46 protein-coding genes (2 of these 46 running past the window's edge) are annotated in these 57,671 nt (G+C 68.5%); 29 read left to right on the plus strand and 17 right to left on the minus strand.

The genetic code is table 11. The features are described from left to right. A protein-coding gene (locus test1122_RS16980) for a trypsin-like serine peptidase (protein ID WP_232270016.1) crosses the window boundary here: on the minus strand, window positions 1-940 show its 5' portion. It extends 74 nt beyond the left edge of the window; the window shows 940 of its 1,014 coding nt (coding positions 1-940); the start codon lies at window positions 938-940; its stop codon lies off the left edge, out of view. Window positions 941-1,441: 501 nt separating this feature from the next. Next, window positions 1,442-9,019 (minus strand): type I polyketide synthase, encoded by a 7,578-nt coding sequence (locus tag test1122_RS16990; RefSeq protein ID WP_232270017.1) that lies wholly within the window; start codon window positions 9,017-9,019, stop codon window positions 1,442-1,444. 225 nt (window positions 9,020-9,244) lie between these two features. Between test1122_RS16990 and test1122_RS16995 the strand changes: the two genes are divergently transcribed. Further along, on the plus strand, window positions 9,245-10,351 hold the full coding sequence (locus test1122_RS16995) for an SDR family oxidoreductase (protein WP_232270018.1): 1,107 nt from the start codon (window positions 9,245-9,247) through the stop codon (window positions 10,349-10,351). Between the two features lie 244 nt (window positions 10,352-10,595). Here test1122_RS16995 and test1122_RS17000 read toward each other — a convergent pair whose 3' ends face one another. The 5 genes from test1122_RS17000 to test1122_RS17020 all read right to left on the minus strand — a co-directional run bounded on the left by test1122_RS17000 (window position 10,596) and on the right by test1122_RS17020 (window position 14,699). Beyond that, window positions 10,596-11,372, minus strand: coding sequence for a succinate dehydrogenase iron-sulfur subunit (locus test1122_RS17000; RefSeq protein WP_232270019.1), 777 nt, complete (start codon window positions 11,370-11,372; stop codon window positions 10,596-10,598). Beyond that, window positions 11,372-13,126, minus strand: coding sequence for a succinate dehydrogenase flavoprotein subunit (gene sdhA / locus test1122_RS17005; protein WP_232270020.1), 1,755 nt, complete (start codon window positions 13,124-13,126; stop codon window positions 11,372-11,374). Before sdhA ends, test1122_RS17000 begins: the two co-directional genes overlap by 1 nt. 20 nt (window positions 13,127-13,146) lie before the next feature. Beyond that, window positions 13,147-13,605 carry a succinate dehydrogenase hydrophobic membrane anchor subunit gene (locus test1122_RS17010; RefSeq protein WP_232270021.1) on the minus strand — a complete coding sequence of 153 codons (459 nt, stop codon included), beginning with the start codon at window positions 13,603-13,605 and terminating at the stop codon, window positions 13,147-13,149. 5 nt (window positions 13,606-13,610) lie between these two features. Next, a complete protein-coding gene (gene sdhC, locus test1122_RS17015) occupies window positions 13,611-13,991 on the minus strand; it encodes a succinate dehydrogenase, cytochrome b556 subunit (protein ID WP_277879840.1) in 381 nt (126 codons plus the stop codon). Window positions 13,992-14,126: 135 nt separating this feature from the next. After that, complete coding sequence (locus tag test1122_RS17020) at window positions 14,127-14,699, minus strand: 2-oxo-4-hydroxy-4-carboxy-5-ureidoimidazoline decarboxylase (protein ID WP_422397080.1); 573 nt, start codon at window positions 14,697-14,699, stop codon at window positions 14,127-14,129. 182 nt (window positions 14,700-14,881) lie between these two features. Between test1122_RS17020 and test1122_RS17025 the strand changes: the two genes are divergently transcribed. The 3 genes from test1122_RS17025 to test1122_RS17035 all read left to right on the plus strand — a co-directional run bounded on the left by test1122_RS17025 (window position 14,882) and on the right by test1122_RS17035 (window position 18,514). After that, window positions 14,882-16,525 carry a beta-N-acetylhexosaminidase gene (locus test1122_RS17025; RefSeq protein WP_232270022.1) on the plus strand — a complete coding sequence of 548 codons (1,644 nt, stop codon included), beginning with the start codon at window positions 14,882-14,884 and terminating at the stop codon, window positions 16,523-16,525. Window positions 16,526-16,695: 170 nt separating this feature from the next. Beyond that, a complete protein-coding gene (locus test1122_RS17030) occupies window positions 16,696-16,995 on the plus strand; it encodes a hypothetical protein (RefSeq protein ID WP_232270023.1) in 300 nt (99 codons plus the stop codon). 286 nt (window positions 16,996-17,281) lie between these two features. Then, window positions 17,282-18,514, plus strand: a complete 1,233-nt coding sequence (locus test1122_RS17035; protein ID WP_232270024.1) for a hypothetical protein — start codon at window positions 17,282-17,284, stop codon at window positions 18,512-18,514. Between the two features lie 222 nt (window positions 18,515-18,736). Here test1122_RS17035 and test1122_RS17040 read toward each other — a convergent pair whose 3' ends face one another. Together test1122_RS17040 and test1122_RS17045 are read right to left on the minus strand one after the other, a co-directional pair. Further along, on the minus strand, window positions 18,737-20,188 hold the full coding sequence (locus test1122_RS17040) for an AAA family ATPase (protein WP_422397081.1): 1,452 nt from the start codon (window positions 20,186-20,188) through the stop codon (window positions 18,737-18,739). Between the two features lie 97 nt (window positions 20,189-20,285). Continuing rightward, window positions 20,286-20,459: a hypothetical protein gene (locus test1122_RS17045; RefSeq protein ID WP_232270025.1), complete on the minus strand. Its 174-nt coding sequence runs from the start codon at window positions 20,457-20,459 to the stop codon at window positions 20,286-20,288. Window positions 20,460-20,869: 410 nt separating this feature from the next. Between test1122_RS17045 and test1122_RS17050 the strand changes: the two genes are divergently transcribed. The 6 genes from test1122_RS17050 (at window position 20,870) to test1122_RS17075 (ending at window position 25,704) form a co-directional block, all read left to right on the plus strand. Next, entirely contained in the window at window positions 20,870-21,685 is an 816-nt protein-coding gene (locus tag test1122_RS17050) for a hypothetical protein (protein WP_232270026.1), read from the plus strand. Window positions 21,686-22,185: 500 nt separating this feature from the next. Beyond that, entirely contained in the window at window positions 22,186-22,383 is a 198-nt protein-coding gene (locus test1122_RS17055; protein WP_232270027.1) for a hypothetical protein, read from the plus strand. Between the two features lie 10 nt (window positions 22,384-22,393). Beyond that, window positions 22,394-22,798: a type II toxin-antitoxin system VapC family toxin gene (locus test1122_RS17060; protein ID WP_232270028.1), complete on the plus strand. Its 405-nt coding sequence runs from the start codon at window positions 22,394-22,396 to the stop codon at window positions 22,796-22,798. Between the two features lie 185 nt (window positions 22,799-22,983). After that, complete coding sequence (locus test1122_RS17065) at window positions 22,984-23,913, plus strand: DUF6612 family protein (protein WP_232270029.1); 930 nt, start codon at window positions 22,984-22,986, stop codon at window positions 23,911-23,913. A 568-nt stretch (window positions 23,914-24,481) separates the two neighbouring features. Beyond that, on the plus strand, window positions 24,482-25,339 hold the full coding sequence (locus test1122_RS17070; protein ID WP_232270030.1) for a hypothetical protein: 858 nt from the start codon (window positions 24,482-24,484) through the stop codon (window positions 25,337-25,339). Window positions 25,340-25,365: 26 nt separating this feature from the next. Further along, complete coding sequence (locus test1122_RS17075) at window positions 25,366-25,704, plus strand: L,D-transpeptidase family protein (RefSeq protein ID WP_232270031.1); 339 nt, start codon at window positions 25,366-25,368, stop codon at window positions 25,702-25,704. A gap of 87 nt (window positions 25,705-25,791) precedes the next feature. Here test1122_RS17075 and test1122_RS17080 read toward each other — a convergent pair whose 3' ends face one another. From test1122_RS17080 to test1122_RS17090, 3 genes are all read right to left on the minus strand, one after another. After that, complete coding sequence (locus test1122_RS17080) at window positions 25,792-26,343, minus strand: hypothetical protein (RefSeq protein WP_232270032.1); 552 nt, start codon at window positions 26,341-26,343, stop codon at window positions 25,792-25,794. Window positions 26,344-26,504: 161 nt separating this feature from the next. After that, window positions 26,505-27,098, minus strand: a complete 594-nt coding sequence (locus test1122_RS17085) for a DUF4291 domain-containing protein (protein ID WP_232270033.1) — start codon at window positions 27,096-27,098, stop codon at window positions 26,505-26,507. Between the two features lie 115 nt (window positions 27,099-27,213). Then, a complete protein-coding gene (locus tag test1122_RS17090; protein ID WP_232270034.1) occupies window positions 27,214-28,704 on the minus strand; it encodes an AAA family ATPase in 1,491 nt (496 codons plus the stop codon). A gap of 369 nt (window positions 28,705-29,073) precedes the next feature. Here test1122_RS17090 and test1122_RS17095 point away from each other — a divergent pair, with 369 nt between their 5' ends. The 3 genes from test1122_RS17095 to test1122_RS17105 all read left to right on the plus strand — a co-directional run bounded on the left by test1122_RS17095 (window position 29,074) and on the right by test1122_RS17105 (window position 31,868). Then, a complete protein-coding gene (locus tag test1122_RS17095; RefSeq protein ID WP_232271944.1) occupies window positions 29,074-29,484 on the plus strand; it encodes a PLD nuclease N-terminal domain-containing protein in 411 nt (136 codons plus the stop codon). A gap of 519 nt (window positions 29,485-30,003) precedes the next feature. Continuing rightward, window positions 30,004-30,651 (plus strand): RNA polymerase sigma factor, encoded by a 648-nt coding sequence (locus tag test1122_RS17100; protein ID WP_232271945.1) that lies wholly within the window; start codon window positions 30,004-30,006, stop codon window positions 30,649-30,651. After that, window positions 30,651-31,868, plus strand: a complete 1,218-nt coding sequence (locus tag test1122_RS17105; RefSeq protein ID WP_232270035.1) for a hypothetical protein — start codon at window positions 30,651-30,653, stop codon at window positions 31,866-31,868. The genes test1122_RS17100 and test1122_RS17105 overlap by 1 nt, the downstream gene beginning before the upstream one ends. 165 nt (window positions 31,869-32,033) lie before the next feature. Here the strand turns inward: test1122_RS17105 and test1122_RS17110 are convergent, their stop codons facing one another. Then, window positions 32,034-32,672: a L,D-transpeptidase family protein gene (locus tag test1122_RS17110; protein ID WP_422396996.1), complete on the minus strand. Its 639-nt coding sequence runs from the start codon at window positions 32,670-32,672 to the stop codon at window positions 32,034-32,036. A gap of 499 nt (window positions 32,673-33,171) precedes the next feature. Here test1122_RS17110 and test1122_RS17115 point away from each other — a divergent pair, with 499 nt between their 5' ends. Together test1122_RS17115 and test1122_RS17120 are read left to right on the plus strand one after the other, a co-directional pair. Then, the gene (locus test1122_RS17115; RefSeq protein ID WP_232270036.1) at window positions 33,172-34,752 is read left to right on the plus strand and encodes an acyl-CoA mutase large subunit family protein; all 1,581 of its coding nucleotides are present in this window, start codon (window positions 33,172-33,174) and stop codon (window positions 34,750-34,752) included. Beyond that, window positions 34,698-36,155 carry an amidase gene (locus tag test1122_RS17120; RefSeq protein ID WP_422396997.1) on the plus strand — a complete coding sequence of 486 codons (1,458 nt, stop codon included), beginning with the start codon at window positions 34,698-34,700 and terminating at the stop codon, window positions 36,153-36,155. The genes test1122_RS17115 and test1122_RS17120 overlap by 55 nt, the downstream gene beginning before the upstream one ends. 204 nt (window positions 36,156-36,359) lie before the next feature. Here test1122_RS17120 and test1122_RS17125 read toward each other — a convergent pair whose 3' ends face one another. Then, window positions 36,360-37,655 carry a hypothetical protein gene (locus tag test1122_RS17125; protein WP_232270038.1) on the minus strand — a complete coding sequence of 432 codons (1,296 nt, stop codon included), beginning with the start codon at window positions 37,653-37,655 and terminating at the stop codon, window positions 36,360-36,362. After that, window positions 37,655-38,656, minus strand: a complete 1,002-nt coding sequence (locus test1122_RS17130) for a glycosyltransferase family 2 protein (RefSeq protein ID WP_232270039.1) — start codon at window positions 38,654-38,656, stop codon at window positions 37,655-37,657. Before test1122_RS17130 ends, test1122_RS17125 begins: the two co-directional genes overlap by 1 nt. Window positions 38,657-38,843: 187 nt before the next feature. On the opposite strand from test1122_RS17130, the gene test1122_RS17135 reads away from it, so the two are divergent. The 12 genes from test1122_RS17135 to test1122_RS17190 all read left to right on the plus strand — a co-directional run bounded on the left by test1122_RS17135 (window position 38,844) and on the right by test1122_RS17190 (window position 54,591). Continuing rightward, complete coding sequence (locus test1122_RS17135; RefSeq protein ID WP_232270040.1) at window positions 38,844-40,157, plus strand: DUF6716 putative glycosyltransferase; 1,314 nt, start codon at window positions 38,844-38,846, stop codon at window positions 40,155-40,157. A gap of 32 nt (window positions 40,158-40,189) precedes the next feature. Further along, window positions 40,190-41,386 carry an acylneuraminate cytidylyltransferase gene (locus test1122_RS17140; RefSeq protein WP_232270041.1) on the plus strand — a complete coding sequence of 399 codons (1,197 nt, stop codon included), beginning with the start codon at window positions 40,190-40,192 and terminating at the stop codon, window positions 41,384-41,386. A 30-nt stretch (window positions 41,387-41,416) separates the two neighbouring features. Next, a complete protein-coding gene (locus test1122_RS17145; RefSeq protein WP_232270042.1) occupies window positions 41,417-42,391 on the plus strand; it encodes an N-acetylneuraminate synthase family protein in 975 nt (324 codons plus the stop codon). A 50-nt stretch (window positions 42,392-42,441) separates the two neighbouring features. Further along, window positions 42,442-43,560: a hypothetical protein gene (locus test1122_RS17150; protein ID WP_232270043.1), complete on the plus strand. Its 1,119-nt coding sequence runs from the start codon at window positions 42,442-42,444 to the stop codon at window positions 43,558-43,560. 125 nt (window positions 43,561-43,685) lie between these two features. Further along, window positions 43,686-44,930 (plus strand): amidohydrolase, encoded by a 1,245-nt coding sequence (locus tag test1122_RS17155; RefSeq protein ID WP_232270044.1) that lies wholly within the window; start codon window positions 43,686-43,688, stop codon window positions 44,928-44,930. 843 nt (window positions 44,931-45,773) lie between these two features. Next, entirely contained in the window at window positions 45,774-46,805 is a 1,032-nt protein-coding gene (locus test1122_RS17160; protein WP_232270045.1) for a BMP family lipoprotein, read from the plus strand. A 184-nt stretch (window positions 46,806-46,989) separates the two neighbouring features. Continuing rightward, window positions 46,990-48,582, plus strand: a complete 1,593-nt coding sequence (locus tag test1122_RS17165; protein WP_232271947.1) for an ABC transporter ATP-binding protein — start codon at window positions 46,990-46,992, stop codon at window positions 48,580-48,582. A 5-nt stretch (window positions 48,583-48,587) separates the two neighbouring features. After that, window positions 48,588-49,754, plus strand: a complete 1,167-nt coding sequence (locus test1122_RS17170; RefSeq protein ID WP_232271948.1) for an ABC transporter permease — start codon at window positions 48,588-48,590, stop codon at window positions 49,752-49,754. Next, on the plus strand, window positions 49,751-51,049 hold the full coding sequence (locus test1122_RS17175; protein WP_422396998.1) for an ABC transporter permease: 1,299 nt from the start codon (window positions 49,751-49,753) through the stop codon (window positions 51,047-51,049). Before test1122_RS17170 ends, test1122_RS17175 begins: the two co-directional genes overlap by 4 nt. Before the next feature lie 14 nt (window positions 51,050-51,063). Next, window positions 51,064-51,471 (plus strand): cytidine deaminase, encoded by a 408-nt coding sequence (locus test1122_RS17180; protein WP_232270046.1) that lies wholly within the window; start codon window positions 51,064-51,066, stop codon window positions 51,469-51,471. A 38-nt stretch (window positions 51,472-51,509) separates the two neighbouring features. Continuing rightward, on the plus strand, window positions 51,510-52,778 hold the full coding sequence (locus tag test1122_RS17185; protein ID WP_232270047.1) for a thymidine phosphorylase: 1,269 nt from the start codon (window positions 51,510-51,512) through the stop codon (window positions 52,776-52,778). Window positions 52,779-53,145: 367 nt separating this feature from the next. Beyond that, window positions 53,146-54,591 (plus strand): alpha/beta hydrolase family protein, encoded by a 1,446-nt coding sequence (locus test1122_RS17190; protein WP_232270048.1) that lies wholly within the window; start codon window positions 53,146-53,148, stop codon window positions 54,589-54,591. On the opposite strand, the gene test1122_RS17195 is transcribed toward test1122_RS17190, so the two are convergent. After that, window positions 54,566-55,138, minus strand: a complete 573-nt coding sequence (locus test1122_RS17195; protein WP_232270049.1) for an ABATE domain-containing protein — start codon at window positions 55,136-55,138, stop codon at window positions 54,566-54,568. The genes test1122_RS17190 and test1122_RS17195 overlap by 26 nt on opposite strands. 106 nt (window positions 55,139-55,244) lie before the next feature. Here test1122_RS17195 and test1122_RS17200 point away from each other — a divergent pair, with 106 nt between their 5' ends. Next, window positions 55,245-55,544 (plus strand): hypothetical protein, encoded by a 300-nt coding sequence (locus test1122_RS17200; protein WP_232270050.1) that lies wholly within the window; start codon window positions 55,245-55,247, stop codon window positions 55,542-55,544. A 34-nt stretch (window positions 55,545-55,578) separates the two neighbouring features. Here the strand turns inward: test1122_RS17200 and test1122_RS17205 are convergent, their stop codons facing one another. After that, window positions 55,579-56,823 (minus strand): MFS transporter, encoded by a 1,245-nt coding sequence (locus tag test1122_RS17205; RefSeq protein ID WP_232270051.1) that lies wholly within the window; start codon window positions 56,821-56,823, stop codon window positions 55,579-55,581. A 92-nt stretch (window positions 56,824-56,915) separates the two neighbouring features. On the opposite strand from test1122_RS17205, the gene test1122_RS17210 reads away from it, so the two are divergent. Continuing rightward, on the plus strand, window positions 56,916-57,671 hold the 5' portion of the coding sequence (locus test1122_RS17210; RefSeq protein ID WP_232270052.1) for a LysR family transcriptional regulator. It continues 207 nt past the right edge of the window; the window shows 756 of its 963 coding nt (coding positions 1-756); it begins with the start codon at window positions 56,916-56,918; the stop codon falls past the right edge of the window.

Raw genomic sequence — 57,671 nt, forward strand, 5'->3', positions numbered from 1 at the left:
GGAAGTTGTACTTGAAGCTGTTCACCGAGGACTGCAAGCCCTTGCCCGTGGCCTCATCGAACGCGGTGAACCACGGACCGCCACTGGAACCGCCCGTCATATCGCAGGTCATCCCATGACTGCGGGTGAGCAGGAAGTCGCGTGAAGTCCTGCCGCCGCAGTAGATGAACTTCTCCCCGTCGTACGGAGCGGCGGCGGGGAAGCCGAAGGCGTACATGTCCTTGTTGTAGCCGGTGTTGAAGGCGAGGCCCTGACCACCGACGACATCGGTCAGCCGCTTGCCGTCCAGCGGGTTGACGACGGCGGCGCCGACGTCGTAGTTGATGTCCTCACTCGCCACCCACTGGGATGTGGCCAGCGTCTTGGCCGCCGTCCACTTGCCGTGCGGGGCCTGACCGTCGTGGTAGCCGGGCACGAACACCCAGTCGGTGTGCCAGTTGCCGTTCAGCTTGACGCAGTGCCCGGCGGTGATCACCGTACTGGCGTTGTCGCTGGTGACGGCGTTACCCGAGCAGGAGGCGCTACGGCCGTTGTAGGTGAAGAACACCCGTCCGGCGGTGGCGACGACATCACCGCCGCTCGTCCATGGCCCCCCACTTTCGGGAAAGGCCTGGCTCCCCACGGATTTCTTCGGGCTGATGGGGTCGATGGTCGCTCTGGCGCCGCTTGGCACGGCGGCCGAGAGCGCCGGGACATCGGCGCGGCTGACCGAGAGCTGATCGAGCGGAGTGGCCTTCCGCATCCGCTCGGCGGTCCAGTGACCACTGACCCGCTCCTGGGCGGTGGCCGATATCGCGGCGGATCGGGCGGATATGGAATCGGCGGAGGGATCTGCGGGCGAGGCCGGCGCTGCGCCGGCCGGGCTGGCCAGTGCCCCCGCGGTCAGCAGGGCACCAACGACGATCAGGGAACCGAGGGCAGAACGGGGATTGCGTTTCACGCGTGCTCCTTCTGCGACGGCCGCGTGGTGTGTGCCACGCGGGCGGTGGGGGCCGGGACGCGGGTTGGGCGGCCCGGGCAGACGAGGTGCGGATGCGGTGTGCAGAAGGAGAGGGTCCCACCGGAAACGCACGTGCGTCAGGACCACGTCAAGAGAAATGGCCGAAATCTACGCCCTATACCGGCACCAGCGGACGGTACGGCCCATCCGGCAGCTCGACCCGAACACAATCGCCCGACCGGACTTCACCGCCCGTACGCACGACTCCCATAACCCCGGCCTTACGGACGAGCCCACCGCCCTCGTCCCGCCCCAACACCTGAGCCAGCAACCCACGTTGGTAGCGCGTCCCGCTCCACACCCAGCCCGGCCAGCAGCCGAATGCCCGCCCGTACCGGCTTGCCGAAGTTGTGCCCCTCATCCCGGCTGACCGCCACCACAGTGCCCGGCATCTGGTGGGACTCCCCTCATCGCACGACCGGCGGCCCGCTCGGCGTCCGGTCACTCTTGTCCTGTGGGTGAGCTCGGGAGGCTGCTCTGCGGGGCGGCGTCCGGGCTCTGGCTGATACCGAGGCGCAGCTGGATAATCTGCGCGATATCGGCAACGGTACCGTTGCTGCGCAGGAGTTCCAGCGGGGGGATCTCGATCCCGTAGCGTTGGTGAATGGTGACCAGGACCTGGGCGCCCATCAGGGAATCCAAGCCGTATTCGTCCAGGCGACGGTGGGGCTCGAGCTGCGATGGGTCCATATTGAGCGCGTCGGCGAGCAGTTGGGTCAGGGTGTCCATGAGGAACGCCAGGGCTTCCTCACTGGACATGCTGGCGAGAGTGCGCGACAGCTCCTCCAAGCTGGGGGCGCCGGTCTGGCCCCGCGCCGGGACCAGATCCCGTACCCGAGGAGTGTCGAGCAGAGGGAGCAGTACGCTCATCCGCGCCCAGTCGCCCCGGATGACGGCCGTGACATTGGCCTGGGCGGCCAGCAGACGCTCCGCCGTGCTGAACGCCTCGCCCGGGGTGAGAAGTTCAATACCGAGGCCTGCCAGGGATTCGGTCAGTTCGCTGCGTACGACATAGCCGGTCTCTCCGATGGCTCCCCAGGCGAGGGCCTGTCCGCAGTTCCCGGACTGCTGCCGTTGCCGGACCAGCGCCTCAAGGTAGAGATTTCCGGCGTTGTACGGGGCCTGCTTGAGGTTGCCGAAGGTCGCGCTGTAGGAGGAGTAGAGCAGGAACAGATCGCACTCACGGTCCCGAGTGAGGGAGTCCAGGACGGCCGCTCCGCCCATCTTGGGCGCCATCACGGCGGCGAGCCGGTCGTCACTGAGGTCGGCGAGCGGGGCGTCGTCAAGGTGCATCGCGCAGTGCACCGCCCCCCGCAGCGGGTGGCCGCTGGTATCGATCCGGTCGACGATGTTCCGCATGGCTGCCGGATCAGCCGCGTCGGCCGCGTACGGGGTGGCCTGGACTCCGCGCTCGGCGAGCGCGGTGAGCAGGGGCGCGGCTTCTGGGGCCTCCGCGCCGCGACGGCTGACGAGGGCCAGATGACGGGCGCCCAGGTCGGCGAGCCAGGATGCGGTCGCGGCCCCGAAACCGCTTGTTCCACCGGTAATGAGGTAGGTGCCCTCCGCGTTCAGCCGGGGTGCCCGGAGGATCGGTTGGACCAGCGGGGGCTCATCCAGTGGGTCGAAGGCGACGATGACCTTGCCGATGTGCCGGGAGCGCTGCATCAGGCGGAATGCCTCGTCCACCCGGGCGGCGGGGTAGACGCTGTGCGGCAGTGGGTGGAAGTCGCCGTCCATGATGAGGTCGCTGACCTCGTCCAGCAGCGGGCTGAGCTGCAGCGGATCGTGGATCAACTTCATAAGGTTCACGCCGAAGAAGGCGATGTTGTTGTTGAAGGGGCGCAGCGGCAGCGGCTTGTTCTCGTACATGTCCCGCTTGCCGAGTTCCAGGAAGCGGCCCCCCGTCCGGAGCAGGCCCAGGCCACGTGCGATCGCCTCCCCGGCAAGGGAGTTGAGTACCACGTCGACACCCTGGCCCTCGGTGAGCTCCTTGACCTGTACGGCGAAGTCCAGGGTGCGGGAGTCCAGGACATGGTCGACGCCGAGGCCGTCCAGGAGAGCGCGCTTGAGATCACTCCCCGCTGTGGCGATCACTCGCGCGCCACGCGCCTTCGCATACTGGATGGCGGCCAGCCCGACCCCGCCCGCCGCGCCGTGCACCAGCACCGTCTCACCCGGGCGGAGCTGGGCCAGGTGCCCAAGGCTGTAGTGGACGGTGGCGAAGGCCACGGGAGCTGTGGCGGCCGCGGCGAACGAGATGTGCGGGGGCAGGCGCCACACGGCCCGTGCGTCGGCCATAGTGTGGCTGGCCAGAGCGGCCTGCGCCACACCGGCGACCCGGTCGCCCGGTTTCAGGCCGATCACCCCTGGTCCGCACGCGGTGACGACACCGGCACACTCAAGACCGAGCCCCTCCTCGGGCGGGATACCGTCCACGATTTCGCTCGGAAGCAACCCGGCGGACTGCATCAAGTCGCGGTAGTTGAGGGCTGCGGCACGCACCTCGATAACGACTTCTCCGGGCCCCGGCTCCGGCTGCCGGGTCTCCTCCCAGACCAGCTGGTACATCAGACCGGGGTTGCGCACCCGCAGCCGGAAAGGCGCGGTCCCCATGGGTGTCGGCCGCGCCGCGGGCCGTTCCCTCTCGCGGGGGACGAACCGGTCATGGGAGGTCAGAACGATCTCATCCTCGTCCGGCTGGCTGAGCAGTTCGCGTACGAGGCGCCGTGCGTCGGCCAACACGTCGGCGCTACGGTGCAGCATTACCCGGCGGTTGACCAGGTCCGGCTGTTCGTTGGCCAGGCAGCGCGCCACACCCCATGGGGCCGCGTCGGCAGGATGGGTGCACTCGCCGAGGACGGGGAGGGCACCGCTCACCCGGGTTACCAGCCACAGTTCCGCGGTGACGCCGCTGGGGAGATGTGCGCAGGCGGATGCGATGGCGCGCAGCGTGGCGGCGCGCCGGGTGGCCTGTGCCACCAGCTCCGCCGGTTCCCCGGGTGAGCTGCTGCTGAGGATCAGCGTGATGGAGACCGTGCTGGTGCTGAGGTCACCAAGGACACAACCCCAGTCCTGTGCGTCGGTGCTGGCGGGGGCGGTACGCACGGAAGTGCCGTCCGCTGCCAGCGTGTCGGCCACGGCCGGGGCCAGCGGATCGGCTGCCGCGCCGTCCGTTCCCCCGCCGTCGGCTTCCGGGCTCTCGGCGGCGATGACAAACGCGGTGTCCGCCCGGCGGGCGGGGAGGCCGGAGGGTGGCTCGGGGCTGCCGGAAGGGGTGGCGGCGAGGAAGAGCGAGTAGTGGTCGCGAGCGGGTTCCTGGTCGTCGCCGGTCTGGATCACTCCGGTGAAGCCGCACCGTTCCAGCAGGACGGGCCACTGATCGCGGGGCAGCAGCAGTGAGTCGGGGCGAAGAGCCGTGTCGGTGTTGCTGTAGAAGCTGTCCAGCGTGCCGAAGATCGGTGCCAGCGTCTCGGCGTCGTGTGTTTCGATGCCCAGCAGCTGGCCCCCCGGTGCCAGCAGGGTGGTCACCCTCCGCAGTGCGGCGTCCAGGTCTTCCGCCGTGTGCAGGGAGTTGGCGGCCACGACCAGATCGAAGCTGTGCTCCGCGTACCCCTGCTCGGCCGGGTCCGCGTCGAGGTCGAAGGTGCGGTACTCGACGAAGTCGTAGGCGATGAAGCGGCTTTGGGCACGGGTGAAGAACAGCGGGGAGATATCGCTGAAGTAGTAGCGGGTCCGGTCGGCGGGAAGCAGCGGCAGCAGGGCGGCGGCGGTGCCTCCGGTCCCCGCGCCGATTTCCAGTACACGCAGGGTACGGTCCGTCGGCCAGTGGCGCAGCATCTCCGTCAGCAGCGCCTGGGCGAGGCGGCTGTGGAAGCGGGTGACAGGGAAGGTGTCGTAGAACTGCTCGAGGGCGGCCGCGGTGGCTTCCGAGGCGATGAGCTCCAGTGGATCGACCGCCCCACGCAGCACCCCCTCGAGATGCCGCGCCTGCTGTGCTGCCAGCGCTGTATACGTGGCGCTCCATGGCAACGTGGTCAGCGTCTCACGCATGATGGCGCTGGTGGGGAACTCCGCCGCGGTCAGACGCCACTGGCCGTCGTGTTCCCCGGCGAGCACCCCGTGCCGCTCCATCAGCGGGGCGAGGAGGGCGATCAGACGGCGGTGCTGTGCCGACATACCCGCTGAAACGAGGTCATCCAGGGAGAACGGCCCGGCGGGGTCAGGCAGCAGGCCGGCGATGGCCGCCGCGAGGCTGCGGGCGGTGAGCTCCTTGTGGGGAGTGATGCCCGCCTCGTAATGAAAGTCCCGCCAGCCCTCGCGAAGCTCGGTGATCCGCTGCCGCGCCGCCGTGGCGATCCGCTCGGGGGAGGGCAGCGGGGAGGGCCCGCAGGGGGCACCGCTGTGTGGGGCCGCCCGCAGCACGGTGTGGCAGATGCTCAGCGGGGTGCGCTGGGCGGCCGTCAAGCGGCGCAGGCGGCAGCCTTCCAGCTGGGCCGTGATGGCGCCGTTGTCGTCGGTGAGGGTGATGTCCCAGCACACCTCACCCTCCGTACGGGACCGTTCGCGGACCAGCACGGCTCCGGATTCGGCCGGAGTGCCCCACAGCCGTACCGAATCCATGGCGGCGGGCAGATACGCGTGCCCTTCGGCCAGGCGCCGCGCCAGCAGGGGCGCCCCGGCTTGCAGCGCCCCGTCCAGGAGCGCCGGATGCACGGTGTACGGGTCACCGGGCGCGTCATGCCGATAGGTGGCCACCACCTCGTCCCCGCCCACCCGGATGTCCCGCAGCACTTGGAAGCTGGGGCCGTAGCGCAGCCCGGCCGCCGCGCAGGACGCGTAGTGCTCCGCGGCCTCGACCCGGCGTGGGCAGCGCTGTCGCAGCGTATCCAGGTCGAGGGGCGCCGGCTGCCGGTGCAGCTGGGACCGCACCTGTGCGCGGACGTGCGGGCGCGGGTCGCCGCTCTGGTCGCCGGTGTGGCTGTCGGTGCTGGTGATCGCCACCGTTCCGGCGTCCGGCTCGAAGGAGACCTGGGTGCGGACGCTGGTGGCATCGGCCCAGGGCACCACCAGGGCATTGCTGATGTCGAGATGCTCGATCTCCACCGGGCCGCCCAGCACCGCCCGTCCGGCGGCCAGTGCCATCTCCACAAACCCGGTGGCGGGCATGACGACGGACCCGGCCACCCGGTGGTCGGTCAGCCAGGGGACCAGCGGCGGCTCGATCGTTCCTTCCCATACCGGCAGTGGCGCGGGCAGCCGTTCGCCGAGCAGGGGATGCTGGAGCTGCCCGTTCCCGCTGGTGCGTACCCATGACTGCGGTGTGCCGCACCAGTGCCGTTCCCGCTGCCAGGGGTAGGCGGGCAGGTCGGCCACCCTTCCCGGGCGCGGGAAGTACCGGTTCCAGTCGATGTTGGCACCCGTGGCGATCAGGGTCGCCAGGGCGGTGGTGACCCCTCGCGGCCCGTCGGTGTCGCGGCGCAGCGTGGGCAGGACGGCCACCGTGCTCCAGGGGCGCTTCGCGGCGATCCGCCGCAGATAGGTGCGGAGCACCGGATGGGGGCCGATCTCAAGGAAGATGTCCGCGCCGCCGTCGACAGCCCGCTCGACCGCCGGGAAGAAATGCACCGGCTGGCGGATGTTGTGCCACCAGTACTCCGCGTCCAGTTCCGTTCCCCGAGCCCGCATACCCGTGACGGTGGAGTAGAACGGGATCGTGACGTGGGCGGGTTCCAGGTCGGCCAGCGCCTGGGTCAGGCGTTCTCGCTGCCCGTCCATGGCGCGGCTGTGGAAGGCGTAGTCCAGTCCCAGATCACGGAAGAAGACACCGCGTCTGTCCAGCTCCACGCCCAGGGCGGCCAGGGAGGCGGCGTCCCCGCTGATGGTCACATCCTGGGGGCTGTTGATTCCCGCGATCTCCAGCTTCTCCTGGTAAGAGGTGAGTTCGTCTTCCAGCTGTTCCGGTGCCAGTCCAACCGCCGCCATCCGCCCCGTACCGGCCGTGTCCGCCTGCACCCGGCTGCGTTCGGCGATCACCTGTGCCGCCTGGGCGAGGCTGAGGGCGCCGCTGGTGTGGGCTGCGGCGACCTCCCCGACGCTGTGCCCGAGCGCCGCGCAGGGCTCGACCCCATAGGCGCGCAGCATGGCCACCACCGCCACCTGGACCGTGAACAGCAGCGGCTGCGCGACCTCGGTGGCCGCGAGCCGCCAGCGTTCCGGCGCGGCGGCCAGCTCCTCCGCCACGGACCAGCCCAGAAGCGGCGTCAACTCCCTGTCCACCAACATCACCGTCTCGCGGAAGACCGTGTCCTGGGCGAGGAGGTCGGCGCCCATACCCGCCCACTGCGAGCCATTGCCGGAGAAGACGAATGCCACCCGACCGCCGGTCACGGCCTTGGCGGTAGCGCCGACCGCGTGGGCTTGGACTGCTTGCGACTCTCCCGGTGGCGCCTCCCCGGCGAGCGCGGTGAACTCCCGGGCGGCCTCATCCGGTGTCTGCGCCAGCACCACCGCGCGGTGCTCATGCTTGCCGCGCCGCATACAGGAGGTGTACGCGAGGTCGTAGAACTCCTCCGGCGCGGCGGCCAACAGGCGCTGTGCGGTCTTGTTGACCGCTTCGGTCAGAGCCCCGGCCGAGCGCGCGGAGACCAGCACCGGGAGCCCTTCGGCGGGCGGCGTCCAGCTGTCCGCTTCCGGGCGGGAGGGTTCCGTACGGGGTGGCGCGGAGGTGAGGATGACGTGGGCGTTGGAGCCGCCGAAGCCAAAAGAGTTGACGCCCACGGTGGGCCGCTCGGTGGCGGGCAGGGCACGCGTGTCGCTGGTTACGCTCAGGCCCAGCCCGGTGAAGTCGATGTCCGGATGCGGCGGGTCCGCGTGCAGTGAGGGGGGCACCGTGTGGTGCCGCAGCACCAGCAGCGCCTTGCACAGTCCCGCCATGCCGGAGGCGGGCTCCAGATGGCCCACATTGGTCTTGACCGAGCCGATGGGCAGGGCACTGGCGGTACGGCGGATTCCCAGCGCACGGCCGATGGCGGTGGCCTCCAGCGGATCGCCGACCGGGGTACCGGTGCCGTGCGCCTCAAAATAGACCAGCTCGTCCGGGTGTACCCCCGATTCCGCGTAGACCCGGCGCAGCAGTTCCTCCTGTGCCACCGGGTTCGGCAAGGACAGGCCCATGGTCTTGCCGTCGCTGTTGGAGCCGCTGCCCAAGATCACACCATGGATCCGGTCGCCGTCGGTGAGGGCATCCCCGAGCCGCTTGAGCAGCACCATGCCGCCGCCTTCGGCCCGTACGAACCCGTCGGCGTGTGCGGAGAAGGCCGCGCACTTTCCCCGTACGGAGAGCATGGACGCCTGCGAGAAACCGACATAGTGGAAGGGGCTGAGCAGAATATTGGCACCACCGCACAGCGCCGCCCGGCTGGTGTTCGCCCACAGGGTGTGACAGGCACGGTCCAGCGCGACCAGCGACGAGGAGCACGCGGTGTCGATCGCCATGCTGGGGCCATGCAGGTCGAACGCGTGGGAGAGACGGTTCGCCGCGATGGACGAGGCGGCGCCCGACATGGTGTACGCGTTGACAGTGCGCAACGACGCCATTTGCAAGGCCCCGTAGGAGGCATCGGAGATGCCGACGTATACGGCGGTGTCCGACCCGGCCAGCGTCGCGGAATCGATGGCCGCGTCGTCCAGCGCCTCGGCGGTCAGCTCCAGCAGGAGCCGGTGCTGTGGATCCATCTGGGCCGCCTCCTTGGGGGAAATCCCGAAGTAGGCGGCGTCGAAACCCGTGATGTCGTCGAGGAAGCCACCCGCCGCGGTGTAGCTCCTGCCCGTACGGGGCATCGCGGTGTCGATATACCGCTCCCTCTGGAACCGGTCCGCCGGCACCTCGCTGACCAGGTCGCGTCCCTGCCGCAGCGCGACCCAGAGCTCGTCGAGGCCACTGATACCCCCGGGGAAGCGGCAGGCAGCCCCCACGATGGCGATCGCGCGTTCAGCCTCGGCGTCCTGGTGTCGACACATATGCGCGGCCTCCTCATCGATGGCGGCTATGGCGGCTTCCTCGCCTCATTGGTGGCCGCACGGTGCTCCTTGGGAAGTGCCACAGCACGCTGTTCACTCAATCGAGGCGAGAGTTCCCGCTGGTTCCATGGCTCTTTCGAGTGGTTAGGGGGCAGCATCCCGGTGAGGGCCATGCCAGTGCTGTGGTGTCTTTCTGCCGACACTCGGCGCAGGAAGGAGCTCGCCATGTCAGTACTGTTCACCGGTGCCACCGGATTCCTCGGCAGCCGTCTCTTGCGTGAACTGCTCACCGAGGAGTCCGACGAAGCGATCACCGTCCTCGGTCGTGGAGCCCCCGACTCACTGCGCGACCGCGTGCGGACGGCCGTGTCCGGGGCAGGCACCCAGCCGCTCGCCCCAAGCGCGTGGGACCGCCTGCGCTACATCAGCGCCGACCTCACCTTGCCCCGACTCGGCCTCAGCGCGGGCGACCGCGCACGGGCGACCAAGGGCGTCAGGACCCTGTGGCACTGCGCCGGGCTGGTGGCTCTCCTGGGCGACCCGGCCCCCGTGTTCAAGACCAATGTTCTGGGGACCCGCGGCGTGCTTGAACTCGCCGATGAGGCGGTCGGCGCGCATCTGCTGCACATCAGCACGGCCTTTGTCGCCGGCGGTCGGCGAAGTGGACACATCCTGGAGACTGACCTCAGTGAAGACGAGGGTTTCCAGACCTACTACGAGGAGAGCAAGTACACGGCCGAACGCGCGGTCCATGCCTGGGCCCAGCGCAATGGCCGCACCGTTACCGTCCTGCGCCCCAGCCTGCTCGTCGACGACCGGGTCACCCCGCAAGGACTGCCAGGCCAGCCGCTTGACTTGCTCATCCAGCTCATCGACGGTGTGCTGCGCGACAAGGGGCATGAGGGTGACGGAGACATCCATGTCGAGGGGATGCGATTTCGGCTGCGGGGCGATTCTGAGAGCGCCATCAACCTGGTCCCTGTGGAGTACGCGGCTCGGGCCATGGTGCGTATCGCGGCCCGCCGTTCCGGTGCGGGGGTGCGCACGGTGCATGTCACCCACCCGCACAACACCTCCTTCGAAACCACCCTGCGAGCCTTTGAGGCCCGCTATCCAGGACTGAAGGTGTCTTTGACGCCGACCGTCACCAACCCCACCCCATATGAGTCCGCTGCCATGCAACAAGCGTCGAATCTGCTCGCCATGGGCGCACATCACCGCACCTACGACCGCGCGAACCTGCTCCAGCTCGTCGCCGACCTCCCCGACCCGCCCCCCATCAACAGCCAGTACCTGACCCGAGCCCTGACCCACCCCAAACCTGCCCCGTAATCTGCCACGCTGTGAGCACTCAGCCTCCCAGTGTTGTGGGCAGTCGTTCCGCAGGGCGGAACGGGTGGGCACAACACCCGGCCACCGAAGCCGCACCGGCCACCCCCGGGGCCCGGGGCGACGCCCCGGTTTCCGGGAAGGGGCGGGCATAGGGGAAACCCACCCACAGCACGAGAACCCCGCCCCCCCCGGAACGGGGTCCTCGGCAACGCCAAAGCGCCGCAACGCCAAAGCGCCGCCATCCTCAGAAGCGCCGCGTAATCAACGCTCGCTTAACCTCCTGAATAGCCTTCGTAACCTCAATACCGCGCGGACACGCATCCGTGCAGTTGAAGGTCGTACGGCACCGCCAGACGCCATCCTTGTCGTTAAGGATCTCCAGCCGCTGCTCCCCAGCCTCGTCACGCGAGTCGAAGATAAAGCGGTGCGCGTTGACGATCGCCGCCGGCCCGAAGTACTGGCCGTCGTTCCAGAACACCGGGCACGACGTGGTGCACGCGGCGCACAGAATGCACTTGGTGGTGTCGTCGAAGCGGGCCCGGTCCTCGTCGGACTGGTAGCGCTCGCGCGTCGGCTCGTTCCCGGTCGTGACCAGGAAGGGCATCACATCGCGGTACGCCTGGAAGAACGGCTCCATGTCGACCACCAGGTCCTTGAGGACCGTAAGGCCCTTTATGGCCTCGATGGTGATCGGCTTCTCCGGGTTGATGTCCTTGATCAGCGTCTTGCACGCCAGCCGGTTACGGCCGTTGATCCGCATCGCGTCGGAGCCGCAGATGCCGTGCGCGCAGGAGCGCCGGAAGGTCAGGGTGCCGTCCTCCTCCCACTTGATCTTGTGGAGGGCGTCCAGGACGCGCTCCTTGGGATCAATCTGGAGGGTGAAGTCCTCCCAGTACGCCTCCGTCGCGGCCTCAGGGTTGAAGCGGCGGATCCGGAAGGTGGCCGTGATCAGGTGGTCGGCGGCAGCGGCAGCGGAATCATCCCGGCCCGCCTTGGCCTTGTCCATCGTTGGAGTTGCCATCAGTACTTACGCTCCATCGGCTGGTAGCGGGTCTGGACGACCGGCTTGTAGTCCAGCCGGATCGACTCGGTGCCGTCGTCGCCGACCTCGCGGTACGCCATCGTGTGGCGCATGAAGTTGACGTCGTCACGGTTCGGATAGTCCTCACGGTAGTGACCGCCGCGGGACTCCTTGCGGGCGAGCGCGGAGACGGCCGTCACCTCGGCCAGCTCAAGCAGGTTGCCCAGCTCGATGGCCTCCAGCAGGTCGGTGTTGAACCGCTTGCCCTTGTCCTGCACGCTGACGTTGAGGTACCGCTTGCGCAGGGCGGCGATCTCCTCGACCGCCTCCTTCAGCGTCTGCTCGGTGCGGAACACCATGACGTTCTTGTCCATGGTCTCCTGCAGCGCCGTACGGATCTCGGTGACCCGCTCGTTGCCCTTGGCGTCCCGCATCCGCTCAACCTGCTCGACCACGAACTTCTCCGGCGCCTCCGGCAGCTCGACGAAGTCCGCGCTCGAGGCGTACTCGGCGGCGGCGATACCGGCGCGGCGCCCAAAGACGTTGATGTCCAGGAGCGAGTTCGTGCCCAGACGGTTCGCGCCGTGTACGGAGACACAGGCGACCTCACCGGCGGCGTACAGGCCGGGCACCACCGTGGTGTTGTCGGCCAGCACCTCACCCTGGACGTTCGTCGGCATGCCGCCCATCGCGTAGTGCGCGGTCGGCTGGATCGGAATCGGGTCCGTGTAGGGCTCGATACCGAGGTACGTCCGGGCGAACTCGGTGATATCCGGGAGCTTCGCGTCCAGCTGCTCCGGCGGCAGGTGGGTCAGGTCCAGGAAGACATGGTCCTTGTCGGGACCGCAGCCCCGGCCCTCGCGGATCTCGGTGTAGATGGAGCGCGAGACGACGTCACGGGAGGCGAGGTCCTTCATGACGGGCGCGTACTTCTCCATGAAGCGCTCGCCGTCCTTGTTGCGGAGGATGCCGCCCTCACCACGCGCACCCTCGGTCAGCAGGATGCCCATCTTCCAGATGCCGGTCGGGTGGAACTGGAAGAACTCCATGTCCTCCAGCGGCAGCCCCCGCCGCCAGGCCGCCGCCTGGCCGTCCCCGGTCAGGGTGTGGGCATTGGACGAGACCTTGAAGAACTTGCCGTTGCCACCCGAGGCGAAGATGACCGACTTCGCCCGGAAGATGTGGATTTCGCCGGTGGCCAGCTCATACGCCACCACACCAGCGGTCCGCTTGACGCCATCGACCTCGTTGAGGATCAGGTCCAGGACGTAGAACTCGTTGTAGAACTCCACGCCCTCCTTCACGCAGTTCTGGTACAGCGTCTGAAGGATCATGTGGCCGGTGCGGTCCGCCGCATAGCAGGACCGGCGCACCGGGGCCTCACCGTGGTTACGGCTGTGGCCGCCGAACCGGCGCTGGTCGATGGTGCCGTTCGGTGTCCGGTTGAACGGCAGGCCCATCTTCTCCAGGTCGAGTACGGAGTCGATGGCCTCCTTCGCCAGGATCTCGGCGGCGTCCTGGTCGACCAGGTAGTCGCCGCCCTTGATCGTGTCGAAGGTGTGCCACTCCCAGTTGTCCTCCTCGACATTCGCGAGGGCCGCGGCCATACCGCCCTGGGCGGCACCGGTGTGGGAGCGCGTCGGGTAGAGCTTGGTCAGCACCGCGGTGCGGCTGCGCTTCGTCGACTCAATGGCGGCGCGCATACCCGCGCCACCGGCGCCGACGATGACGGTGTCGTACTTGTGGATCTTCATTGAGCTCACTACCTCAGCCCTCAGCGGATGTTCGGGTCGAAGGTGAAGATCACCAGCGTGCCCAGCAGAACGGTGAACACCGTGGCGGTGTACAGCAGCATCTTCAGCCAGAAACGGGTGTTGTCCCGCTCGGCGTAGTCATTGATGATCGTGCGCAGACCGTTCGCGCCATGCAGCATCGCCAGCCACAGCATGAGCAGGTCCCAGGTCATCCAGAACGGCGAGGCCCAGCGCCCGGCGACAAACGCGAAGCTGATCTTCTGCACACCGCCGTCCAGCACGAGCTGGATCAGCAGGTGGCCGATGACCAGGACGACGAGCAGGATGCCGGACAGCCGCATAAACAGCCAGCCGTGCAGCTCGAAGTTGGTCCGCGTCGCCTTCGGGGTCTTCCCGGTGCGGGCACGGGGCGGCTCGATGAGGGGCGCCGGGCGTTCCACGGAGGGAGTGCCGGACGGCTCAGTGATCTCGACGGACATCGTCATCAGCTCCCGAAGACTTCGTGGAAGGCGTGCGACAGAACAGGCCAGAAGGCGCCTGCCATCAGCACGATCCAGATGCCCATCACGGTGTACAGCATCTGCTTCTGGTACTTGGCGCCCTTCGACCAGAAGTCCACCGCGACGACCCGCAGGCCGTTCAGCGCGTGGAAGAGCACAGCGGCGACCAGGCCGTACTCCATCAGGGCGACGAGGGGCGTCTTGTACACCGCGATGGTCTCGTCGTACGCCTCGGGGGAGACCCGGACAAGTGCGGTGTCGAGGACATGGACGAACAGGAAGAAAAAGATGAGGACACCGGTGACTCGATGAGCCACCCACGACCACATGCCTTCCCGGCCGCGGTACAGCGTTCCAGCCGGCACGGAAAAACCCTCCGGATGCGGGGAAAGGGCCTGCCGGCTTCGGTGTCGGTCGGGCCCGGCCGGGTACGGTCCACCGGCCGCCCGCCATCGTAGCGACGTGCTGTCGGTTCCCTAGCCCGGGGGGCTCAGATGTGATCAATCAGGCACGGACGGCCTACCTGCCGGACTGCCCGTCGGCCTGCCCGCCGACCTGCCCGTCGGGCTCCCTGCGGCGAGATCGCGTACAACCAGCCGCAGCAGCCTGCCCTGGGCGAGGCGGCGCAGCTCATCAGCGGTGATGGCGAGCTCCTGCTCGGCCTCATGGCCCAGTCTGGTGCGGATCCCGGCGAGTATTGCGTCCAGCCGTTCCTCGGGAGGTAAGCCGTCCAGACAGATCACGAAGGCATAACCAAAGCGGCTCTCATACGCTGCGTGTGCGGCCCGTAGCGCGGTGTGCGCGGCGAGCGCGCCCGGGCCCTCGGAAGGGTGCTGGGCCCCGGACTCGGCGGCCAGCGCCTCGGCCACATCCTGGTCGGTGAGGTCGTAGCTGGCCTCGTCGGCGGCGGCGAGCAGCGACTGGGGATCCGGATACGGCCGGTGGCCGGCGACCCGCCGCGCCCACCGGCGGCTGCCGCAGCAGGTGAGCAGGGTGGCTTCGGCGCTCTCGACAGCGGCGTTGTTCAGCTGGTCGAGCGGCGTCTCCATGCCGCGCTGGGTGGGGAGGCGCATGGTCTCCTCGGTGGTCTCCTGGGGCAGGGGAACTGATGAGACGGGGATGAGACGGTATGCGACCACCGTAACGACGCATCCCGGGCATCGTCCGACGGATGCGCGACTGCCACCCGTAAGGGAGATGGAGCGGGCGCATAGCTGACGACTGACGTTTATGAAGAGGGGAATACCGTGGCTGTATGGAACGTACGCGCCGGATGAGCCGGGTGAGCCGGAAGAAAGTCGCGCTGGGCGTGACCGCGCTCACCGCCACCGCCGTGGCCGGCGCGCTGACCGTCACCCAGCTCTCCGGCGACGGCCCGGCACGCGATACGGACCGCACCGCGCCACCGGATGACGGGCGCCCCCGCGCCACCGCGCCGTCGGCCCCGGCGACTCCGGACAGCCCCCGGGTGGCGCCCGCCCCCGAGCCGCGCACCATCCCCGCCATCCGCGACTGGACCCCCGGCCGGGGCCCCGGCTGGGAGCCCGCGAAAGGCAGCCGGGTCGTCGCCGACCCGAAGGGCCCGCTCACCGATGAGGCACGGCTGCTCGCCCGCGAGCTGAAGGTCCGCTACTCACCCGGGCCCGCCCGCGCGGGCGACGTCGAGCTGGCACTGCGCACCGCGGCACCGGGCGGCCGTGAGGCGTATGAGCTGGTCACCGAGGACGAACGGGTGACCATCACCGGCGGCGCCGAGGCCGGGGTCTTCTATGGCACCCGCACCCTGCTCCAGTCCGTGCGCGATCGTGGCCGGATATCCGAGGGCGTCATCCGGGACCGGCCCGACCGGCCGCAGCGCGGCATGACGCTGGACATCGCGCGCAAGCACTTCAGCGCCGAGTGGATCGAGGCCCGGATACGTGAGATGGCCGACCTCAAGCTCAACCAGCTCCAGCTCCATCTCTCCGACGACCAGGCGTTCCGGATCGAGAGCGACAGCCACCCGGAGGTGGTCTCGGACCCGCACCTCACCAAGGCGGAGATACGCCGGATCGTCAAGCTGGCCGCCTCGCTCCATATCGCCGTCATCCCCGAGATCGACTCACCCGGCCACCTGGGCGCCGTACTGGCCGCTCACCCCGACCTCCAGCTGCGGGACGTCAATGGCAAGCCGGTGCGCGGCGCGATCGACATCGCCCAGCCGAAGGCCGCGCGGATCATCGACGACCTGCTCAATGAGTACGCCCCGCTCTTCCCCGGCACCTACTGGCATCTGGGCGGCGATGAGTACGCCGCGCTGTTCGCCCGTAACCCGGAGGCCGCCCATCCCGGACTGCACCGGGCCGCTCAGCGCAAGTACGGCGACCGGGCCACCGTCCAGGACCTCGCCACCGGCTGGCTCAACGACCGTGCCGCCGTCGTACGCGGCCACGGCAAGACACCGCAGGTCTGGAACGACGGCATGCACCGGGGCGGAGTGGTCACCCCGCACCGTGACCGTGAGGTCACGTACTGGACCGGCAAGGAGATAGGCGCCCGGGAGCCGGAGGAGTATCTGCGCGAGGGCTGGAACATCGTCAACCTGAACGACGAGTACCTCTACTACGTACTGGGCGAGCCGCACGACTTCACCTACCCGACCGGTCGGCGGATCTACGAGGAGTGGACCCCGGCCGTACTGCGCGGCACCAAGCCGGTCCCCGAGTCGATGGCCGGGCCGGACCGCATAGTGGGCGGGCGTTTCGCGATCTGGTGCGATCTGGCCGGTGCCCAGACCACGGAGCAGGTGGCTGAGGGGATCCGGCTGCCGTTGCGGGCGGTGTCCCAGAAGCTGTGGGACCCACGCGAGCCGAAGCGGAGCTGGGCTGACTTCAAGAAGCTAGCCGACCGCGTGGAGTGAGCCTGGCTCCCGGCTCCCGGGCCCGGGTCCGGACGGGGACGGCAGACTCAGGTCCCTTCCCCCAGCAGGAGGCATAGCACTTATGCGAGGAAGGATCAGGAAGTTCTCCTCTTCCAGAATGTGCCAAGCGAGGCGATCGTGGGGCACTGGCCAGGAAGGTAGTGGTACTCGTGAAAGAATTGCTGGAGGCGCTGGACGAAGCGTGGGATGACGAGTCTGGATTCCTGGGAAAACTTCGGTCGCAAGAGTTCGATCAAGATGCAGGCGAAGCCTATGTGGCACTTCTCTCAAGAATTCCACCAATTGGTGAAACCGTCGATTCGGCGCTAGTTCGGCTGATCTGGTTCGCCCCGATGTTCATTGAGTGGCAGATGGAAAGAGCGACGAATAATGAAGTAGAGGCTGCAAATCTGAAGCGTATCGCGGGCCAGGTTCAGGAAGCGGTTGCTGACGTTCTCGGAATCCCCTAGCGTCGTGCGGTAAGCGTCAGGGCGTCGTTGAGGCTGAACGTGAAGACCGGCGCGACCGCTGAGTAAGCAGGGCGCTGTGCACGCTCTGCAATGTGACTCTTGGGGCAGCATGTGGTGGCTGCACCACACCCCAGCGGGCCTGCCGTCGTCGCTACGGCGTGTCCTCGGGCCGGCCGACAGCAGGCTGATTAGGGAACTGCCTCGGAGTGTACATTCGGTGCGGCAGAAGGGCAGTGCCTTGCCGGTTTGACGGAGCTTGCGAAGTGAAGGTGTGGGTGGAGCTCACTTGAACACCACGGTAGTGCTGGTCAACGTCCTTGTTGTGGCGTCTGTTGCGGTGTCGTTGAGTTCAGGGCCGCATGTGGGGGAGCGGAATTCGAAGAGGGTAGGGTCTCTGAGCCGCTGGAGTGGACCGGCAGTCGTGCTTGCCGTAGTGACAGGGATGATTTTCCTGAATCAGGTGTTGTTTACCATCTATGTCGTGCGGGTGCACAGCAGTGATGTGTCATTCATTGCTCGGTATTTTCCCGAGGGGTGGTTCGCGCTCGCGGACGGTAACCCGGTGCTGCAGTGGCTGGCGGTGCACTTCCCTTTCCCCGAGCTTCTCGCGCCTTCCGTGTTGCGGGTGCAGGCCTTTCTGGAACTGCCCTTCGTGATCTTCGCGTTCCTCGTGGTGCTGCGATGGCTCGACCCCCGCCTGTACCGCAGGACGGCCCAGTCCTCCCTGGCGTGGGCGGCATCGGCCTCGTACACCGCGGCGTTCTGCGCGGTGGAGTGGGATCTCCGTAATCCTTACACGGTCGATGACATCATCATCAGGGTGATCGCGGCGCTGGTGACGCCCCTCTTTGCCGCCCGGCTGGCGGACCGGGAGCGAGCGGAGAGTGGTCAGCGGCTCTCTGTCGTCCAACTGCTCCTTTTCTTTGTGTCTCTGGGGGCCTTGGGGTATCTGGTCCTCACGGTCTATGAGACCGCTCTGCTCTACAACCTGGGCAAGCTGGGGGACAGTTGGCCTGGAGCGGTTATCGCGTTGGGTGTGCTGGCCGCTGCCCGGCTGGCGGCGGGGAGGGTGAGGAAGCCGGCGAGGGCGGGCACTGCGGTGGCTGTGGTCGGTTACGGTCTGCGGCGGTGGCTCGCCCTGTTCTTCGTACCTGCTCTTGCGATCCGGTACGGCGTCACCTTCGGCACGCCGGTGCTGGCGGCTGGGGCCGGATGCCTGATCGCCGTGGTGGCCGTCATGCTCGCGGTTCGGGACGGGCGGAGGGAGGCTCTGCGGCACGGCGTGGCTCTGCGGCTGCCGCTGCTGGCGGCGCAGTTCGTGCTCGCCGTGGTGGCGGGGTCGGCCGCGGCGTACGCAGCTGTTCGGTTGCTCCCGGGCCGCAGCTACTACGAGGCTGGGCTGCTTCAGGGCGCTGTGGCGTTCCTGATCGTGGGGATTGGAGTCTGTGCGGCTACCGACGTATGGCTGCGTGGCAGGAGTCTCGCTGAACGTGATGGCGCAGTGGTCGGCACCGCATGAGGTGAAAGTGCTATACGAACAGGATTCATCTAAGGGCCTCGTGCACGGTTGACTAATAGCGCGTCGGTAACGCGATCCTCACCGAGCTCATCGCAGTGAACGCCGGTCAGTACGCCCTCGTCGGTATCGCCGCAGCCCCCTCATCGGCTACCGCCACCTCTCAGCCCCCGCCCCTGTGCTGCCGACGGCACCCGCCCGCCGGAGCTTACGGGGGGCCAGTCCTCAGTTCCCGTAGTAGAGGCGTTCCAGGTCGATGAGCTGGACTGTGGTGTCCGTATCGGCGATCCGGCGGAGTTCTTCGGTGAAGCCCGCGCCGCTGAAGCACAGCAATCGAGCGCTCTGCGCCCGGATGTCGCCGCGTTTGCGGAGCAGCTCGCGGATGTGTTGGAGGCGTTGCAGGTGGCCGACGCCCATTTTCTCCTGCCACTTTGCTTCGCCAATGGCGAGCAGGTGTTCCCGGTCGCCGTCATCGCGGCCGAAGACTGCGACATCGACTTCGTGGTTCGTCTTCGCCGCTGCGTCGTTGATGGTCCCGGCGGCAACGCGCGAGGGGTAGCCGCCGCAGGTCTCGGGGGACGCGTACCAGCGGGCCCACTGTCTGCACATGGTCTCGAAGTGTGGTCCGGCGACTTTACTCAGGAAGGCCGGACGGGTGCGGTGCCAGATGGAGTGCGCGCGACCGGGCCGTTCCAGGTCGCCCCAGGCGGGACGCATCACGGCGTGGTAGAAGGTGACCAGTGGTTCGGCGATGCGGTAGGCGGAGCGGTTCTTGCGGAACGCATCGGTCTCATGGCTGACCATGCCGACGTCTTCGAGGACACCGAGCGGGTGGGCCAGGTCAGTGGACTTGCGGGCGAGGTAGTTCGCGATGCCGCTGCGGGTGGCATTGCCGTCGGCGATAGCCGCCAGCACGGAGTGATAGAGCGCGGTGTCGCGTAGGTCGGGTTCTTCGGCCAACAGGTAGCGGGCTTCCCGGAAGAGCGGGCGGCCGGGGTTGAGGACCGCGCGTACGACCCAGTCGTCGAAGTCGTCCGGGCCCTGAGGGGTATCGCCCTGAGTGAACTCACGTCGGTAGGCGGGGGTTCCGCCCACGATCGCGTTGGTGAGCGCTGCGGTATGAAGGTCCGTGATGCCCCAGAACTCTGCCGCGAGGCGGAAGTCGAGGGTGGGAACGATCAGGTCGAGACCGGCCCGTCCGCGCAGCGGGGCGTTGCCGGCCAGCAGTTTCCCCATGAAGGACAGGGCGGAGCCGCACAGCAGCAGACGCACAGGGGTGTTGGTGTGCTGGGCTGCCGGGTCGAGGGCGCGCTGAATCAGTGAGGGCAGTGCGGGAGTGGTCCGCGCGAGGAAGGGGAACTCGTCGATAACGACGGTGGTCGGTCCATCCACGGCGATGCGCATGAGCCGGGAAATGGCCTCGTCCCAGTGGGTGAAACGGAAGGGGATCGGCTCCTCGAGGTGAGCCGCGAGGGCGGCACCGAACTGTCGCAGCGCATCGGCCTCGGTGGTCTCGGTCGCGGTGAACAAGAACCCGCCGGTGGCCCGCGTAAGGGCGTCCAGGAGGAACGTCTTGCCCTGGCGGCGTCGTCCGGATACGACGCCAAGTGTGGCCTGGGGTGCCTCGTACGTCGCGAAACGGGTCAGCTCCGACCATTCGAAGTCGCGGTCGAACATTTCCGTTGGCTTGGCCACCGCCATCGCCACCATCACCACCTTAGATAGGTGCGCTTATTATAACTGTACCTATCCATTTTCGCCTGTATGGACTCGGCTATGGTCCCTGCGAACCGGGTGATTCCTCCGGGATGCGGGGTCCGGCCAGGCAGGGCTGTTGGTGGCAGAGCTGCTCAACGGCGGATTCGTAGCGCTCCTGCCAGAAGAGCAGGCTCACCAGGATGTGGCGTACTCGCGGGATCGGTGGGTCCTGCGGGTAGCGGAGGCCCATGTTGACTCCTCGCGCCTGACTCGCCTTGCGTCCTCAGCAGATGCGAAGCCGGTAAAAGAAGCGGGCCGGAGCGCGGAGCGCTAACACACCAATTCCGGGAACGAGGCCCGGTCGAGAGGTTTCTAACGCCCAACTCTGGGAGGGGTTGCGCGGATGAGTGATGCCGTGATGTGAGGAGCGGCACGTCTGGGAGGCGTGATGCTCTCGTGCCGGCAGCCGCTGGGGAAATGAGGGCCGGCTGACGTTTCCGCGACTCCAGAGGTTCTGTTGTGGGTCTCCGGCCGAGGGGTGGGACGCGTGGGCGAGAGAAGCCTGCGGGACGCCCGTAGCAGATGTTGTCAGGGCCTACCCCGTTGTTCGGGCAACAGCCCGTTACCGCAGTCGAGTTGGCCCCTGAGGAGGGATCGAGCATGGCGGGAATACGTCCGGGACGGGTGCGCGCGGTAGGGCTTTGTCTGGTGGCAGGGCTGCTGGTGGGGTGCAGCAGCGGGAACGTGTCGTACTGGGAGTCGTCCCCGGTGGTAGGCGATGCCGTTGGTGAGTGGGTGCCCAAGAAGCCGCCGCGGCCGCCCGGGGAGCGCACTGCGGAGGAGGCGTTCTCTCTGCTCAGAGAGTCGGACTCGATGCGGCTGTCGATCTCGATGAACGCACCGCGGATGCGGGCGCGGTTCTCGCTGCACGCCGACCGGGACGGCAACTGCGCGGGCACCTTCGACATGGGTCGGATGCAGCGGGGGGACGTGATCAGGGTCGCCGGTGAGGACACGATCTATGTGCGCTACACCGACGAAGCGCTCGCGGAGTGGCGCAAAGAGGCCGCCCGGCGCGGGCCCGAGGTCAGCGCGCGGGCGAACAAGCGCACGGCACTGGCGCGCGGCAAGTATCTGAAGATGCCAGCGGATTCCGGAGCCTCGCAGGGCCAGTGCGACCTTGACAAGGCGCTGTCGTCCGTACCCCGGGACGGTAAGGGGGCCCGGCAACGGCCTGTCGTCGAGCGGAACGGCGAGCGGGTCATCCCGGTGCGCGGCCCCGAGGGTGACGAGGACCTGACGATGTACGTGGCCGCCGAGGGCAAGCCGTACATCCAGTTCATGGAGGGCGAGTACAAGGGTGCCGAGATGAAGATTGAGTTCTCGCAGTATGGCAAGCCCGTGCGCGCCGTGGCGCCCCCGGCATCCCAGGTCCTCGAGATCCAGGTGGGCAACGGCGGGCTGCTCGACGCCTGAGGCCTGCCTGTTTCGCGCAACCTCCTGACATTCCCTTCCGCTCAGTCTTGTTGATTGACGGTGACCCAGATCTGCTGACAGCCAGTGGCGACGGCTAGATTCGTGAAAGCAGGTCGGCATCCGGGGATTCGAGCTCGGTAATGCAGCGGCCCCCTTGGTTCTGTCCGAGGGTGGACCAGGACTTGCTTCCTGGACCATCCGACGGCCAGGCGTCGTCGAGGCTAAGAGTTGACCTGCCAGCGCCGACCGCGCCACTTAGGCGGCCCTCCGGCTGCTTCGCCCGGCCCGAGGTCAGACGCATGATCGAGGATCTCGGCCATGACTGCGACTGCTAACCGACTACGCGGGACCGTTGCCGACAGCCTGCCCTGCCGCCAGGCCAGCGTACGGTCCCCAGAGCGCGACCGGCCCCACACCGGGCAGAAGCCCCGGAGTGGGGCGGGTGCCCGTATCATGAGCCGGAGCAGGGAGTGACCGGCGTCAGCGGGGAGGTTCTCATCATGAGCGCAGCAGAACCCGAACATCCAATCTATCCGCCATTCCGGCCGCGGCTTACAGCCGAGGAACTGCTGGCCGCGAAGAACACGCAGCCGATCAAGTCCTTGGAGGACCTGAAGGCAGACACCTTCGAATCCGACGAGGAACTTGAGGAATTTCTCGCCTTCACCTACGCCGAACGTCGGCGCGACGTCGCCTGAAACGACTGCCATGCAACCCGTAGTCCTCGACACCGACGTCGCCTCGCTCGCCCACAAGGGCAAGCTTTCTGGCCCGCTGGCCACTCGCCTGATCGGCCGCAAGCCGCTGATCAGCTTCGTCACCTTCGGCGAGCTCACACAGTGGATGGAAATTCGTGACTGGGGCAATCGTCGCCGCCAGGAGCTCGCCGACTGGCTCTCCGGTATCCCTGTCCTGCCCGGTGACGAAGCTGTCGCCGCAACCTGGGGCAAGCTGTCCGCCGCTGGGAGGAAGGCCGGGCGGCCACAGCCGACGAACGACATGTGGGTCGCTGCCTGCTGCCTTGCCTACGACCTCCCGCTGGCTACCTTGAACCTCAAGGACTACGCCTACTTTAAGGACCACTACGACCTCCGCATCCTCGGCGAGGAATAGCCCAACGGGCATGGTTCGGTGGCGGCATCACTGATGCAACGATCGCGGATTCCGGCAGATAGGCACTAACGCCGGTTTGTTGTCGAATACAGACCTGACTGCGAAATTTCCTTCAGTAATGCGTATACCATCGCGTAGTCGGCGGGGCCATGTGGATCCAGACGTCAATATGGTGGCGGCACGCGGTGTTCGCCTATTTCTCCTGTATCATCCAGCGCACGTACCAGATGGTACGCCGGGCAAAGAATGGGCATGGAATGAACATCCGCTTCAGATTCGTCGCGCTGGTTTTCCCTTTTTCTTTTTCGCTGATCGCCTGCTCCACGCAAGAGAACCAAGCGGATCCAGCTGAGTCGAAAATCCCCGAAGTGAAGAAAGAGCAAATATCGGAGCCGAAGACTCCAGAAGACTTTCTTGACCGCGCTGAAGAGGCGATGGGAGGAGAGAAGGGCTGGATGTTCAGGGTGAAGGGAAACGAGGGTCTCGTCCTGCAAGGGCAAGAGAACACGGCTTCCTACAAAGCCACGGTAAAACGAACCCAGGAGCCTGAAGCCTTTCATTCACAAGGGACCATCACCACCAGCAAAGGAAAAAACAAGCCGGAAGAGATCTTTGTGATCGGCGGCACAGCTTACATCAGAGAAGGAGGCGAAGGCTGGAAACAAAGCCCCCTCTCCGATCCAGAGACGAAGAACAAAGTAGAAGACCCAGTGATGGCCATCGAAGCCTTCCGTCAGTACCTGAAGGGATCGGCGGATGATGTCACCTTGGCGAAGAGAGACGGGGAGGTTCAACTCCAAGTCGGCGTTTCTTCAAAGAAGTTGCCGGAGGTCCAGGATAGGGCCTTCGTAGAGAAGGCGGTGCGGGAAATGGAACCCACCTTGGAGCAACTCAAAAAGGCCGGGGTTCCGGTAAATAAAACGCAGCTCACGCTGTCCCGGCTGGAAGAGACACTAGTCTTGGATGCCAAAACGCACCAGATAAAAACCCACCAGCTAAAAATTAGCTTTCTCATCCCCTATGGGGGTCAGAGCATTACTTACAAGCAGGACGTAAAAGAGGAGATGCAGGGCGTATTTGACGGGGCTATCAAGCTTCCCGCAGGCGTGAATTGACAACATAGGGAGACATGGCACCCCTATTTGTCCTCGCAGCGTTGACTGTTGCCGTTGTCCTGCTCCGGCCCGCAATGGGTCGCTGGCACATTCCGGCGGGTCCCGCTTGGGAGGCCGCCTGTGCGCCGACCAACATCCCGCCTGGTGGCCGTCCCGGCTTCCCGTTGGGTGGTCGACCTCGCAGGCGGTGGCACTCAACTCCCCGTGACTGCTCGGACATCTCGTTCTACCTCGAACCCTCTCCGTAAGGCCCGGACCCGGACACCGCTCCGGGAGGGGTGTCGTCGCAGGTCGGGCCGGATCCGGGATGGCCGGGGACCGGTGGGGCCGGGCCAGGTCCCGGTGGGCCGGGGGCCGGTGGGTCGGGGGGCTTAGGTAAGGACTGGGGGACAGGACCTCCCATCCCACCCACCCTCCGCAAGTCGTCACTCGGACGGGTGACTTGGGGGCGAACGTGGCTTTGAGGGTGTTACGTTCGGCGACGACAACACCACACAAGTACGGCCCCAAGCCGGGATTGCCGTCCCGGGCAAGGGGCCTGACCGATCAGGAAGAAGAGAGCTTCCCGATGGCTGTAGCCCAGGTTAACGTGCCTGCCTCCGGAGTGATCCACGTCCGGTCGCGGCTGACCGAGAAATTTACGATCCTGGCCAACCGGCTGGCCCAGCGCCCCGGCAGCGCGGTGACCGTCGGCGTCGCCGTGTACCTCATGTCCGTTCAGGACGGGCGGCCTGTCACCATCGAGGCGCTGTGCGACCACTTCGACGAGGGGGAGACCCGGATCTCCCGGGCGTTGAACGAGTTGGAGGCCGAGGGCTGGCTGGAGCGCCGGATCGAGCGGGGCGAGCAGGGTCGGCTGCGTACGCGAACGTTCGTCTACGACGACCCAGCCGCCCCTGCGGGAGCGGGAGCCGGGGCTGAACCGGAGGCTCCGCCCGTGCCCGAGCCGCAACCCACGCCCGAGCCGCAACCCACGCTCGAGTGCGAGCCGGAGCCCCAGCGGGACCCCGATCCGGAGCCGGAGAGCGAAACGCAGCCCGACCCCGAGCCCAAGCGGGCCAGTCAGCCAGCCATCGGGGTCCTGGCCGCTCTGCGCACGCACGACCCCCGGCTCAGCCTCTCCCAGCGGGAGATCGACCAGCTCGGCCCGGACGTCGACGCCTGGTTCGACCGTGGCGCCTGGCCCACCGAGATCATCGACGCCCTCGTCACCGGCCTGCCCGATCATTTCAAGGGCGGCCGTCCGGTCGGCCTGCTCGCCTACCGCCTGCGCACCCTCATCCCACCCCAGGGCCCGGCCCCCTTCGCACCCAGCCGCACATCACTCCCCGTCCTCCTCCAGGAATGCCCCGGCTGCGACCGGCCCTTCCGCTCCCCCACACCTGGCTACTGCCGCGATTGCCGGGGCGACGGCATCGCGAATTAGCCGCGCACGTATCCGGAGGCACCGCCATGCCGTACACCGTCATTAATGACAGCCACTGGTGGGTCCAGGACCCCGAATCGAAGTTCTACAACCAGATGCACACCGAGGAGGGCGCGGACTTCCCGCTGACCGAAGAGGGCGAGCGGGGCAGCGAGCACCTCATCAACTACCCGACTCAGTACGCCAAGGCGCTTGTCATCAACTTCAACCGGTGGCCAGCCGTCCCCGGCCGCGGCGCCGGCATCTTCCTGCACGTCAACGGGCGGGGCGCCACCGCAGGCTGTGTCTCGGTCCCACGCGCGACGATGGACCGGATCATGAGCTGGATCAAACCGGGCAGCAAGCCCAGGATCGCCATCGACTGAACCGGGTCTGCCGGGATCCGGCAGCACACCCCGGTGTGTATGGCCGGGCCTGGATCGGGGCGCTCCGCCAGGGTGACGGGACGCTGCCTACGCTGCTGATCGGGTACCGGCTGTCGCTGATGCGGAGGCGAGGACGAGGAAGCTGCTCATGCCGTAGAAGAGGGCCGGACCTGCGGCAAAGATGCGGTTCTGGTCTTTGTGCGCCTGGTGGAATTCGTCCCGGGTGAGCGGCACTCGCTCGCTCTGCCTCGTGTCATTGTTCCAGCGCGTGTAGTAGTAGCCGTCTTCGTCGGCGTGCGCATCCTGGGCATCGCTGGCCGCGGTCGCGATGCCCAGGACCGCCAAGCAGAGGATGAGCCCATAGGTGAACTTCATTACGCGTGGCAGGAGCCCCACGTACCTGACGAGCCGTCCGGCGTTTTCGGGGCCCATCAGCACAGCCCCAACCCCAGAAATGAGGGTGCGGATGAGGGCGGAAGCGAAGACCGGGAAGACGAGGATGAACAAGCCGATCACGAGCCCCGACGGTACGACCGGCTCGCCGGGCAGCCATGTCGCGCACACGAGCAGCAGTTCCGCACCGCAGAGAGCCAATGCCAGGACGAAGTGCACTCTGTAGCTGCCCTGCAGCTCCGGCATACCGGTACCCCCACTCGCGAGATGTTGTCAGCGCACCCTAGCGGGGCGGCTTCCTCGCGTTCCTCGTACCGGTGCGGTGATGGCGGTGAGCGTGTCCGCTGCGATCTTGCAGTGTGGACGGCGGGTGGCGAAGGCGGCGATGCGGTGGCGATGTGTGTGGACTATGGGCGCAGGTGGGCTAGGAGACCATCCCCAGCTGGGTAAGGGCGCTCCTCGGGGAGCAGCCCGGCTGCGGCGTCCAGCTCGCCGTGGCGTACCAAGGTGTGGATCTCATGGGCGAGGGCCGTCACGTCGGTGATGGTGACCGTCCACTCGTCCGCGTAGCGGCGTGCCGCCTCGCCGGAAAGGCCGAGCTGGATTGACCGGTGAGGCAGCGGCCGCAGGTGCAGGTCACGCTCGGGGTCCCACTGCACCCGGGCCGGGGCGCGCTTCAACTCTCGTTGCCAGGCGGCACGGTCGGGGTGCAGGCCGTGTGCGTAGTGCGACAGGCATGCGTGGCGCAGTGCCCACTCGAACCCTTCTCGGGTGATCTCCACTGCCAGGACGGTCTGCTGGTCCTCTTTTGTGGCCCAGCCGCAGCGGTACATCATCCACAGGAATGACGGTTTGATCCAGGTCATCCGGTCTCGCTTCCAGGCGGCCGGGAAGCGGCCGTCGCGCGCTGCGGGAAGGCCGATGTGCGGGTCGTACGCCTGGTAGACGGTGACCGTGGATGTCGTGTGGAGGGCACGGACGTTGTGCTTCTGTTCTTCCATGGCCGCCAGGCTGACCCAGGAGCCGTGGGCAAACCATTGATTTATGGCGTACCCGTCTGCTGTAGGTGGGCGGGGCGGGATCCGCTCTCGAGCCCGCAGCGCCGCCTTCGGACCGCTACGAGCCGCTGTAGAGGCGGTTCAGGTCGACGAGGCTTACCTCGCCGCGGTCGGCGGCGGCGTGGAGGTCCGGGGTGAAGCCCACGCCGCTGTAGCAGGCGGGGGTGGCGTGGCTCGTGTCCACGCCCTTGGCGGACAGCAGGTTCAGGATGTGGCGGAGGCGTTCGAGGTGGGGCAGGTCCATGACCTTGTGCCATTTCGCTTCGCCGACGGAGAGCAGGATGCCCTGGTCCTGGTCGATGGCACCGTGGACGACGACATCGAGTTCGTGGCTGGTGCGGGCCTCGGGGTCGGCGACTGTCCCTGAAGCGACTTGGATCGGCATGCCGCCGAACGTGGCCGGGTCCGCGTGCCATTCCACCCACTCGCGGCACAGCTGCTCGAAGTGCGGGCCCACGACTTTGCTGAGGAAGGTGGCCTGGCTGCGTTCCCAGACTTCGGCGGCGCCGCGCCTGCGGCTGAGCAGGGCGGACTCGGGGCGTACGACCGCGTGGTGGAAGGCGATCAGTGGCTCGGCGACGCGGTACGTGGTGCGGTTCTTGCGGAAGGCGTCCGGCTCGGCGGTGAGGAGGCCGCAGCTCTTCAGGACCGTGAGGGGGAGGGAGATGTCGGTGGCCTTGCGGCCTACGGTGCTGGCGATGCCCCCGCTGGTGTGGTTGCCGGTGGCCACTGCGGACAGGACGGAGTGGTACAGGGAGCGGTCACGGAGGTCCGGCTCGGCTGCCAGCAGGAACAGGGCCTCGCCGTAGATGGGGCGGGCGGGGTTGAGCACGGTCCGGCAGACCCAGGCGTCGAAGTCGTCCGGCCCTTCGGGTACGTCGTCGTCGGCGAACTCCTGGCGGTACGCGGGGGTACCACCCACGATCGCATGGGTGAGGACGGCCAGCCGTGGATCGTCGATGCCCCAGAACTCGGCCGCTTCCCGGTAGCCGAGGGAGTGCACGACAAGGTCGAGTCCGGCCCGGCCATAAAGGGGTGATGTCCCGGACAGCAGCCCGCCCATGAACGACATCGCGCTGCCGCACAGCAGGATGCGCGGGTGCCGCCGCAGATGGCGGCCGGATCGCACGCCGATGGCCGCCTGTAGCTGTGAGGGCAGAGCGGGTGCGTTCCGTACGAGGTAGGGGAACTCGTCGATCACTACGGGGACAGGGCGGTCCGCCGCCAGATCGAAGAGCAGTTCCAGTGCCTCCTCCCAGCTCGCCGGCCGATGGGGGACGGCGGCACCCGTGTAGCGGGCGACCGCGTCGCCGAGCAACTGCAGTGATTCGGCTGCTGAGGCTTCGACGGCCGCGTAGTAGAACCCGCCGGTGGCCTCGGCAAGCGCCTGGAGCAGGAAGCTCTTTCCCTGACGACGCCGCCCCGAGATGACCCCCAGACGTGGCCCGGCGCCCGCACCCGTCGCGAAGGCCGTCAGCTCGCTCCACTCCCACTCCCGGTCGAACATGTCCGACGGTTTGGGCAGGTCCTGCGCTGCGGGCCGAGCCATACGACCTCCCGGTCTCTTAGAGGTGTACTTCTAAGAAGTACACCTCTAAGAACGAGCCCGCATGTCCCGGGACACGGGCGTGATGACCTGATGGTCAGCTCCACCAGGGACGTCGGTGGCGACGTACGGATCGAGTCCCGTCGGGTCCTGGTCTACCTTGGGGGCGACCGCAGTGACTTCGTCACTGCGGTAAGAACCTCGCTGATCTGCAGGCCGCCCGGTGGGAGTGTTGAGGACGGTGAATGGGATGCGGTTTTCGCGCAGTTGAGGGGGCGACCCCGGTGGTGGGGGATGGCATGTCCGCGACTAATCTGGCGTTGTCCTCGGCGCGGTTCCGCGCCCTACTCAGAGCTCTTGGGGGCGCTTGCTGTGCTCAGATATCTGCCGTTCCTCCTCATCCTGGTGTTGTGGCTTTATGCCTTTATCGACTGCGTACTCACGCCGGAGGAGGAGGTCCGGCATCTGCCGAAGGTGGTCTGGGTCATCATCGTGCTGCTCTTCGGTCAGGTGCTCATCGGTCCCATCGCCTGGCTCGCGGTGGGTAAGGAGCGCCGTGGGTCCGTGGGGAAGAAGGGCAGCACTCCGTCGGAGTGGCACCGTAACTACGGCCCCACGCCAGTGCCTCCGGACGACAACCCGGACTTCCTCAAGTCGCTCCGCGAGGAGAACAAGAAGGACGAGAGGCTGCTCAAGGACTGGGAAGCGGATCTGCGCCGTCGCGAGGAGCGGCTTCGTCGTGATGATGACGGGACGGAGGAGGGTAAGTCCTCCCAGAGTTGAGGCTGTTTGTCGCTGGTGAGGGGCGGGGCCGTTGGCTCCGCCCCTCGTGGCGGTTATGCCCCCGGGTGGGGGTGCGGCCGTGAAGGAGCAGGTAGAGGGTGTGCAGGGACTCTGGGGATGTGAACCGGTTGGCGGTCTTGACGTGAGAGAAATGTGCAAGAGGTGGGGCCGGAGGGGCCCAGGGGTCCGCGATCCCGGACAAGCGAAGACGGCCGGGGTCGCCACCCCCCACAGGAGAGACCCCGGCCGTCGTCGAGTACGGACTGCACAGGCAGGTCCGTACTCCACTCAGCGCCAGGAGCCCACAATGTGTTACGCCGCAGCTACGAGCTAGGCTGCAAGTACACCTGCACGTACAGATGCAAGTACATCTACTGGCCGGTCCGGCATGGACGTGGGTGCACCCTAGGCCGTACGGTTCTGCTCTGCATCGATAATGGTCGAAGGTTGAACAGGATGGCGCGCCCGGCCAGGGGCGTGATCGGGCCACCACGTCGCGAGGTAGGGCAGGACGACAGCGTGCAGGGGGACGACGCGGAGCTGACCGCGGCAGTGCGTTCGGCGCAGAAGGGGGACGAGTCCGCCTTCCGCACCGTCTATCGCGCTGTCCATCCCCGGCTGCTCGGCTATGTACGGACTCTGGTTCCCGATGCCGACGCCGAGGACGTCGCCTCTGAGGCCTGGCTCCAGATCGCCCGCGACCTCGGCCGCTTCTCCGGCGACGCCGACCGGTTCCGGGGCTGGGCGGCACGGATCGCCCGCAACCGTGCCCTGGATCACATCCGTGCCCGGGGCCGCCGTCCGGCCAGCGGCGGGGACGAGAGCGAGCTGACCGGGATGCCCGATGGCGCCGATACTGCCGATGAGGCGCTGGAGGCGCTGGGCACCGGACGCACCATGGCCTTGATCTCCCAGCTGCCCCGCGACCAGGCCGAGGCGGTGGTCCTCCGGGTGGTCGTCGGGCTGGACGCCAAGAGCGCGGCACAGGTGCTGGGCAAGCGGGCGGGCGCTGTCCGCACCGCGGCGCACCGTGGACTGCGGAAGCTCGCGGAGCTACTGGACGGCCATGACGAGGCCGATGGGGCGGATGGGACCATTCCTGATCAGCGGCAGGACCAATCTTGTGGTGTGACGGAAAAGGCCGCGCGGACGCTGAGGGAAACGTGATGGCCGACGACCGGTATAGCTGGCTGGATGAGGAGGCCGCGGAGCGGCTGCTGCGCGGGCAGCCGGTCGATGCCGCAGCGGCGGAGTACGCCGGACGACTCGCGGAAGCCCTCGAAAACATCGCGGTGACCTGCCCCTCGAAGAGTGAGCTCCCCGGCGAGGCCGCCGCGCTGGTCGCCTTCCGGGACGCCCGCAGCCAGATAGTGCACAGCGGTGGTCTGGAGCCGCGTTCCGGGCGGGGCCTACGCGCGTTGCGGCTGTCCGGCCGCCCGCTGCGGGCGGGGCTCGCTGTGGCACTGGTGGGCTGCACGATCGGCGGGGTCGCGGTGGCCGCCACGACCGGTGCGCTGCCTTCGCCGTTCGGCGGCGGTGGCGGCGCGAAGCCCGCGTCGAGCACGGCGTTGCCGGACGGGCCGAGAAACGGTACGCCGCAGTCCGCCCCCCATGGGCCGAGCGCTTCTGCCGGGCAGCACGGCGGACATACGCACCCGGACGGTGATCCGGACTCGGACAAGAAATCCGCGGGCTCTGGTCAGTCCGCCGACGGTGACAACCGTGATGCGGCCGGTGCGGACCGCGATGAGGACGGCAAGCAGCCCGGTGCCGCTGGTAAGAACGGTAAGCCGCTGGTTTCCGGGAAGCCTGACAAGGCCGTGCTGGCCGCCCTGTGCAAGGCGTATGCGAACGGCAAGATCGACGAGAGCGAGCGCAGACGCCTGGAAGAGGCGGCGGGCGGCTCCACCAAGGTGCACGGCTTCTGCCAGCAGCACGGTGGTGGTTCGGGAAACTCGCGGAGCTCGGGGAGCTCGGGTAACACCGGCGACTCGGGCGGCTCCAAGGGCGAGAACAAAGGCGAGAAGAAGCGCGAGAACAAAGGCGGCGGCGAGCGCGGTGACGCCCGCGGCGGCGAGAGCGGCGGCGACAGGCAGGCTCGCTCCGACCGGGCACATGGCAACGGCGGCCGCCCAGGCGGTGGCGACGCTGGCCGCCCCGCCGCTGGCGGCCAGGGTGCCCGGCACGGTGGTGGTCAGGGCCGTACGTACCGTGGTGACGCCAGCGCCGGTCAGCGCGGCGGCCCCAAGAGTGCCGCCAAGAGCGCTGACAAGGGCGGCCCCAGGAGGGCATCTGCCAGTGACCCTGCCAGCGCGCCGGGCGCGAGCCCGGAGCCCACAACCCCCGCGCCCGGCTCGGAAAAAACTCCGCGCTCCAAGGTGTGACACTTTTTGCGGGCCCGGCGCAGTAAAGAGTGAGCCGACTGGTCATCGGCGAGCGCGCCACCCGAGGTTCCCCCCGTACCTACGGGGTCGCGCGACGGCGCGGGCGGGATACGTTCCCCCGATTCCGCCCGCGCCCTTTCTTCTCTCCCCCTGACCGGGGAGGGCTCAGCTGTAGACGATGACCTTGTCGCCCGGCTTCACCGCGTTGAAGACCTGGGCGATTTTCTCTTTCTGCCGGACATTGACGCAGCCGTGCGAGGCCCCGTTGTAGCCGGTCGCCGCGAAGTCCGCGGAGTAGTGCACCGCCTGGCCGCCGCTGAAGAACATCGCGTAGGGCATCGGGGTGTCGTAGAGAGTCGAGTGATGGTGTCGGCTCTTGAAGTCAACCTTGAAGGTGCCCTCCCGGGTCGGGGTGTACTGCGAGCCGAAGCGCACATCCATCGCCGAGATGACCTTGCCGTCAACCATCCACGCCAGCGTCCGGCTCTCCTTGCTGATACACAGCACCCGGCCGGACAGACAGCGCGGATCGGGATTGCCGACCGGGAAGCTCGTCTGTGGGTACAGCTGTTCGCGCGTCGGCTCGCTGGTCTGCTTCCGCAGCGCTGCCCAGGTGGCCTCGGTGACCGTCCCCGTCTGTGCCAGGCCCTGCCTCTTCTGCAGCGCCTGTACGGCAGCCGCCGTGAACGACCCGTAGTAGCCCGTGGCATTGCGGTTGAACAGCCCCAGTTGCTGAAGCCGTGCCTGCACCTCCCGCACCGCCTCGCCCTCGCTGCCGTTGGTCAGCAGCGGGACGTTCTTCATACCGGGCGTCGGTGCTGGCCTCGGTGGCGTCGGCGCTGGTGCCGACCGCTCCGTCTGCGCTGGTCGCGCTGTGAGAGGTGTCTGTGGTGGCGGCTGTGTCCGCCGCTGCGTTGGTGCCGGTGTCGGCGGCGGTGCCGGCATCGGGCTGGCCGGGCTGGTGCTCGCGGACAGAGCCGTTCCGTCCTTGCCGTATGCCCCGTTGTCCGCCGCCCGCGCGTTGCATCCCACGGTCAGCGCCAGCGCGGCGAGCCCCGCCAGCGTCCCCAGTGTCCGACTGCGTCTGTTCGGAATCCCCGTCATTCCAGCTCCCCCTGCATCCCCGCTCTCTCGGCCAGGCAGACGCCCTGTGCCCCCTATCGGTTCCCTGACCCGCCGGTCGATACTCGCCCGTAACCCTTGTGGGCAACGTCGCGCTACAGTCCGCAGCGAAGGGGCGCAGCAACGGCGCGCAGAGCATGGGCGCAGCGCATGGGCGAGGCGAAACGGGAGGCGGACCGCCATGGCACGCGTATCGGAGTCCGGGCAGCCGATCGAGCCGGTCTACGGGCCGGACGCGCTGACCGGCTGGGACCCGGCCGAGAAGCTGGGTGAGCCCGGCTCGTACCCCTTCACCCGCGGTGTCTACCCCTCCATGTATACCGGCCGTCCCTGGACGATGCGGCAGTACGCGGGATTTGGCACCGCCACCGAGTCCAATGCCCGCTACCGGCAGCTGATTGAGCACGGCACCATGGGCCTGTCGGTCGCCTTCGACCTGCCCACCCAGATGGGCCATGACTCGGACGCGCCGATCGCCCATGGCGAGGTCGGCAAGGTCGGGGTCGCCATCGACTCCATTGAGGACATGCGGGTGCTGTTCGGCGGGATTCCGCTTGACCAGGTGTCCACCTCGATGACGATCAACGCCCCCGCCGCGCTGCTTCTCCTGCTCTACCAACTCGTCGCTGAGGAGCAGGGCATTCCGTCCGGAAAGCTCACCGGCACCATCCAGAACGATGTGCTCAAGGAGTACATCGCCCGTGGCACCTATATCTTTCCGCCCAAGCCGAGCCTGCGGCTGACCGCGGATATCTTCCGGTACTGCAAGGCCGAGATTCCCAAGTGGAACACCATCTCGATTTCCGGCTACCACATGGCCGAGGCCGGGGCGACGCCCGCGCAGGAAATCGCCTTCACCCTCACCGACGGTATGGAATACGTCCGTACGGCGATCGCAGCCGGTATGGACGTGGATGACTTCGCGCCCCGGCTCTCCTTCTTCTTTGTCGCCCGTACGACATTCCTGGAGGAAGTGGCCAAGTTCCGGGCGGCCCGCCGGATCTGGGCCCGCCTCATGCGGGAGGAATTTGGCGCGCGCGATCCCAAGTCGCTGATGCTGCGCTTCCACACCCAGACCGCGGGGGTGCAGCTGACCGCACAGCAGCCCGAGGTGAACCTGGTGCGCGTCGCCATCCAGGGCCTGGGAGCGGTGCTGGGCGGTACCCAGTCGCTGCACACCAACGCCTATGACGAGGCCATCGCCCTGCCCACCGACAAGTCCGCCCGGCTGGCGCTGCGTACCCAGCAGGTGCTGGCCCATGAGACAGACGTCACCGCGACCGTCGACCCCTTCGCGGGCTCCTACGCCATCGAGTCCATGACCGATGACGTCGAGCGGGCCGCCCTCGACCTCATCCAGCGGATCGAGGAGCGAGGCGGCGCGGTCAACGCGATCGAACAGGGCTTCCAGAAGGGCGAGATCGAACGAAGCGCCTACCGCGTCGCCCAGGAGACGGAGGCGGGCGAGCGGGTCGTCGTCGGCGTCAACCGCTTCCAGCTCGCCGAGGAGGAGCCGTATCACCCCCTGCGGGTCGACCCGGCCATTGAGCGGCAACAGGCCGAACGGCTCGCCAGGCTGCGCGCCCAGCGTGACCAGGCGGCGGTGGACGCCGCACTCGCCGAGCTCACGAAGGCCGCGCAGGGCACCGGCAATGTCCTCTATCCCATGAAGAGAGCCCTCAAGGCCAGGGCGACGGTCGGCGAGGTATGCGACACCCTGCGCGAGATCTGGGGCGCCTATGTCCCGGTGGACGCGCTGTGACCGGGCAGGGGACCGGGCGGACAGGGCTCGCGGAGCAGGCGCGGGCACTGGCCGCCGGTGAGGTCACCGCCCGCGAACTCGTCGACGAGGCCCTGGCCCGTATCTCCGCCAGCCAGCCCACGCTCAACGCCTTCAAGGTCCTGCGCACCGAAACGGCACCCGCCGAAGCGGCCGCCGCCGACCGGCGGCTGGCGGCGGGGGAGCGGCTGCCGCTGTTAGGAGTGCCGGTCGCGGTCAAGGACGACACCGATATCGCCGGTGAGCCGACCGCGTTCGGCTGCCCCGGTGACTTCCCGGTCAAGACGGCGGACGCCGAGGCCGTACGGCGACTTCGGGCGGCCGGTGCGGTCATTGTCGGCAAGACCAACAGCCCGGAGCTGGGCCAGTGGCCCTTCACCGAGGGCCCGGCCTTCGGCGCCACCCGCAACCCCTGGCATACGGGCCACACCCCCGGCGGTTCCTCGGGCGGCTCCGCGGCCGCCGTCGCCGCCGGTCTGGTCCCGGCCGCGCTGGGCTCGGACGGCGCCGGTTCGGTCCGTATCCCCGCGGCGTGGTGCCATCTGGTCGGTATCAAGCCGCAGCGCGGCCGGATATCCACCTGGCCGGACCCGGAGGCCTTCAACGGCATCACCTGCCACGGCCCGCTGGCCCGTACCGTCGCCGACGCCGCGCTGCTGTTGGATGTGGCCGACGGCAATGTGGACGGCGACCTGCACAGGCCGCCACCCATCGAGGCGCTGGCCGCCGCGTCCCGCGACCCCGGCAGGCTCCGGATCGCGCTCTCCACCCGGATGGCCTTCACGGCCACCCCGAAGCAGCTCGACCCCCTCGTACGCGCCGCCGTCACCGCCCTCGCCGAACGCCTGGCGCGCCTGGGCCACGAGGTGGCGGAAGCCGACCCCCACTACGGCCCCATCGGCCTCACCTTCGTTCCCCGCGCCACGGCCGGCGTCCGGAGCTGGGCCCAACGCGCCCCCGACCAGGCGCTGCTGGACCCCCGTACGCGCGGCGCCGCCCGCACCGGCCGCCTGCTGGGCGGCCCCGTCCTCCGGCTGGCCCGGGCCGCCGAGGCCCCGCTGCACCGCCGCGTCGGCGCGATCTTCCGCCGTTATGACGTGGTCCTCGCCCCTACGACGGCCACCCCGCCACCCCGCATCGGCGCACTGGCCGGACTGTCCGGCTGGCAGACGGACCGCACGATGATCGCCCACTGTCCGTACGCCTGGCCCTGGAACGTCCTGGGCTGGCCGGGCATCAACATCCCGGCGGGCCGCACCCCGCAGAACCTGCCGCTGGGCGCACAACTCCTCGGCCCCGCGAACAGCGAACCCCTCCTCATCTCCCTCGCCGCTCAGCTGGAGGCCGACCAGCACTGGCAGCACCACTGGCCCCGGTGGGAATGAGTCTTCTCAGGATTTTCAGATTCTCAGAAGAAGCGTTGAACGCCTCCGATCCCGCCTGCGTACTGATGGCTGTAGGGAGACACCAAAGGGCAGTCCTTCGCCCCCTCGCCGCAGTGGATCTGTGCACAGCAGCACACTGCAACTGCCCGGCGGTGTCTCCCCTCTCTCTTGTCTGAGCGCTTGTCTGAGCGCTTGTTTGAACGGTTACTTCCGTCCCGTCCGCCGTCCCGTCCGCAGGGCGCGTGCCCTGCGGACCGTACGGCGGAGCGCGGGGCTGCGGGCCAGGAAGGAGAGCCGGGAGGGGAGGCCACCGGGCAGGCCCAGGGAGGCCAAACGGCGCTGGGTGAAGTATCGCCGGGTGCGTGGTGTGAGCTGAGCGGACAGATAGCGCTCGGCTGCCGCGCGGGACGCCGGGTGCACCGTGGGCTGCATACAGAAGGCGACGGCCCTGAGCAGACCGCCGAGCTGGGCGGGGTCCTCGTACAGGCGTGGCTCGCGCACTCCGGGCAGCAGCGCGTCCGCCACCGTCAGCGGTATCCGGTCACCGTTCTCATACGGTGTCAGCTCGCCCAGCAGCGGTTCGGTGCCGGTCCGGATGACCGGCAGGCCGTAGAGGCAGTGCGCGATCAGCAGGGCGGTGGTAGGCCGCCCGATGACCACCGGGGGACGTAGCCGCTCATAGAGCACTTCGGGCAGGGCAGCGGCCTGGTCCTCCTCCTCCGCCACCACCGTCAGCCTGACGCCGAGCTCCCCGGCTTCCTTCTTCAGCGCCGCTGAAGGGCCCGCCCGGAAGGCGACGATGTCCCGGTGCCCGAGTTCATACGCGGCCCGCAGCCCGGCACACTCCCCGATCACCAGGGCGGCACCCTCGCCCTCGCCCTCGCCCCCGGTCTGGACTCGGGACGCCTCCGGTGCCGCCAGCTCGCTCAGCACACCGCGGAACGCCTTGCCGGGGATGGGCTCGGGGGGCACGCCGAACTCGGTGAGAAGCAGCGGCTCAACTCCCGGCAGCAGATCCAGGTGGAGCAGCCGCCCGACGCGGGTCCCGGTGAACCCGTCGAGCTTGTGGGGAGTGGGACCGTAACCGGCCAGACCGGGCGCGTACACATCGACGGGCGCATCCGGGAAGAGCTGCGCGAGCGGCTGCGCGGGGGACTCGGTGATCAGCTCCACGGGGGTGTTCCCCAGCCCCCACAGCAGCCGCAGCTGCCGCTCCCACAGGGGGACGTCGCCCGGACGCGGCTCCCAGCCGCCCGGATGGAAGGGACGGATGGTCTCATTCCAGGACACCACCCGGTCAAATCGCCCGCGCAGCCGCGCAAACCCGGGCAGGGTGTCGAGGGCGGGGGAGGCCTCGGGGGTGGCGGCGTGGTGGGACACAACGAGGATCCGCTGGCCGGTGCTGGGGAAGAGCCCCGCGTCAAGCGCGGCGGCCAGGGTCGCGGCGGCGCGGAAGGTCGCGGCGGTGAAAAGCTGGGTGCTGGTCGGCGGCAGAGCCATCAGGCCGCCACCTCCGGGCGTCGGCGGAACCGGGAGAACCGGGAGAACCGGTCGCGTCGGTCGAGTCGGCGTAGCCGTGTGGCACGCTCCAGATCCATGGACCCCAGCGCCTCGCTCACCAGAGCCGAGGGCAGCCGTTGCAGCGCGGCGGCGCTCAGCTCCCGGGCCTTGCGGGCGATACGGGGCTCATAGCGGTCGTTCACCAGATGGTGATGGATGATCGCGCAGTAGGTACGGACCGCCTTGGGCAGCAGCGCGTCTGCCTCCCGGTCCCGGGCGGTCTCCTCGATCAGCAGATCGAACGCCCGGATGAAGTCGAGCTGCCGCTCATCGCCGATCTGCGTCAGGGACGAGGACACCCCTCGGCGGTAGAAGACGCCCAGCAGTCCGACCACGGCGAACGACGTGGCCTCACGGTGCAGCCGCCAGATCCATGGCCGCTCCTCCGCGGTCCGCAGACCGTTCCGGAAGTACAGCAGTCCGTCATCCAGCAGCCGGCGGTGGTAGATACCCGCCCAGGCGTAGGAGTAGTCAACGGATGTGGTGCGCCCCGCCGGGAGGATCGCGTCGCGCGGATCCAGTACCGCCCCGCGCCGCCCGTGCGGCGCCCGGGTCACCATGCGGGCGGGGCCGGTGCACCGCACATGGTCCGTACGCAGAAAATCGCAGCTCAGCTCCTCGATCGCGGCGACCAGATCCGGGTAGTAACCGGGGGCCAGCCAGTCATCGCCGTCCAGGAACGTGATGAATTCGCCCCGGGCCGCATCGAGTCCGGTATTGCGTGCGGCCGCGATTCCGCCATTCTGTGGGCGCCGCAGAAGTCTCGCGCCCGGGAGCTCCCGCGCGGCGCGTTCCAGGAGCCCCGTCGTCCCGTCCGTCGAACAGTCGTCGACCAGAATGAACTCATAGTCGTCCCGGGCATTCGCCCGCAGGCTGCGCAGTGCGTCCGGCGCATAGGGGTGCACGTTGTAGAACGGCACAATAATGGAGAGCTTAACCACACGGGGGACGGTAGATGGCCGTTCGGCATGCGGCTTTACTGATTTTCGGCACCTGAGTGAACTCCGCATGTCCCGGCGGTGAACTCCAATGCCTAATGGGCCGGTTGGTCATTCGTCGGTGCGCTGTTAACCGTATGTTGTGCTGGCGTTGGGCCGTGCAGCCACATGGCTTCCTAACGTCTGGGACGTGCCATCACGTACCACTCCGCGGATAGCGGTGCTCGCCGATTCCGACACCCGTTGGAAATGGGGCGCGCTCACCGCTCACCGCCTCGCCCCAGACGCTCAGAACGCCCGGATCGACGGGCTGTTGCTGCGTGGCCGGGCCACACCCACCGCCCGCCAGCTCGACGAGGTCGGAGTGCACGCCGCGTCCCTGCGCGAGGTCACGGCGGCCGAGTTCCTCACCGGGGCGGCGCCGTATGACGTGGTGGTGATCTCCTGCGTGGGCGGCACCGTCCAGGCGATGCTGCACGGTCTGGCGCATGAGTGGCGGGGCCGCACCCGCCGCCCGGTGGTTGTCACCGGATATGTCGGAGTGGTCTACGAAAAGCTTGCCGACGGGCTGCTGCTGCGCAATGGCGCGGATATGGTCCTGGCCAACTCCCGCTATGACGCCGAACGTTTCCGCGAGGTCTACGCGGGCGTCGGCGCCAGCACCGCCCCCGTCGTCGAATGCGCGCTCCCCTTCCTGGGCGGAACGCCGTACGCGTCCTCCGGCGACCGGCCCCACACGGTCACCTTCGCCGTCCAGCCCTCGGTCCCCGCGAGCCGGGCCGACCGGCTCTACCTGCTGCGCCGGGCCGCCGCGCACGCCCATGCGTTCCCTGACCGCGAGGTGCTGATCAAGCTCCGCAGCAAGCCCGGCGAGCAGACCACGCATATCGAGGAGCAGCCGTACCAGAAGCTCGCCGAGCGGCTGCCCGGCGGACTGCCGGACAACTGCCAGCTCGTCTACGGACATATGGGCGACGTCCTCGACCGTACCGACCTGCTGGTCACGGTGAGCTCCACCGCGGCCCTGGAGTCACTGCACCGCGCCATCCCCACCGCCATCCTCACCGACCTCGGCATCCGCGAAGCCCTCGGCAACCACCACTTTCTGGGCTCCGGCTGCCTCACCTCCTGGGACCGGCTCGACGAGGGCCATCTCCCGATGGCCGACCCGGAGTGGACGGCCCGTCAGGGTGTCGCCACCCACGGACCGTATGAAGCCGCCTTCGACACCGCCCGTAAGCGGCTCGCCGAGCTGCTGAGCCGGGACGAACTCCCGCCCATCGCCCCCTACTACACCCCGGTCACCGCCCCCGGCTATCTCCCCGGTGTGCTCGCCCGCCATGGCCTGGGCCCGGACGGCGCGCCCCGCGCGGGCTCCCCGGCCGAGTCCGCATCCGGCCTGCGCCGGGCCGCCCGTGGCGCCGTACGCAAGGTGGCCCGCGGCGCCTACCGGCACGGGGTGCAGCGCGTGGCCCCCGTCATCCGCCGTATGGGGCAGCTGTGACCCCCATCACCCCCGTCATCCAAGGAGCCGCTGTGGCCCCCACCGTCCTCGCCGTGATCCCCGCCCGGGGCGGCTCCAAGGGCGTACCCGCCAAGAACCTCGCCCCGGTCGGCGGTGTCCCGCTGGTCGCCCGCGCGGTACGGGAGTGCCTGGGCGCCCGGCACATCACCGATGTCGCCGTCTCCACCGATGACACCGCCATCGCCGCCGCGGCCCGGGGCGCGGGCGCCGAGGTCATCGAGCGGCCCGCCGACATCGCGGGCGACACCGCCACCAGCGAGGCGGCCGTGCTGCACGCCATGGACGCGCATGAGGCGACGCACGGCAAGCCGGTGGACGTGGTGCTGCTCGTCCAGTGCACCAGCCCGTTCCTGGTCCGGGCGGATGTGGAGGGTGTCGCCGCGGCGGTCGCCGAAGGGGGCGCCGACAGCGCGCTGACGGTGGCGCCCTTCCACGGCTTCCTGTGGCGCGACGCCGAAGGCTCCGGGGCCGCAGGCTCCGGTGGGGGCCACGGCGTCAACCACGACAAGGCGTACCGGCCACGCCGCCAGGACCGCCCGGAGGACCTGCTGGAGACCGGCGCGGCCTATGCCATGGACGCCGCCGGTTTCCGCGCGGCCGGGCACCGCTTCTTCGGCCGCACCGAGCTCGTACGGACCGACCCGGCGCGGGTGCTGGAGGTCGACGACCCGCATGAGCTCGCCCGCGCCCGGGCTCTCGCGCCGCTGCTCGACCAGCACCGTCCGGGTGGCTTGCCCTCCCGCGACGACATCGACGCGGTCGTACTCGACTTCGACGGCACCCAGACCGACGACCGGGTGCTCGTCGACTCCGATGGACGGGAACTCGTCGCCGTACACCGCGGCGATGGCCTCGGTATCGCAGCACTCCGCCGTGCGGGGCTGAAGCTGCTGATCCTGTCCACGGAACAGAATCCGGTCGTCGCCGCACGGGCCCGCAAGCTGGCGCTCCCCGTGCTGCACGGCATCGACCGGAAGGACCTCGCCCTCAAGCAGTGGTGCGAGGAGCAGGGCATCGCGCCGGAGCGCGTGCTCTACGTCGGAAACGACGTCAACGACCTGCCGTGCTTCGGCCTGGTCGGCTGGCCGGTCGCGGTGGCCAGCGCACATGACGTCGTACGCGGCACAGCCCGCGCGGTCACCTCCACCCCCGGAGGCGCCGGCGCCATCCGCGAGATCGCCTCGTGGATTCTCGGTCCCTCTCTCTAACGCTCTAATGAAGAAGGAAGTCCCGCCATCATGACAGTTACTGCCGCTGGCCCCCGTCTTCGCACCCTCGGCTCCAAGACCGCAGGTCCGGGACGTCCGGTCTACATCACCGGCGAGATCGGTATCAACCACAACGGCGAGCTGGACAACGCCTTCGCACTGATCGACGCCGCCGCCGACGCCGGATGTGACGCGGTGAAGTTCCAGAAGCGCACCCCGGAGATCTGCACCCCGCGCGACCAGTGGGACATCGAGCGCGACACCCCCTGGGGCCGGATGACCTACATCGACTACCGGCACCGGGTCGAGTTCGGCGAGGACGAGTACCGCGCCATTGACGAGCACTGCAAGAAGCGCGGCATCGACTGGTTCGCCTCCCCGTGGGACACCGAGGCGGTCGCCTTCCTGGAGAAGTTCGATGTGCCCGCCCACAAGGTGGCCTCTGCCTCCCTCACCGACGATGAGCTGCTGCGGGCCCTGCGCGCGACCGGCCGCACCATCATCCTCTCCACCGGTATGTCCACACCGAAGCAGATCCGGCACGCGGTCGAGGTGCTGGGCAGCGACAACATCCTTCTCTGCCACGCCACCTCCACCTACCCGGCCAAGGCCGAGGAACTGAACCTGCGGATGATCCACACCCTGCAGGCGGAGTTCCCCAATGTCCCGATCGGCTACTCCGGCCACGAGACCGGCCTTCAGACCACCCTCGCGGCGGTCGCCCTCGGCGCCGCCTTCGTGGAGCGGCACATCACCCTCGACCGCGCCATGTGGGGCTCCGACCAGGCCGCCTCCGTTGAGCCGGGTGGTCTGCAGCGGCTGGTGCGTGACATCCGCACCATCGAGTCCTCGCTGGGCGACGGCGTCAAGAAGGTCTACGACAGCGAGCTGGCCCCGATGAAGAAGCTGCGCCGCGTCAAGGGCGTCATCGCGGAGGCCCAGGAGGCCGCAGAGGCCGCAGAGGCCCCCGAGAACACCGCCGACCGCGAGCCCGTCTCGGTCTGACGGATATTCTGACGGATATACGGATACGGATATACGGATACGGCCATCCAGTGACCACAGCCGCCAACGCCCCCGGCCCGCACCAGCTGCGGGCCGGGGGCACCCTGGCCTTCGTAGAGAGCCCCGCCCAGCTGCTCAACGTCCTGGAGTGGGCACACGTCCATGCCGCCGCCCCGGATGCCGGGGGCACCCCCACCCCCACCCCCCTCACTCTGATAGTGCTGCCGCCGCACGACCCCATGACCCGGGGACAGCTGCGCCGGATGGCACAGCTCGCCCGCGACGAGGGGCACACCGTGGAGTGGGCGAAGGCGCGCGGCGGAGCCATGGCCCCGCTCAAGACCGTCAGCTGGCTCGCCCGGCCGCTGCGCCGCGCACAGCGGATCGTCATAGGTGACCCGTTCTCCCGCTATGTCCAGCTCCTGCTGTTCCTCACCCGCGCCCCCGAGATCACCGTGGTGGATGATGGCACCGCGACCATGGAGTTTGTCTCCCAACTCGCCCGGGGGGACAGGCGTTTCGTCCGCTGGCACCGCAAAGGCGCCGGGGGAGTACGGGCCTTGCTCTTCGCGCCGATATCCGCGTCCGCGCGCCGTCGGCTGACCCCGACCGATGTCCGCCGGGTTGAGGTCTTCAGCTCCATGCCAGTGGAAGCACCCGGGCATGTCACCGTCACCGCCAATGACTTCGCATGGACGCGGGCCCGCTTTGGCCCGCCCCGGCTCACCCGAGGCACTGACCTGGTGGGAACGTCCCTGGTGGAGACGGGAGTTGTGGACGGTGACCGCTATCTGAAGGCCGTCACCTCGCTCGCCCGTACCCACGGCGCCACCCGCTACTTCGCCCATCGCCGGGAGAGCGCGGACAAGCTGCGCCGGGTCGCCACCGAGGCGGGCCTTGAGGTCGTACGCCCCGATCTGCCCCTTGAGCTGGTCGCCCGCCGTGGCCCTATTGGTCGTATGATCCTCAGCTTCCCGTCTACCGTGGTACACACCCTGCCGCTGGCTCTCGCGGGCACCGAGGTGAAGGTCGCCGTCTGCGATGTGGACCCGGCCTGGCTGACCGAGGGCGCCGCACCACGTGCCCAGGGGTTCCTCTCCTCGGTCACCGGCAGCGCCCGTGATGTGCACCGGCTGGCGTCCGTACCGGCCACACCCGTGACTTTGTGAACCTCTGGGCATACCCAGCTGAGTATGGACGTATGCGCCGGGTGGATATTAAATTTTCGCCTGTGTGGATTAACTTTCCTTGATCGATGCCCAGTTGCGGCCCAACTGGGCATACGCTCGGTTGGGTGAGCCAACTGCTGTCGCCAGAGTCCAGCACCCGGACCGCCGATGAGACGCCCCTGCCCGGCACCCTCCCGGAGGCGCTCCGTGCTGAACTCATCGCCTTCCGCCGGGACTTGCATATGCACCCGGAGCTGGGCAACCAGGAGTTCCGTACCACCGCAGCCATCAAGGCCCGCCTTGAGCAGGCGGGGCTACGCCCCCGGGCGCTTGACTGCGGTACCGGGCTGATCTGTGATATTCACCCCCGCTCCACCGACGGCTGGGACGGCTTCCGGCCGATGCTCGCGCTGCGCGCCGACATCGACGCGCTCCCCATCCCGGACACCAAGACGGTGCCCTACCGCTCCACGGTCCCCGACCGGGCACACGCCTGTGGCCATGATGTGCACACCACCACCGTCCTCGGCGCCGGGCTCGTCCTCGCCGAGCTGGCCCGTACGGACCGGCTCCCGCACTCTGTACGGCTGATCTTCCAGCCCGCCGAGGAGGTCCTGCCCGGCGGCGCCACCGACGCGATCGAGAGCGGGGCGCTGGACGGCGTCGGCCGGATCATCGCCGTGCACTGCGACCCCCGGGTCGACGCGGGCAAGATCGGACTACGCCCTGGCCCGATCACCTCCGCCTGCGACCGCCTGGAGATCACCCTCGCCGGTGCGGGCGGCCACACCGCCCGCCCGCACCTCACCACCGACCTGGTCACGGCCACCGCCAAGCTGGTCACCGAGGTCCCCGCGCTGCTCTCCCGCCGCGTCGACACCCGCTCCGGGCTGGCCCTGACCTGGGGCCGCGTCGTCTCCGGCCACGCCTGCAACGTCATTCCGCAGCATGCCGAGCTCTCCGGCACCGTCCGCTGCCTCGATCTCGCCGGCTGGCGGGCCGCCCCGGACCTGGTGCACGCCGCCGTCGATGAGATCGCGACCCTGTATGGGGCGAAGTCCGAGATCAGCTACCACCGTGGCGTCCCGCCCGTCGTCAACGAGGTCAGTACGACGGAGCTGCTGCGCGACGCCATGGCCGTCCGGCGGGGGCCGCACGCGCTGGAGTCCACCGAGCAGAGCCTCGGCGGCGAGGACTTCTCCTGGTACCTGGAGCATGTCCCCGGCGCCATGGCCCGCCTCGGCGTCCGCTCCCCGGGGGATCACACGCCCCGCGATATCCATCAGGGCGACTTTGACGCGGATGAGAGCGCGATCGCGGTAGGCGTAGAGCTCTTCACCGCAGCCGCACTGCTGGGCACCCCTTCTTAACGGCGCCCGCCCCTTCTTGACGGCGCCCACCCCTTCTTAACGGCGCCCTCGCACCTCTCGGCCCCTGGGGGCCTCGAGGGCTTCGGGCCGCCTGCGCCGGACTCCGTCCGCCGGGTGGTGGCTGGGCGCCGTTGCCGACGGTAGGGATTCCCCTAACCCGGCCCCTTCCCGAAACGGGGGGCTCCGCCCCCCAGACCCCCGAGGTGTTGTGAGCACCCGCCCACCCCGTGTTGTGGGCACTCGCAGCCCCGCGAGGGGCTGTGGGTGGGCACAACACCGGCCACCGGCCCGCACCGGGCCACCCCCGGGGCCCCGGGGCGCAGCCCCGGTTTCCGGGAAGGGGCGGGAATTGGGGAACACCCACCCACGGCACCCCAGGAGCCCAGGCGGAGCCCCGCCCCGCGGCGGAGCCGCGTACCGGCACAGCCGGGAAGGGGAGGGATACAGGGAAACCCACCACGGCACCCACCCCCTGGGCGGAGCCCCGCGAGGGGCGGAACGGGTGGGCACCGAAGCCGCACCGGCCACCCCGGGGGCCCCGGGGCGAAGCCCCGGTTTCCGGGAAGGGGCGGGAATTGGGGAACCCCACCCCGGCACCCCCGGCAGCCGGGAGGACCCCCGCCCCGCGGCGCAGCCGCACACCGGCACAGCCGGCCCCCACCCGCCGCCCGGCAGCGCAGAACGTACCGGCCCGCACACACCCCGTGCGTGGCTGAAACCCTTCGTTAACACCGAAACGGTAACGGAGGCCAGCTACCCCTTTACCTGACATCTACGCGCGTTACTCTGAGCCCGAAGCCAGCGCCGGAAGAGGCGCTTCCGAGAGTCGAAGGAGACCTCCTCTTGCGTCGGGTTACCAAGCTTGCCGCCGCGGTCACCGCCACCGCGGCCCTCGCACTCACCACCGCCGCGTGCGGTCAGAGCTCCACCGAGACCGATGGCGACAAGGGCGTCGGCCTCGCCTTCGATGTCGGCGGCCGTGATGACCACTCCTTCAACGAAGCCGCGGCCCGCGGCTTCGACAAGGCCAAGAAGGAGCTGGGTGTCGGCGGCAAGGAGATGACCGCCGGCAACAATGAGACCGAGGCGACCCGTGAGCAGCGCCTCACGTCCCTCGCCGAGGCGGGTTACAACCCGGTGATCGGCGTTGGTTTCGCCTACGGCAAGTCGATCAACAAGGTCGCGAAGGACTACCCCAACGTCACCTTCGCCGTCGTCGACAGCCCCTCCCAGGAGAAGAACGTCGCGGGCCTCCAGTTCGCCGAGCACGAGTCCTCCTACCTGGCCGGTGTCGCCGCCGCCCTGAAGACCAAGACCGACCGGGTCGGCTTCATCGGCGGTGTTAACAACGCGCTGATCCAGAAGTTCCAGGCGGGCTTCGAGCAGGGCGTCAAGGACACCAACCCCAAGATCAAGGTCACCTCGGAGTACATCGAGGAGAGCAACGACAGCGGGTTCAACAACCCCAGCGCCGGTAAGCAGAAGGCCTCCGGCATGCTGGACCGCAACATCGACGTGATCTACACCGCGGCCGGCGGGTCCGGTACCGGCGCGATCGAGGCGATCAGCAAGCATGGCGATGCCTGGGCGATCGGGGTCGACTCCGACCAGTACAAGCAGCCGGGTCTGGCCAAGTACAAGGACGCGATCCTGACCTCGGCCATCAAGAACGTCGACGTCGCGGTCTTCGACCTGGTCAAGAGCGTCGAGGACGGTGAGCCGATCACCGGCGACCGGGAGTACGCCCTCAAGGACAACGGCGTCTCGCTGTCCACCTCGGGCGGCTTCATCGACGACATCCAGGACGAGATCGACGCGGCCAAGAAGCAGATCATCGACGGAAAGATCAAGGTCAAGAGCACCGTGAACGGCTGATCCCGTAGACGGTACGGCCCGGGCTCGGCAGAAGCTCCGCGCTTCTGCCGAGCCCGCCTCTAGCCCCGGACGCTACGCGCGTAGCACCCCCCGCTACCCCGTCCCGTCCCCAGCAGCGCGATAACGTCGCCTTCCTCACACCCACCTCTACCGCCCCACTCCTTAGCCCCGAGGAGAGTGCGCCATCAAAGCGTCCAGCAGCAGCCCCCCGGCCGACAGCGGCACTCCCGCGGTCGAGCTCCACGGGATCACCAAGCGGTTCCCGGGTGTCGTAGCCAACCACGACATCGACATCACCGTCCGCCGTGGCACCGTGCACGCGCTCGTCGGTGAGAACGGTGCCGGTAAGTCGACCCTGATGAAGATCCTCTACGGCATGCAGAAGCCGGACGAGGGCACCATCACCCTCGACGGCGAACAGGTCTCCCTGCACAGCCCCGCCGACGCCATCGCGCGCGGCATCGGCATGGTGCACCAGCACTTCATGCTTGCCGACAACCTCACGGTCCTGGAGAACGTCGCGCTGGGAGCCGAGAAGCTGTACGGCATCAGCGGTGCGGCCCGTAAGAAGATCAAGGAGCTCTCCGACGCCTACCACCTGAACATCCGCCCCGATGTTCTCGTGGAAGACCTCGGCGTCGCCGACCGCCAGCGAGTGGAGATCCTCAAGGTCCTCTACCGGGGCGCCCGCACCCTGATCCTCGACGAGCCGACCGCCGTGCTGGTCCCGCAGGAGGTCGACGCGCTCTTCGACAATCTGCGGGAGCTCAAGGCCGAGGGCCTGACCGTCATCTTCATCTCGCACAAGCTGGGCGAGGTCCTGTCGGTCGCCGATGACATCACCGTCATACGGCGCGGCACCACGGTCGCCTCCGTACACCCCTCGGAGACAACCCCCAAGCAGCTCGCCGAGCTGATGGTCGGCACCGAGCTGCCCACCCCCGAGACCCGCGAGTCCACGGTCACCGATATCCCGATGCTGACCGTCTCGGAGCTGCGTCTGTCGGCCACCGACACGGACGGCGTCGTACGGTCCGTGCTGGACGGCATCTCCTTCACCATCCACCAGGGCGAGGTGCTGGGCGTCGCCGGAGTGGAGGGCAACGGCCAGGCCGAGCTGGTCGAGGCCATCATGGGCATGCGCGACCCGGACGGCGGCCATATCGTCCTGGACGGCAAGGACATCAGCCACCTGCCCACCCGCAGGCGGCGTGAGGACGGCATCGGCTATATCCCCGAGGACCGGCACCGGCACGGTCTGCTGCTGGAAGCCCCGCTGTGGGAGAACCGTATCCTCGGCCATGTCACCGAGCCCCCCAACAGCAAGGGCGGGCGGCTGAACATCAAGGCCGCCCGAGCCGACACAGCGCGGATCGTCGCCGACTACGACGTCCGCACCCCCGGCATCGAGGTTCCCGCAGCCTCCCTCTCCGGCGGCAATCAGCAGAAGCTGATCGTCGGTCGCGAGATGAGCCACCATCCCAAGCTGCTCATCGCCGCACACCCCACCCGCGGTGTCGACATCGGTGCCCAGGCGCAGATCTGGGACCAGATCCGGGAGGCCCGGCACGAGGGACTGGCGGTGCTGCTGATCTCCGCCGACCTCGATGAGCTGATCGGCCTCTCCGACACCCTGCGGGTGATGTACCGCGGCCGTCTGGTCGCGGACGCCGACCCCGCCACGATCACCCCGGAGGAGTTGGGCTCCGCCATGACCGGTGCCGCCAGCGGCCACCTTGAGCACCACGAGGAGCCATCGGACGGTGACGCCCGATGAAGACGATGAAGACGTTGAAGACGCTGAAGACGTTGAAGACAACGAAGAAATTCGACACGGAGAGGGTGCTGCTCGCTGTCGCGGCGCCTGTTCTCGCGATCGTCGGGGCGCTCGCCATCACCTCGGTCATCATCGCCGCGACCGGCAGGGACCCCTTCCATGCCTACTCCGTGATGATCAACTTTGGCACCACGCCCGAGAGCCAGGTCTGGATCATCAACAAGGCGATCCCGTACTACCTGTCCGCGGCGGCCGTCGCCATCGGGTTCCGGATGCACCTGTTCAACATCGGTGTCGATGGCCAGTACCGCATGGCGGCCTTCTTCGCCGCCGTCGTGGGCGGCGCGCTCACCCTGCCGGGCATCATCCAGATTCCGGTCATCCTCATCACCGCGATGCTGGTCGGCGCTGTCTGGGCGGGTATCGCGGGCTATCTCAAGACCACCCGGGGCGTCAGCGAGGTGATCAGCACGATCATGCTGAACTCCATCGGCGGTCTGATCATCGCCTACTTCCTCCGGGAGGGCAGGCTCGGCGAGCGGGAGGGCAACCTCGTCCACACCCCCGATCTCCCGGCCTCCAGCCACTTCTTCACCATTCCGACCGCCGTCAAGCCCATCTGGGGCACGGTCGTCATCGCCATCCTCGTCGGCATCGGCTACTGGTTCGTGATCAACCGCACCCGGTTCGGCTTCGACCTGCGCGCCGTCGGCGCGTCGGAGACGGCGGCCCAGGCCAGCGGCGTCAGCGTCAAGCGCATGGTGGTCACCTCCATGGTGCTCTCCGGCGCCGTCGCCGGTCTGGTCGGTATGCCGACGCTGCTGAACGAGTCCTACAACTACGGCACCGACTTCCCGGTGGGTGTCGGCTTCACGGGTATCGCCATCGCCCTCCTGGGCCGCAACCACGCGGTGGGCATGGTCCTCGCCGCACTGCTGTGGGGCTTCCTGGAACGCACCGGCATTCGACTGGAGTTCGAGGAATTCGCCCAGGAGATCGTCGGCGTGATGCAGGGCGTCATCGTCCTGTGCGTGGTCATCGCCTATGAGCTCGTACGCCGTTACGGGCTGAAGCTCCAGCAGCGGAAGGTCGGCGAAGAGCTCGCCGCCGCGACGGAAAACAACGGCCGTAACGGCAAGGGTCCCAGCGACACGGCGGAGGTGTCCGCGTGAGTACGAACCTTTCCGCCCTGATCACCAGAGGGCTCAGCAGCAAGAACAGCGGCACCTCAGCGGGCCGCGAGTCCCGCTTCTCCTATCCGGTGATCCTGCTGATCATCGCGGGCGCCCTGATCGCTCTCTCCACCCTCCGGGTCGTCACCGGAGCCACCAGCATCACCGCCTCCACCCAGTACGCGGCCGCCCTCAGCCTCGCGGTGCCGATCGGCCTCGCGGGCCTCGGCGGCCTCTGGGCCGAGCGCGCGGGCATCATCAATATCGGCCTTGAGGGCATGATGATGCTCGGCACCTTCGCCGCAGGCTGGATCGGCTGGCAGCACGGGCCGTGGATGGCCGCACTCGCCGGGGTCCTCGGCGGTGCGCTCGGCGGACTGGTGCACGCCATCGCGACCGTCACCTTCGGCGTCGATCACATCGTCTCCGGTGTAGCGATCAACATCCTGGCGCTGGGCACGGTGCAGTTCCTGGCGAAGCTCTGGTTCGGCGCCGAGGGCAGCGCGGCCTCGGCGGCGGGCGGCAACGACAAACAGTCCCCGCCCATGGAGGACATGCCCACCCTCACCGTTCCCCTCCTCGCCGACTGGCTGGGCCGGATCGAACAGCAGCACTGGTTCTTCGTTTCCGACGCCGCCGGCATCCTGCGCGCGGGGGTGAACGATGTCTCGTGGCTCACGCTGGTAGCCGTGGCCCTCTTCATCGGCACCTTCTACATCCTGTGGCGCTCGCCGTTCGGCCTGCGGCTGCGCTCCTGCGGCGAGTCCCCGCTCTCGGCGGAGTCGCTGGGCGTCAACGTGTACACGTACAAGTACTACGCCGTCGTCATCTCCGGTGCGATGGCAGGCCTCGGTGGCGCTTTCCTCGCCATCGGAGTTCACTTCTACCAGGACCAGATGACCGGTGGCCGGGGCTATATCGGTCTGGCCACGATGATTTTCGGTAACTGGCGGCCGGGCGGTGTGGCGCTGGGCGCGGGCCTCTTCGGGTTCACGGACGCGCTGCGCCTGCGCGGTGGCGGTACCACGGTGCACGCGCTGCTGCTGCTCTTCGCGGTGCTGCTCATCGGTATCGCGCTGTGGAAGCTGCGCAAGGGCCATAAGCGTCAGGCGCTCATCAACAGCGTTATCGGCGGCCTGCTGGTCGTCTGGTACGTCACCACGGAGACCGTGCCCCGGGAGCTGGTCGCGGCCAGCCCGTACCTCACCACCCTGCTGGTACTCGCCCTGTTCTCCCAGCGGTTGCGGGTGCCCAAAGCCATCGGTAAGCCCTATCGCAGAGGACAGGGCAAATGAGCGGGACAGGGCAAATGAGCGCGCATGTGGGTCCGGCCGACTGGGCCGCGCTGCGGACGGAGGCCCGGGACGCCATGTCCCGGGCCTACGCCCCGTACTCCGGTTTCCCGGTGGGCGCGGCCGCCCGGGTCGACGACGGCCGCATCGTGAGCGGTTGCAATGTCGAGAACGCGGCCTACGGTGTCGCGCTCTGCGCCGAGTGCGGCCTGGTCTCCGCGCTCTTCGCCACCGGCGGCGGCAGGCTGACCCACTTCACCTGCTGCGATCCGCACGGCGACATCCTGATGCCGTGCGGCCGCTGCCGTCAGCTCCTGTGGGAACACGGCGGCCCGGAACTCCTCGTGGACACCACCACAGGTCCCCGTCCGCTTTCCGAGCTCCTCCCGGACGCGTTTGGTCCTACGGACCTGGCAGACCGCTGACGCGCTGACCCTGTTGAACTGAACTCGAAGGAGACCCCATGGACGCGATCTCCGTCATCCGCGCCAAGCGCGATGGACGGTCGCTCACCCCCGAGCAGATCGACTGGATCATCGACGCGTATACGCGCGGTGCGGTCGCCGATGAGCAGATGTCGGCCCTCGCCATGGCCATTCTGCTCAACGGCATGGACCGCACGGAGATCGCCCGCTGGACCGCCGCGATGATCGCCAGTGGGGAGCGGATGGACTTCTCGTCCCTCCCGCGCCCCACCTCCGACAAGCACTCAACGGGCGGCGTCGGCGACAAGATCACGCTGCCGCTGGCCCCGCTGGTGGCCGCCTGCGGCGCCGCGGTCCCGCAGCTCTCCGGGCGGGGCCTCGGCCACACCGGCGGCACCCTCGACAAGCTGGAGTCCATCCCCGGCTGGCGGGCGCTGCTCTCCAACGCCGAGATGATGGCCGTGCTACGGGACGTGGGCGCGGTCATCTGCGCGGCGGGCGAGGGACTGGCCCCCGCCGACAAGAAGCTCTACGCGCTGCGCGATGTCACGGGCACGGTCGAAGCCATCCCGCTGATCGCCAGCTCCATCATGTCCAAGAAGATCGCCGAAGGCACCGGCTCGCTGGTCCTCGATGTGAAGGTCGGCTCCGGCGCCTTCATGAAGAACCTCGAGGACGCCCGCGAACTGGCCCGCACCATGGTCGGCCTGGGCACGGACCACGGCGTGAAGACCGTCGCCCTGCTGACGGACATGTCGACCCCGCTCGGCCTGACCGCGGGCAACGCACTCGAAGTCCGCGAATCCGTGGAGGTCCTGGCGGGCGGCGGCCCGGCGGACGTAGTCGAGCTCACGCTGGCTCTGGCCCGCGAGATGCTGGACGCGGCGGGTCTGCCGGACGCCGACCCGGCGAAGGCGCTGGCCGACGGCTCGGCGATGGACCACTGGCGCCGCATGATCGCCGCCCAGGGCGGCGACCCCGACGCGCGGCTCCCGGTCGCCCGGGAACAGCACGTGGTCAAGGCCCCCGCCTCCGGCGTCCTGTCGAAGCTCGACGCCTACGCGGTCGGCGCCGCCGCCTGGCGCCTGGGGGCGGGCCGCGCCCGCAAGGAGGACCCGGTCCAGGCGGGCGCGGGCGTCGAACTCCACGCGAAGCCGGGCGACAAGGTCCGCGAGGGCGAGCCCCTGCTCACTCTCCACACGGACACCCCGGAAGCCTTCGACTATGCGCTGCGCGCCCTGGACGACGCGGTAGAGGTAGGCGGCCCCTACGCCCCCACCCCCATCGTCCTGGACCGCATCGCCTGACGCGGGGCCAAGCCCAGCAGCGCATGCTCGCCCCCAGCCTCTGTGGGCGGGTGGGTCGGGGGCAGTCCGGGGTGGAACGTTCCGGACCCATGATTTACGGCCCGACACCCGGTTACGTTCTGTTGGCCGGTGAGGTCAGTGTCGGCCCACAAATCACGGGCAAGCGTCCGGAACAACCCACCCCTACCCACCCCCTCACGCCGTGGACAGCGCTGAGGTGCACGGGAGTTGGGTCGACCGCGATGCGGGCCCGTCAAGGAGTACGCGGGCAGGGGGAGATTGGACGGTTCTTCGGTGCGACTCAGGTCGCATATGACCGGGACTTGAGGTTGATGCGGCGGCGCGTACCCGCGTCAAGGATGGCCGGGTGACCAAGATAATCGCGGGACCGCAGATGTCTCCCCTGGAAATCCTTCTGGTGCTGGGGGCCGTTGCTCTGGTGCTGGCCCGCTGGCTTTCCCCCGGCGTCCGTCGGCCAGTCACGATCGGGGCGGTTGCTGTTGTGGTGCTGTCCGGGGCGGTGTTGGGCGTGGTGGGGGTGCGGTGGCAGATGGCGCCGGTGTTGGCGGGCGCTGTTGTCGCGTTGCCGTTCGCCCTCGCGTGTGTGCTGCGGCGGCGTACTGGTCGGGCGGCGCGGCGGGTTCGGTGGTGGGTGGCGTTGCCGGGGTCGGTGGTGTGCCTGGCTTTGATCGCCGTGGGGCCGGTGGCGGCCTGGGCCCTTCCCGTGCCGGTGTTTCCTGAGCCGTCAGGTCACTTCCCGGTCGGGACCAGCGTGTTGGAGTGGACCGACCCCGGCCGCCCGGAGACCGCTACTGCTGAACCTGGCGACCGGCGCACTGTCGTGGTCCAGCTCTGGTATCCCGCGCAGCAGAGCCCCGCGGGCGTGGAGCGGGCCCGGTACCTCGGACGCACCGGGGAGGAGGCACGTAGCGTCTCTGACGCCCTTGCGGGTTATGTGGGCGTGCCCGGCTTTGTGCTCGACGGTGTCCCGCGTGCCCGTACGCACTCGGTTTCTGACGCTGCGGTGGCTGACGGAGGACGGTTCCCCGTCGTGCTGTTCTCCCCCGGGCTGGGAGGGGTGCGTACGCAGAACACGGCGTGGGCGGAGGAACTGGCCAGCCGCGGCTATGTTGTCGCAGCCCTTGACCACCCCTACGACTCCGCCGCCGTCGTCCTCGCTGACGGCCGGACGATTCGCACGAGGGTCGCCGCCACGGGCGACCGGGACAAAGACGAGAAGCTGGCGGTCGGCTGGACGAGGGTTCGAGCCGCCGACCTCAGCTTCGTTCTCACGCAGCTGGGCCGTCTCGGCAAAGGCGAGCTGACGGGTCCTGTGGCCGGGCGCCTGGACACCGGTCGGGTGGCGGTGGCCGGTCACTCGCTGGGCGGAGGTGCCGCCTTGCAGGCGGCCCGCCAGGACCGTCGGTTCGCTGCCGTCATCAACCTGGACGGCTTTCCGCACGACCCCGCCCCGCGCTCCTTCCACCAGCCGGTGCTCGCGCTCACCCAGGCCATCGGCGAGGAAACCGACCCGGCCTACATCCCCCGCCTTACGCGGGTCCTGGGGCTCAGCACCGCGACGAGCTACCGGCTCACCATCCCCGGTGCGGGGCATCTCACCTTCACCGACGCTCCCCTTTATCTGCCGCCTGTGCCGGCGCTCGTCGGGTCCCTGGGCCGTACCGAGGGCACGCGTGTCACCGCCGCCGCCTCTATCGCTTTCCTGGACACCACGCTGCGGGACAAGCCCGGTGACCTGGCTGCCGTGCTGTCGGGGTACGGCGACCTCAGCGTCTATCGCGCGGCGGCTTGACGGTACGGGGTGGCTGTGGCTGCCGTCTGGCCGACCGGGCCCTGTTGCCGCAGCCGAGTGAGCACCATGCCTGGTCCCGTCTGCGGGCGAGGAAGAACATGCCGCAACTGGGGGCGTTGCAGCGTCGCAGCCTGGCCTGATCCGGTCCCGCCGCGAGGGTGAGCGCCTGGCGGGCGACCGCCGCGTCGGCCGGGCCGTCCGTCTCGCGCTGAGCGAGCCTGCCGTCCGCGTCGACGAGGAAGATCACGGGGGCCGCTGCGGCGAGAGCGTTCAGCCGCGTGCGCACGCTGTCGGGCAAGGGCTTCTCTTCTGCGGCCGCGTCCAGCGCGTACCGGACCAGATCACGCAACGCCACCAGGTCCGCCAGCGGCAGGCCCGCCAGCCGGCGGTCCGCGGCGCGGTCCCGCCAGGAGGCCAGGAGCTGAGGGTCGGACAGCAGATCGATGTCGCCGCGCTCCGGACCGGCGCCGTGCACCACCGTGTTGGCGAGATCCAGGACAGGGTCCTCGCCGATCCATGGCATCGCGTGCAGGGTCCGGATCGTCATCCTCCCAATCTACCCGACCACCGGATTCGGCAACGCAAAACCGTGATACGTTCACTCACGCATTAGCTCTCCCGAATCCGTGAGTGCACTGTCGGAAGGACACGCCATGACCGCGACCATTGAGTACGTACGCTTCGAGACCACCGATCCCGCGGAGCTGACCGCCCACCGGGACCAGCTGGTCTCCCTGCTGCGCGAGCGATACGGCTCCGACTTCCTCGGCGCGCATCTCGCCCGCTTCGAGGACGGCTCCCTGCTCGACTTCATCGTGTGGTCCTCGCCCGAAGCCGCCGCGCGGGCCGCCCAGGAGATGCCCGGCGACCCCGCCGCGGCAGGCTTCTTCAGCCGAATCGGTACGGTCCACGAGATGCGGCACGCCGAGGTGCTGCACAGCACCCAGCCGTAGCAGCCGAGCCGAGCGAGCGGCGGCGCCGGTCCCGTTACGCCGCTGCCAGCCGCCGCTCGGCGACCGCGCGCCGGGTCGCGTACAGCGTGATGCCGCCCGCGGCCAGTAGCGCGGCAAGGGCGAAGGCGACCGTCGCCGCCCACCCCGCCGCGTGGAAGGCGAACGCCCCTACCGTGCCGCCGAGCGAACTGCCCACGTAGTACGCCATCTGGTAAAGAGCCGACGCCTGCGCCCGCCCCGATGTCGCCGTCCGGCTCACCGCGCTGGACGCGGTCGCGTGCCCCGCGAAGAAGCCCGCCGTGATGAGCACCAGCCCGGCCAGTACCGCCCAGAGCCGATCCGCGAGGCTGAGCGCCAGCCCAGCCGAAGCCGTGCCGATCGCCAGATACAGCGCACCGCGCCGCCCCAGCCGCGCGACCAGCGGCCCGGCCGCCGCCGAGGATCCCGTCCCCACCAGGTAGATCACGAAGATGGAACCGATCAGTCCCTGGGAGAGCCCGAACGGCTCGTCCACCAGCCGGTATCCGACGACCGTATAGACCGCGCCGAAGACGGCCATGAAGAGCAGCCCGATCAAGTACAGCCGCCGCAGCAGTGGATTGGCCAGGTGAGTGCGGACCGTGCGGGCCAGCGCACGCGGCTCCAGCGCCGCCGGGCTGAACCCCCGCGACTTGGGGGCCAGCACCCGGTACGCCACCGCGCACACCAGCGAAACACCGGCGATCGCCAGCAACGCGGCCCGCCAGCCCCAGCCCTGGGCGACCCAGCCGGTGACGACGCGCCCGGCCATACCGCCGACGCTGTTGCCCGCGACAAACAGCCCGATCGCGCCGACCAGCGCCTTGGGCTGTACTTCCTCCGACAGATACGCCATCGCCGAGGCCGGAATCCCGGCGATCGCCGCGCCCTGTACCGCGCGCAGCGCGATCAGCGTGGCGAGGTCCGGCGCGAACGGCAGCAGCAGCGCGATCCCCACCGCGACCGCGAGCGATACCGTCATCAGCCGCCGCCGCCCGAACCGCTCGGAGAGCATGCTCAGCGGCAGCACACACACCGCGAGCCCGATGGTCGCGGCGGACACCGTCCAGCTCGCCTGGTCGGGGGTCACCCCGAAGTCAGTGGAGAGCGCGGGCAGCAGCGCCTGTGTGGAGAAGAGCAGTGCGAAGGTCGCGAGCCCGATCGCGAAGAGCGCGAGGTTGATGCGGCTGTTGCCGGGAGCGGGAGACGACGGCGTGGAGGCACCCGTGGTGACGGGTGCCCCGGTATCGACGGAAGGCATGCTACGAACGTAGAGTGCACCAGCTGATGCGTCCAATGCACAAAACTGAAAGAATCAATGTGTCAACGCATAAGCACAGCTGAGAGCCATCCATGTCACCACCAGGCAACGAAAAAGACATACCGGCAACACTTCCTACGGCCGACATCGACGCCGAGTCCTGGGCGGCCTCCCTCACCCCGCGTCTCGCCCAGTTCGTGGCGGTCGCCCGCCATGAGCATGTGACCCGCGCCGCCCGCGAGTTGACCGTTCCGCAGTCCACGCTCAGCCGGGCGATGGCCCGCCTCGAAGCCGACCTGGGCATCGCCCTGTTCGCCCGCCATGGACGTACGGTCTCGCTCACCCCGGCTGGGCGTACGTTCCTGGTCTCGGTCGAGCGCGCGCTCGCCTCCGTTGAGCAGGCCGCCGAGGCCGTACGCTCCGACGCCGACCCGGCAACGGGGAAGGTCGCCTTCGGCTTCCTGCACACCCTCGGCTCCGAGACGGTCCCGGAGCTCATCCGCACCTTCCGCGTGGACCACCCCCGGGTCCGCTTCTCCCTCGTACAGAACTACGGCGAAGCCATGCTGGACCGGCTCCGGTCGGGCGATCTCGACCTCTGTCTTACGTCCCCCGTCCCGGACGCGCCCGATCTGGTCGCCCGCCGCCTCGATGAACAGCGGCTACGTCTGGTCGTGCCGGACGACCACCGGCTGGCCACCCGTAAACGCGTTCGCCTCGCCGAGGCCGCCGATGAATCCTTCATCACCCTGGAGCCGGGCTACGGCATGCGCCGCATCTTCGAAGCCCTCTGCGCCGAGGCGGGGTTCAGGCCCCGTATCGCCTTCGAGGGCGAAGAGGCCGAGACC

The organism is Streptomyces gobiensis (genome assembly GCF_021216675.1).
GTDB classification, from domain to species: Bacteria; Actinomycetota; Actinomycetes; order Streptomycetales; family Streptomycetaceae; genus Streptomyces; species Streptomyces gobiensis.

Coding starts and splice junctions, on each gene's coding strand:
- test1122_RS17090 (WP_232270034.1), bottom strand. CDS start 28,704: ATGGCTCGGCCCGCAGCGCAGGACCTGCCCAAACCGTCGGACATGTTC.
- test1122_RS17000 (WP_232270019.1), bottom strand. CDS start 11,372: ATGGCAACTCCAACGATGGACAAGGCCAAGGCGGGCCGGGATGATTCC.
- test1122_RS17010 (WP_232270021.1), bottom strand. CDS start 13,605: ATGTCCGTCGAGATCACTGAGCCGTCCGGCACTCCCTCCGTGGAACGC.
- test1122_RS17070 (WP_232270030.1), top strand. CDS start 24,482: ATGGCTGTAGCCCAGGTTAACGTGCCTGCCTCCGGAGTGATCCACGTC.
- test1122_RS17195 (WP_232270049.1), bottom strand. CDS start 55,138: ATGACGATCCGGACCCTGCACGCGATGCCATGGATCGGCGAGGACCCT.
- test1122_RS17180 (WP_232270046.1), top strand. CDS start 51,064: ATGAGCGCGCATGTGGGTCCGGCCGACTGGGCCGCGCTGCGGACGGAG.
- sdhA (WP_232270020.1), bottom strand. CDS start 13,126: ATGAAGATCCACAAGTACGACACCGTCATCGTCGGCGCCGGTGGCGCG.
- test1122_RS17145 (WP_232270042.1), top strand. CDS start 41,417: ATGACAGTTACTGCCGCTGGCCCCCGTCTTCGCACCCTCGGCTCCAAG.
- test1122_RS17025 (WP_232270022.1), top strand. CDS start 14,882: ATGGAACGTACGCGCCGGATGAGCCGGGTGAGCCGGAAGAAAGTCGCG.
- test1122_RS17120 (WP_422396997.1), top strand. CDS start 34,698: ATGCGACACCCTGCGCGAGATCTGGGGCGCCTATGTCCCGGTGGACGC.
- test1122_RS16990 (WP_232270017.1), bottom strand. CDS start 9,019: ATGTGTCGACACCAGGACGCCGAGGCTGAACGCGCGATCGCCATCGTG.
- test1122_RS17185 (WP_232270047.1), top strand. CDS start 51,510: ATGGACGCGATCTCCGTCATCCGCGCCAAGCGCGATGGACGGTCGCTC.
- test1122_RS17075 (WP_232270031.1), top strand. CDS start 25,366: ATGCCGTACACCGTCATTAATGACAGCCACTGGTGGGTCCAGGACCCC.
- test1122_RS17085 (WP_232270033.1), bottom strand. CDS start 27,098: ATGGAAGAACAGAAGCACAACGTCCGTGCCCTCCACACGACATCCACG.
- test1122_RS17050 (WP_232270026.1), top strand. CDS start 20,870: ATGGCGGGAATACGTCCGGGACGGGTGCGCGCGGTAGGGCTTTGTCTG.
- test1122_RS17110 (WP_422396996.1), bottom strand. CDS start 32,672: ATGAAGAACGTCCCGCTGCTGACCAACGGCAGCGAGGGCGAGGCGGTG.
- test1122_RS17045 (WP_232270025.1), bottom strand. CDS start 20,459: ATGGGCCTCCGCTACCCGCAGGACCCACCGATCCCGCGAGTACGCCAC.
- test1122_RS17125 (WP_232270038.1), bottom strand. CDS start 37,655: ATGGCTCTGCCGCCGACCAGCACCCAGCTTTTCACCGCCGCGACCTTC.
- test1122_RS17020 (WP_422397080.1), bottom strand. CDS start 14,699: ATGCGCCTCCCCACCCAGCGCGGCATGGAGACGCCGCTCGACCAGCTG.
- test1122_RS17040 (WP_422397081.1), bottom strand. CDS start 20,188: ATGTTCGACCGCGACTTCGAATGGTCGGAGCTGACCCGTTTCGCGACG.
- test1122_RS17080 (WP_232270032.1), bottom strand. CDS start 26,343: ATGCCGGAGCTGCAGGGCAGCTACAGAGTGCACTTCGTCCTGGCATTG.
- test1122_RS17200 (WP_232270050.1), top strand. CDS start 55,245: ATGACCGCGACCATTGAGTACGTACGCTTCGAGACCACCGATCCCGCG.
- test1122_RS17170 (WP_232271948.1), top strand. CDS start 48,588: ATGAAGACGTTGAAGACGCTGAAGACGTTGAAGACAACGAAGAAATTC.
- test1122_RS17115 (WP_232270036.1), top strand. CDS start 33,172: ATGGCACGCGTATCGGAGTCCGGGCAGCCGATCGAGCCGGTCTACGGG.
- test1122_RS16995 (WP_232270018.1), top strand. CDS start 9,245: ATGTCAGTACTGTTCACCGGTGCCACCGGATTCCTCGGCAGCCGTCTC.
- test1122_RS17055 (WP_232270027.1), top strand. CDS start 22,186: ATGAGCGCAGCAGAACCCGAACATCCAATCTATCCGCCATTCCGGCCG.
- test1122_RS17205 (WP_232270051.1), bottom strand. CDS start 56,823: ATGCCTTCCGTCGATACCGGGGCACCCGTCACCACGGGTGCCTCCACG.
- test1122_RS17060 (WP_232270028.1), top strand. CDS start 22,394: ATGCAACCCGTAGTCCTCGACACCGACGTCGCCTCGCTCGCCCACAAG.
- test1122_RS17105 (WP_232270035.1), top strand. CDS start 30,651: ATGGCCGACGACCGGTATAGCTGGCTGGATGAGGAGGCCGCGGAGCGG.